The 55440-nt window shown below is 65.6% G+C and carries 50 protein-coding genes and 2 rRNA genes (1 of these 52 running past the window's edge); 24 read left to right on the forward strand and 28 right to left on the reverse strand.

Features of this window, described 5'->3' with window-relative positions; all coding sequences use genetic code 11:
* Window positions 1–171 precede the first annotated feature (171 nt).
* Together ACTJKQ_RS07960 and rrf are read left to right on the forward strand one after the other, a co-directional pair.
* Window positions 172–3050, forward strand: a 23S ribosomal RNA gene (locus tag ACTJKQ_RS07960).
* A gap of 143 nt (window positions 3051–3193) precedes the next feature.
* Window positions 3194–3306 (forward strand): 5S ribosomal RNA (gene rrf / locus ACTJKQ_RS07965).
* 323 nt (window positions 3307–3629) lie between these two features.
* Here the strand turns inward: rrf and ACTJKQ_RS07970 are convergent.
* From ACTJKQ_RS07970 to ACTJKQ_RS07990, 5 genes are all read right to left on the reverse strand, one after another.
* Entirely contained in the window at window positions 3630–4397 is a 768-nt protein-coding gene (locus ACTJKQ_RS07970) for a class II glutamine amidotransferase (protein ID WP_440596529.1), read from the reverse strand.
* 91 nt (window positions 4398–4488) lie between these two features.
* Window positions 4489–5946: a DHA2 family efflux MFS transporter permease subunit gene (locus ACTJKQ_RS07975; RefSeq protein WP_440596530.1), complete on the reverse strand. Its 1458-nt coding sequence runs from the start codon at window positions 5944–5946 to the stop codon at window positions 4489–4491.
* A 59-nt stretch (window positions 5947–6005) separates the two neighbouring features.
* On the reverse strand, window positions 6006–6197 hold the full coding sequence (locus ACTJKQ_RS07980) for a 4-oxalocrotonate tautomerase (RefSeq protein ID WP_015016108.1): 192 nt from the start codon (window positions 6195–6197) through the stop codon (window positions 6006–6008).
* A gap of 43 nt (window positions 6198–6240) precedes the next feature.
* Entirely contained in the window at window positions 6241–6492 is a 252-nt protein-coding gene (locus ACTJKQ_RS07985) for a cysteine-rich CWC family protein (protein WP_260668809.1), read from the reverse strand.
* Between the two features lie 202 nt (window positions 6493–6694).
* Window positions 6695–8905 (reverse strand): malate synthase G, encoded by a 2211-nt coding sequence (locus ACTJKQ_RS07990; RefSeq protein ID WP_440596531.1) that lies wholly within the window; start codon window positions 8903–8905, stop codon window positions 6695–6697.
* Window positions 8906–9135: 230 nt separating this feature from the next.
* On the opposite strand from ACTJKQ_RS07990, the gene ACTJKQ_RS07995 reads away from it, so the two are divergent.
* The 3 genes from ACTJKQ_RS07995 (at window position 9136) to ACTJKQ_RS08005 (ending at window position 12826) form a co-directional block, all read left to right on the forward strand.
* Window positions 9136–11061 (forward strand): acyl CoA:acetate/3-ketoacid CoA transferase, encoded by a 1926-nt coding sequence (locus ACTJKQ_RS07995; RefSeq protein WP_440596532.1) that lies wholly within the window; start codon window positions 9136–9138, stop codon window positions 11059–11061.
* A gap of 151 nt (window positions 11062–11212) precedes the next feature.
* The gene (locus tag ACTJKQ_RS08000; protein WP_015016104.1) at window positions 11213–12148 is read left to right on the forward strand and encodes a LysR family transcriptional regulator; all 936 of its coding nucleotides are present in this window, start codon (window positions 11213–11215) and stop codon (window positions 12146–12148) included.
* Window positions 12149–12178: 30 nt separating this feature from the next.
* On the forward strand, window positions 12179–12826 hold the full coding sequence (locus tag ACTJKQ_RS08005; protein WP_056747781.1) for a LuxR C-terminal-related transcriptional regulator: 648 nt from the start codon (window positions 12179–12181) through the stop codon (window positions 12824–12826).
* Between the two features lie 147 nt (window positions 12827–12973).
* On the opposite strand, the gene ACTJKQ_RS08010 is transcribed toward ACTJKQ_RS08005, so the two are convergent.
* Window positions 12974–15640, reverse strand: a complete 2667-nt coding sequence (locus ACTJKQ_RS08010; protein ID WP_440596533.1) for a hybrid sensor histidine kinase/response regulator — start codon at window positions 15638–15640, stop codon at window positions 12974–12976.
* Window positions 15641–15882: 242 nt separating this feature from the next.
* Here ACTJKQ_RS08010 and ACTJKQ_RS08015 point away from each other — a divergent pair, with 242 nt between their 5' ends.
* Together ACTJKQ_RS08015 and ACTJKQ_RS08020 are read left to right on the forward strand one after the other, a co-directional pair.
* Window positions 15883–17253: a dicarboxylate/amino acid:cation symporter gene (locus ACTJKQ_RS08015; RefSeq protein WP_056747783.1), complete on the forward strand. Its 1371-nt coding sequence runs from the start codon at window positions 15883–15885 to the stop codon at window positions 17251–17253.
* A 165-nt stretch (window positions 17254–17418) separates the two neighbouring features.
* A complete protein-coding gene (locus ACTJKQ_RS08020) occupies window positions 17419–17865 on the forward strand; it encodes a DUF2214 family protein (RefSeq protein WP_056065213.1) in 447 nt (148 codons plus the stop codon).
* A 97-nt stretch (window positions 17866–17962) separates the two neighbouring features.
* Here the strand turns inward: ACTJKQ_RS08020 and ACTJKQ_RS08025 are convergent, their stop codons facing one another.
* Window positions 17963–18256: a PsiF family protein gene (locus tag ACTJKQ_RS08025; protein ID WP_056065216.1), complete on the reverse strand. Its 294-nt coding sequence runs from the start codon at window positions 18254–18256 to the stop codon at window positions 17963–17965.
* An 81-nt stretch (window positions 18257–18337) separates the two neighbouring features.
* Window positions 18338–18865 carry a hypothetical protein gene (locus ACTJKQ_RS08030; RefSeq protein WP_440596534.1) on the reverse strand — a complete coding sequence of 176 codons (528 nt, stop codon included), beginning with the start codon at window positions 18863–18865 and terminating at the stop codon, window positions 18338–18340.
* A gap of 110 nt (window positions 18866–18975) precedes the next feature.
* Between ACTJKQ_RS08030 and argS the strand changes: the two genes are divergently transcribed.
* The 6 genes from argS (at window position 18976) to ACTJKQ_RS08060 (ending at window position 25274) form a co-directional block, all read left to right on the forward strand.
* Entirely contained in the window at window positions 18976–20685 is a 1710-nt protein-coding gene (gene argS, locus ACTJKQ_RS08035; protein ID WP_056065218.1) for an arginine--tRNA ligase, read from the forward strand.
* 15 nt (window positions 20686–20700) lie between these two features.
* Window positions 20701–21357 carry an SPOR domain-containing protein gene (locus tag ACTJKQ_RS08040; protein WP_056747785.1) on the forward strand — a complete coding sequence of 219 codons (657 nt, stop codon included), beginning with the start codon at window positions 20701–20703 and terminating at the stop codon, window positions 21355–21357.
* Between the two features lie 112 nt (window positions 21358–21469).
* On the forward strand, window positions 21470–22126 hold the full coding sequence (locus tag ACTJKQ_RS08045) for a thiol:disulfide interchange protein DsbA/DsbL (protein ID WP_146872007.1): 657 nt from the start codon (window positions 21470–21472) through the stop codon (window positions 22124–22126).
* 108 nt (window positions 22127–22234) lie between these two features.
* Complete coding sequence (gene lptA / locus ACTJKQ_RS08050) at window positions 22235–22894, forward strand: lipopolysaccharide transport periplasmic protein LptA (protein ID WP_056065224.1); 660 nt, start codon at window positions 22235–22237, stop codon at window positions 22892–22894.
* On the forward strand, window positions 22891–23673 hold the full coding sequence (lptB, locus tag ACTJKQ_RS08055) for an LPS export ABC transporter ATP-binding protein (protein ID WP_056065226.1): 783 nt from the start codon (window positions 22891–22893) through the stop codon (window positions 23671–23673). Before lptA ends, lptB begins: the two co-directional genes overlap by 4 nt.
* A complete protein-coding gene (locus ACTJKQ_RS08060; protein ID WP_440596535.1) occupies window positions 23673–25274 on the forward strand; it encodes an RNA polymerase factor sigma-54 in 1602 nt (533 codons plus the stop codon). Before lptB ends, ACTJKQ_RS08060 begins: the two co-directional genes overlap by 1 nt.
* A 62-nt stretch (window positions 25275–25336) precedes the next feature.
* Here ACTJKQ_RS08060 and ACTJKQ_RS08065 read toward each other — a convergent pair whose 3' ends face one another.
* Window positions 25337–25816, reverse strand: a complete 480-nt coding sequence (locus ACTJKQ_RS08065) for a glutaredoxin domain-containing protein (protein WP_440596536.1) — start codon at window positions 25814–25816, stop codon at window positions 25337–25339.
* Between the two features lie 239 nt (window positions 25817–26055).
* Here ACTJKQ_RS08065 and ACTJKQ_RS08070 point away from each other — a divergent pair, with 239 nt between their 5' ends.
* Genes ACTJKQ_RS08070 through ACTJKQ_RS08085 form a run of 4 tightly spaced genes read left to right on the forward strand, consistent with a single transcriptional unit; the run spans window position 26056 to window position 28610 of the window.
* Entirely contained in the window at window positions 26056–26538 is a 483-nt protein-coding gene (locus tag ACTJKQ_RS08070; protein WP_146872010.1) for an acyl-CoA thioesterase, read from the forward strand.
* Window positions 26535–27827 (forward strand): THUMP domain-containing class I SAM-dependent RNA methyltransferase, encoded by a 1293-nt coding sequence (locus ACTJKQ_RS08075; RefSeq protein WP_146872011.1) that lies wholly within the window; start codon window positions 26535–26537, stop codon window positions 27825–27827. Before ACTJKQ_RS08070 ends, ACTJKQ_RS08075 begins: the two co-directional genes overlap by 4 nt.
* Window positions 27817–28302 carry a putative toxin-antitoxin system toxin component, PIN family gene (locus ACTJKQ_RS08080; RefSeq protein WP_440596537.1) on the forward strand — a complete coding sequence of 162 codons (486 nt, stop codon included), beginning with the start codon at window positions 27817–27819 and terminating at the stop codon, window positions 28300–28302. The genes ACTJKQ_RS08075 and ACTJKQ_RS08080 overlap by 11 nt, the downstream gene beginning before the upstream one ends.
* Window positions 28303–28337: 35 nt before the next feature.
* A complete protein-coding gene (locus ACTJKQ_RS08085) occupies window positions 28338–28610 on the forward strand; it encodes a hypothetical protein (protein ID WP_056747795.1) in 273 nt (90 codons plus the stop codon).
* 89 nt (window positions 28611–28699) lie between these two features.
* On the opposite strand, the gene ACTJKQ_RS08090 is transcribed toward ACTJKQ_RS08085, so the two are convergent.
* Together ACTJKQ_RS08090 and ACTJKQ_RS08095 are read right to left on the reverse strand one after the other, a co-directional pair.
* Window positions 28700–29524, reverse strand: coding sequence for a hypothetical protein (locus tag ACTJKQ_RS08090; RefSeq protein WP_440596538.1), 825 nt, complete (start codon window positions 29522–29524; stop codon window positions 28700–28702).
* Window positions 29525–29532: 8 nt separating this feature from the next.
* Window positions 29533–31275 carry an FMN-binding glutamate synthase family protein gene (locus ACTJKQ_RS08095; RefSeq protein ID WP_440596539.1) on the reverse strand — a complete coding sequence of 581 codons (1743 nt, stop codon included), beginning with the start codon at window positions 31273–31275 and terminating at the stop codon, window positions 29533–29535.
* A gap of 217 nt (window positions 31276–31492) precedes the next feature.
* On the opposite strand from ACTJKQ_RS08095, the gene ACTJKQ_RS08100 reads away from it, so the two are divergent.
* Genes ACTJKQ_RS08100 through ACTJKQ_RS08110 form a run of 3 tightly spaced genes read left to right on the forward strand, consistent with a single transcriptional unit; the run spans window position 31493 to window position 33871 of the window.
* Window positions 31493–32347, forward strand: a complete 855-nt coding sequence (locus tag ACTJKQ_RS08100; protein ID WP_440596540.1) for a UPF0149 family protein — start codon at window positions 31493–31495, stop codon at window positions 32345–32347.
* Window positions 32348–32371: 24 nt separating this feature from the next.
* Window positions 32372–33190 (forward strand): sterol desaturase family protein, encoded by an 819-nt coding sequence (locus ACTJKQ_RS08105; protein WP_440596541.1) that lies wholly within the window; start codon window positions 32372–32374, stop codon window positions 33188–33190.
* A gap of 48 nt (window positions 33191–33238) precedes the next feature.
* On the forward strand, window positions 33239–33871 hold the full coding sequence (locus ACTJKQ_RS08110; protein ID WP_440596542.1) for an IPTL-CTERM sorting domain-containing protein: 633 nt from the start codon (window positions 33239–33241) through the stop codon (window positions 33869–33871).
* Window positions 33872–33926: 55 nt separating this feature from the next.
* On the opposite strand, the gene ACTJKQ_RS08115 is transcribed toward ACTJKQ_RS08110, so the two are convergent.
* The 8 genes from ACTJKQ_RS08115 to ACTJKQ_RS08150 all read right to left on the reverse strand — a co-directional run bounded on the left by ACTJKQ_RS08115 (window position 33927) and on the right by ACTJKQ_RS08150 (window position 41923).
* Window positions 33927–34427 (reverse strand): nuclear transport factor 2 family protein, encoded by a 501-nt coding sequence (locus tag ACTJKQ_RS08115; protein WP_056065246.1) that lies wholly within the window; start codon window positions 34425–34427, stop codon window positions 33927–33929.
* 84 nt (window positions 34428–34511) lie between these two features.
* Window positions 34512–36401, reverse strand: a complete 1890-nt coding sequence (locus ACTJKQ_RS08120; protein ID WP_440596543.1) for a patatin-like phospholipase family protein — start codon at window positions 36399–36401, stop codon at window positions 34512–34514.
* Window positions 36402–36619: 218 nt separating this feature from the next.
* Complete coding sequence (locus ACTJKQ_RS08125; protein WP_440596544.1) at window positions 36620–37525, reverse strand: alpha/beta fold hydrolase; 906 nt, start codon at window positions 37523–37525, stop codon at window positions 36620–36622.
* 102 nt (window positions 37526–37627) lie between these two features.
* The gene (locus ACTJKQ_RS08130) at window positions 37628–38155 is read right to left on the reverse strand and encodes a CinA family protein (RefSeq protein WP_056065250.1); all 528 of its coding nucleotides are present in this window, start codon (window positions 38153–38155) and stop codon (window positions 37628–37630) included.
* On the reverse strand, window positions 38155–38679 hold the full coding sequence (locus ACTJKQ_RS08135) for a phosphatidylglycerophosphatase A family protein (protein ID WP_056065252.1): 525 nt from the start codon (window positions 38677–38679) through the stop codon (window positions 38155–38157). The genes ACTJKQ_RS08130 and ACTJKQ_RS08135 overlap by 1 nt, the downstream gene beginning before the upstream one ends.
* A gap of 18 nt (window positions 38680–38697) precedes the next feature.
* Window positions 38698–39177, reverse strand: coding sequence for a universal stress protein (locus ACTJKQ_RS08140; RefSeq protein WP_056747817.1), 480 nt, complete (start codon window positions 39175–39177; stop codon window positions 38698–38700).
* A gap of 110 nt (window positions 39178–39287) precedes the next feature.
* Window positions 39288–40970, reverse strand: a complete 1683-nt coding sequence (locus ACTJKQ_RS08145; RefSeq protein ID WP_440596545.1) for a DUF4139 domain-containing protein — start codon at window positions 40968–40970, stop codon at window positions 39288–39290.
* A gap of 68 nt (window positions 40971–41038) precedes the next feature.
* Window positions 41039–41923: a LysR family transcriptional regulator gene (locus tag ACTJKQ_RS08150; RefSeq protein WP_440596546.1), complete on the reverse strand. Its 885-nt coding sequence runs from the start codon at window positions 41921–41923 to the stop codon at window positions 41039–41041.
* Between the two features lie 142 nt (window positions 41924–42065).
* Here ACTJKQ_RS08150 and ACTJKQ_RS08155 point away from each other — a divergent pair, with 142 nt between their 5' ends.
* The 3 genes from ACTJKQ_RS08155 (at window position 42066) to ACTJKQ_RS08165 (ending at window position 45791) form a co-directional block, all read left to right on the forward strand.
* Entirely contained in the window at window positions 42066–43106 is a 1041-nt protein-coding gene (locus ACTJKQ_RS08155) for an NAD-dependent epimerase/dehydratase family protein (protein ID WP_440596547.1), read from the forward strand.
* A gap of 33 nt (window positions 43107–43139) precedes the next feature.
* Window positions 43140–44321, forward strand: a complete 1182-nt coding sequence (locus ACTJKQ_RS08160) for an Acg family FMN-binding oxidoreductase (protein WP_440596548.1) — start codon at window positions 43140–43142, stop codon at window positions 44319–44321.
* A 153-nt stretch (window positions 44322–44474) separates the two neighbouring features.
* Window positions 44475–45791: a ferredoxin reductase family protein gene (locus ACTJKQ_RS08165; protein ID WP_440596549.1), complete on the forward strand. Its 1317-nt coding sequence runs from the start codon at window positions 44475–44477 to the stop codon at window positions 45789–45791.
* Between the two features lie 23 nt (window positions 45792–45814).
* Here the strand turns inward: ACTJKQ_RS08165 and ACTJKQ_RS08170 are convergent, their stop codons facing one another.
* From ACTJKQ_RS08170 to apaG, 7 genes are all read right to left on the reverse strand, one after another.
* Complete coding sequence (locus ACTJKQ_RS08170) at window positions 45815–46366, reverse strand: RNA polymerase sigma factor (protein ID WP_440596550.1); 552 nt, start codon at window positions 46364–46366, stop codon at window positions 45815–45817.
* 6 nt (window positions 46367–46372) lie between these two features.
* On the reverse strand, window positions 46373–46576 hold the full coding sequence (locus ACTJKQ_RS08175) for a YgaP family membrane protein (protein WP_056065267.1): 204 nt from the start codon (window positions 46574–46576) through the stop codon (window positions 46373–46375).
* 120 nt (window positions 46577–46696) lie between these two features.
* A complete protein-coding gene (thiL, locus tag ACTJKQ_RS08180) occupies window positions 46697–47671 on the reverse strand; it encodes a thiamine-phosphate kinase (RefSeq protein WP_440596551.1) in 975 nt (324 codons plus the stop codon).
* Between the two features lie 56 nt (window positions 47672–47727).
* Window positions 47728–48855 carry a YbdK family carboxylate-amine ligase gene (locus tag ACTJKQ_RS08185; RefSeq protein WP_056065271.1) on the reverse strand — a complete coding sequence of 376 codons (1128 nt, stop codon included), beginning with the start codon at window positions 48853–48855 and terminating at the stop codon, window positions 47728–47730.
* Entirely contained in the window at window positions 48845–50107 is a 1263-nt protein-coding gene (locus ACTJKQ_RS08190) for a cation:proton antiporter (protein ID WP_056065273.1), read from the reverse strand. Before ACTJKQ_RS08190 ends, ACTJKQ_RS08185 begins: the two co-directional genes overlap by 11 nt.
* A gap of 158 nt (window positions 50108–50265) precedes the next feature.
* Window positions 50266–52284 (reverse strand): site-specific recombinase, encoded by a 2019-nt coding sequence (locus tag ACTJKQ_RS08195; protein WP_192422365.1) that lies wholly within the window; start codon window positions 52282–52284, stop codon window positions 50266–50268.
* 88 nt (window positions 52285–52372) lie between these two features.
* A complete protein-coding gene (gene apaG, locus ACTJKQ_RS08200) occupies window positions 52373–52780 on the reverse strand; it encodes a Co2+/Mg2+ efflux protein ApaG (RefSeq protein WP_056748068.1) in 408 nt (135 codons plus the stop codon).
* Between the two features lie 88 nt (window positions 52781–52868).
* Between apaG and rpe the strand changes: the two genes are divergently transcribed.
* On the forward strand, window positions 52869–53549 hold the full coding sequence (rpe, locus tag ACTJKQ_RS08205; RefSeq protein ID WP_056065278.1) for a ribulose-phosphate 3-epimerase: 681 nt from the start codon (window positions 52869–52871) through the stop codon (window positions 53547–53549).
* Between the two features lie 69 nt (window positions 53550–53618).
* Here the strand turns inward: rpe and ACTJKQ_RS08210 are convergent, their stop codons facing one another.
* The gene (locus ACTJKQ_RS08210) at window positions 53619–54011 is read right to left on the reverse strand and encodes a hypothetical protein (RefSeq protein WP_440596552.1); all 393 of its coding nucleotides are present in this window, start codon (window positions 54009–54011) and stop codon (window positions 53619–53621) included.
* A gap of 127 nt (window positions 54012–54138) precedes the next feature.
* A protein-coding gene (locus ACTJKQ_RS08215; protein WP_440596553.1) for a sensor histidine kinase crosses the window boundary here: on the reverse strand, window positions 54139–55440 show its 3' portion. It continues 873 nt past the right edge of the window; only the last 1302 of its 2175 coding nucleotides appear in the window; its start codon lies off the right edge, out of view; its stop codon occupies window positions 54139–54141.

Raw genomic sequence — 55440 nt, forward strand, 5'->3', positions numbered from 1 at the left:
GCAAACGTGATTGCGAAAGTGATTGCGAAGTAATTTGAACTCAGTAATGACGAATGTTTCTTGATAGTGATATCGAGGAATTATTCACATTACGGCATAACGCGTCAGGTGAAAGACCTGGCAAGTCCTTGAGATGACGGCGATATCTTGAAAGAGATGTCAAAGTTATAGGGTCAAGTGACTAAGAGCATGTGGTGGATGCCTTGGCGATTACAGGCGACGAAAGACGTGATAGCCTGCGATAAGCTTCGGGGAGCTGGCAAATAAGCTTTGATCCGGAGATTTCTGAATGGGGAAACCCACCTCGCAAGAGGTATCGCATACTGAATACATAGGTATGCGAGGCGAACCGGGTGAACTGAAACATCTCAGTAGCTCGAGGAAAAGACATCAACCGAGATTCCGAAAGTAGTGGCGAGCGAAATCGGAAGAGCCTTCTAGTGATAGCACGACTGTTAGCAAAACGGGATGGAAAGCCCGGCCATAGCAGGTGATAGCCCTGTATGCGAAAACAGACGTGTGGTACTAAGTTAGAGAAAAGTAGGGCGGGACACGAGAAATCCTGTCTGAATATGGGGGGACCATCCTCCAAGGCTAAATACTCGTAATCGACCGATAGTGAACCAGTACCGTGAGGGAAAGGCGAAAAGAACCCCGGGAGGGGAGTGAAATAGATCCTGAAACCGCATGCTTACAAAAAGTAGGAGCCCGCAAGGGTGACTGCGTACCTTTTGTATAATGGGTCAGCGACTTACATTCAGTGGCAAGGTTAACCGAATAGGGAAGCCGTAGAGAAATCGAGTCCGAATAGGGCGAATCAGTCGCTGGGTGTAGACCCGAAACCAAGTGATCTATCCATGGCCAGGATGAAGGTGCCGTAACAGGTACTGGAGGTCCGAACCCACTAGTGTTGCAAAACTAGGGGATGAGCTGTGGATAGGGGTGAAAGGCTAAACAAACTTGGAAATAGCTGGTTCTCTCCGAAAACTATTTAGGTAGTGCCTCAAGTATTACCTGCGGGGGTAGAGCACTGTTTAGGCTAGGGGGTCATGGCGACTTACCAAACCTATGCAAACTCCGAATACCGCAGAGTACAGCTTGGGAGACAGAGCACCGGGTGCTAACGTCCGGACTCAAGAGGGAAACAACCCAGACCGCCAGCTAAGGTCCCTAAAATTGGCTAAGTGGGAAACGAAGTGGGAAGGCTAAAACAGTCAGGATGTTGGCTTAGAAGCAGCCATCATTTAAAGAAAGCGTAATAGCTCACTGATCGAGTCGTCCTGCGCGGAAGATGTAACGGGGCTAAGCCAGTTACCGAAGCTGCGGATTTGCAATTTATTGCAAGTGGTAGGAGAGCGTTCTGTAGGCCTGTGAAGGTGTCTGGTAACGGATGCTGGAGGTATCAGAAGTGCGAATGCTGACATGAGTAGCGTTAAAGGGGGTGAAAAGCCCCCTCGCCGTAAGCGCAAGGTTTTCTACGCAACGTTCATCGGCGTAGAGTGAGTCGGCCCCTAAGGCGAGGCAGAGATGCGTAGCTGATGGGAAACAGGTCAATATTCCTGTACCGATCAATAGTGCGATGTGGGGACGGAGAAGGTTAGCTCAGCCAACTGTTGGATATGTTGGTTCAAGCCTGTAGTCGTGCTCGGTAGGCAAATCCGCCGGGCTTAGATGAGGGGTGATAACGAGTCTGCTTGCAGACGAAGTGAGTGATACCCTGCTTCCAGGAAAAGCCACTAAGCTTCAGCTATTGACGACCGTACCGCAAACCGACACTGGTGCGCGAGATGAGTATTCTAAGGCGCTTGAGAGAACTCAGGAGAAGGAACTCGGCAAATTGATACCGTAACTTCGGGAGAAGGTATGCCCCAAGTAGGTGAACTCGTACAGAGGGAGCCCAACGGGGTTGCAAAAAATCGGTGGCTGCGACTGTTTAATAAAAACACAGCACTCTGCAAACACGAAAGTGGACGTATAGGGTGTGACGCCTGCCCGGTGCTGGAAGATTAAATGATGGGGTGCAAGCTCTTGATTGAAGTCCCAGTAAACGGCGGCCGTAACTATAACGGTCCTAAGGTAGCGAAATTCCTTGTCGGGTAAGTTCCGACCTGCACGAATGGCGTAACGATGGCCACACTGTCTCCTCCTGAGACTCAGCGAAGTTGAAATGTTTGTGATGATGCAATCTCCCCGCGGAAAGACGGAAAGACCCCATGAACCTTTACTGTAGCTTTGTATTGGACTTTGAACAGATCTGTGTAGGATAGGTGGGAGGCTTTGAAGTGAGGACGCTAGTTCTCATGGAGCCAACGTTGAAATACCACCCTGGTGTGTTTGAGGTTCTAACCTAGGTCCATTATCTGGATCGGGGACAGTGCATGGTAGGCAGTTTGACTGGGGCGGTCTCCTCCCAAAGCGTAACGGAGGAGTTCGAAGGTACGCTAGTTACGGTCGGACATCGTGACGATAGTGCAATGGCATAAGCGTGCTTAACTGCGAGACTGACAAGTCGAGCAGATGCGAAAGCAGGACATAGTGATCCGGTGGTTCTGTATGGAAGGGCCATCGCTCAACGGATAAAAGGTACTCTGGGGATAACAGGCTGATACCGCCCAAGAGTTCATATCGACGGCGGTGTTTGGCACCTCGATGTCGGCTCATCTCATCCTGGGGCTGTAGCCGGTCCCAAGGGTATGGCTGTTCGCCATTTAAAGAGGTACGTGAGCTGGGTTTAAAACGTCGTGAGACAGTTTGGTCCCTATCTTCCGTGGGCGCTGCAGATTTGAGGAAGCCTGCTCCTAGTACGAGAGGACCGGAGTGGACACACCTCTGGTGTATCGGTTGTCACGCCAGTGGCATTGCCGAGTAGCTAAGTGTGGAAGAGATAACCGCTGAAAGCATCTAAGCGGGAAACTCGTTTCAAGATGAGATCTGCCGGGGCCTTGAGCCCCCTAAAGAGTCGTTCAAGACCAGGACGTTGATAGGTCAGGTGTGGAAGCGCAGTAATGCGTTAAGCTAACTGATACTAATTGCTCGTGCGGCTTGACCCTATAACTTTGATAGCCAACACGCAACCAGCGTGAAGCTCAAAGTCTGTTATGCCAAGTTAGACGCAGTCAAATACACAAAATCTGATTCCAGACTCTATGAATTCGCCAGGCAGTTCACAAAAACTGCCCAGCACCAAGTTATGCCTGATGACCATAGCAAGTTGGTCCCACTCCTTCCCATCCCGAACAGGACAGTGAAACGACTTTGCGCCGATGATAGTGCGGGTTCCCGTGTGAAAGTAGGTCATCGTCAGGCTCTTACAGCCCAGAAAACCCCAGTCAGATATGACTGGGGTTTTTTGCTTTGGGAAGGCATCGAAATGCGCCAGGGGCTGTGGCCGGTCAACGCTTGTGACACCGCAGTTCGCTGGGTTTGCATCGGACTTACCGGACCGCCAAGCGCAGGAAGCCCCTCATCTACGCAGTCCGCACAGCTCCAGATCTAACTGTCGGAATGGGCTCGCTCGCTTCAATCGATACGGCATAAGCTGATTGGTAGAACCTCGCGAGAAGCAAAGTGCACCCATTCCGCGCGCCCCCATATCCACCGCCTCTCTCAGCGGCGATATATCGTATGCGTCAGATAGGCAGCCGTCGGCCTTGTTCGAACACCAGCAGTTCACCTTTGCCGAACGCCGTCCACGTTTCGTTGGTCGTGAGGGGGCTGGTCACGATCACTGCCACCTGATCGTTCACGCCAGTCTCTTTCGAAAAATCCAGCTGGAGGTCTTGGTCACTCAGCTGCGCAGCGCCGAAGGGATGGCGGCGCTCTATGTAGTGCAGGTGGGTGGAGGCGTGTGCCCACAACGCCTGTCCATTGGAAAGCAGGAAATTGAATGTGCCGTGGGGCGCTATGCGCGCAGCGAGTTCCTTGAGCGTTAGCGTCAGCTCTGGAACAGAAGGCACGCTGGCGTGCGATTTGGCCAACTCCTGCATGATCCAGCAAAACGCATGCTCGCTGTCGGTATCGCCCACGGGGCGGAAATGCGAATGCAGGCGAGGGCGGAAGTCTTTCAAATCTCCGTTGTGGGCAAAGACCCAGTAGCGGCCCCACAGCTCACGCACGAACGGATGGCAGTTCTGCAGGCTCACCATGCCTTGGGTGGCCTTGCGGATATGGGCGATGACGTTTCGGCTCTTGATGGGGTAACGGCGAATGAGTTCGGCCACCGGTGAGTCCACGGCCGCCAGATGGTCCACGAAGTGCCGAAGCCCCTTGTCCTCAAAAAACGCGATGCCCCAGCCATCGGTATGGTGGTCGGTCTTCCCGCCGCGTTGCGCAAAGCCCGTGAAGCTGAAGGTCACATCGGTGGGCACATTGCAGTTCATGCCGAGGAGTTGGCACATGGCGGAGGTTCCGTTTCTTTGATTTCTTGAAAGGCTTGATGGGGCAATGCGCGCATCCGCCTTCAAGCATCAGGACAAGGCATGCCTGCTGTCAATCTGGCCGCGCCTCGCGCAGCTGCCAGGCGGCCACTAGCGCCAGCCCGCACAGAAAAGTCAGCATCAAAAAGGTTTCACCGAATGCTGCGATGCGCGCCGGGTTGCTTGCTCCGGCCGTCAACGAGGCACCATGTGCGCCGAGTCGCCATTCGAGCACGATGCCGCACAGGCTGACCCCGGCTGCGCCGCCCAGCATGCGCAAGAAGCCAATGGCGCTGGAGCCCTGAGAAATGAGCGACTTGTCCAGCGGGCGCATGGAGCCCAGATTCAGCGAGGGCAGAATGAAGCCGAGTCCGATGCGTCCCAGTATCGCAAAAGCGACGAGCATCCACAGCGACGAGCCAAGGCCCACAAACACCATCAGCCCGAACGACAGGGCCAGCAAACCGAGCCCGGTGCTGACCAACAAATGGGTGGGCTGCCGGTCCGCCAATCGGCCCACCATGGCGATGGTGGCGGCCAGAACGAATCCTGCCGGCAGCATGAGGGTGCCCACGTGCGATGCCGACAGCTCCAGCCCCAGTTGCATGAACACCGGCAACAGGTAGGTAGAGCCGAACAAGGCGGTGCCGTAGATGAATGCCACCACACTGCCCATGGCGAACTGCCGGTATTGGAAGAGGCGCAGGTCCATGAGCGGCTTGCGCCCGGTGCGCAGCAGCCTGCGTTGCCAGGCAATGAAACAGGCGACGGCCACCACAGCACCCATCAGCAAGCCCACCGCCTCGACGTGAGAGCCGCCATGCAGCGACACCAGGCCGTTCAGCAGGCACAGCGTTCCCACCGTACCCAGCAGAAGGCCTCGCCAGTCCAGCGCCTGGCCTTGCCGATTGGCCTCAACCCCTCCAGGGGCGGTGACCGGTACAAACTTGTACGCCAGCCAGATGGAGGCCAGGCAGAGTGGCACCACCATGAAAAAAATGGAGCGCCAGCCAAACCAATCCACCAGCAAACCGCCCATGCTCGGACCGATGGCCGGCGCCAGCACGACGCCCATGCCAAAGATGCCGCTGGCGCGCCCCTGCTCGTGGGGCTGGAAGGCATACAGGATGATGACGGCCGGGATGGGCTGCACCACACCCGCTGCCAGCCCCTCGGCGACGCGTGCTGCCAGCACCAGGCCAAAGTCGCGCGCCAAGCCGCCCCCCACACCGCCAACGAGCAGCAGCAACATCGCGCCCACATAAGTCGCGCGGTAACCGTACCGCGACAACAGCCAGGGGGTGGTGAGCATGGACACGGTGGTGGCCACCATGAACCCGGAGGTGACCCATTGGGCGCGCTCCTGGCCCAGTGAAAAGTAGTGGCTCATGTCCGGTATCGCCACGTTGACGATGGTGGAGGACATGATGGAAGCCATGGTGCCGACCATCACGGACAGCAACAACAGCCACCGGTAGCGCTCGCCATAACGCTCGCGCAATACGGCCAGAGACCCCGAAGCGGTGCTCATGAAGCGATCCAGCAGAGAGGCGATGCCACGGGGTCAGTGACGGAGGGAGGCTGCACCACTCAGGATGTGCGCTCCAGCCAGAGCTTGCCGCCCGTGGCCCAGTTCTCGCGCTTCACGTCCGTAATCAGGATGTCCACCGACTCGGGCGAGCCGCCCAGGATCTCGACGGATACGCGGGTGATCTCTTCCACCAGCTTCTTCTTTTGCTCGACCGTGCGGCCTTCCATCATTTCGATGTGGTACGTGGGCATGTCTTGTTCCTTCGCGCGCTGTGAAGACAGCGAAAAGCCCAAATCATATCGGCGAAGGCGGGTGGCCTGCGGCGGAGGGTTGCTGTGCGTCTGGCGCCGGCGCGCCGCAAGCCGCGCAGATACAGACCTTGCCGCGTGCCTCCTGCGGCAAAGCGGCCAAGGCCGCAGGGTCGATGGTCTGCGTCATGCACCAGCAGCTTTCTGCTGGGAGACCCGCCGCGATAGCGCACTGATTGGGCTGCCCGCACAGCGGGCAGACAGACGGAACGGGGTGGGTAGGTGGTGCTGCAGGCATAGGAGTAAGCGCGTGGGCGTCGGTGCCAGTGTACGGCGCAGCTTGCCCCAAACGCGGTCGCCGCTTCTCACACAACTGGACAAGGTGAGTCGGAGTACTGCCTGAAACAAAAATAGCTGCTAGCGCACATATTTATTGTGCTAGCAGCTATCAAAAGTGGAGTGGTCAGCGCCGTGAATACGGCACTGCCTGCAGTCGGGAATCAGGCCGCTTGTGCTGCCTTCAGCTTCAGGCGCCAGGCGTGCAGCAGTGGCTCGGTGTAGCCGCTGGGCTGTTCCATGCCCTTGAAGACCAAGTCACACGCTGCCTTGTAGGCCATGCTGGTGGCAAAGTGTCCGGCCATGGGCTGATACAGCGGGTCACCCGCGTTCTGCTGGTCCACCACGGCGGCCATGCGCTCGAAGGTCTCGCGCACCTGGGCTTCTGTCACCACGCCATGGTGCAGCCAGTTGGCCATGTGCTGGCTGCTGATGCGCAGCGTGGCGCGGTCTTCCATCAGGCCCACGTTGTGGATGTCAGGCACCTTGGAGCAGCCCACGCCCTGGTCCACCCAGCGCACCACGTAGCCCAGAATGCCCTGGGCGTTGTTGTCCAGCTCCTGCTGCTTCTCGGCGTCGCTCCAGTTCGGGGCGGCGGCCACGGGCACGGTCAGCAGGCCGGTCAGCAGGTTGTCGCGCTCGGCGGTCACATCGGTTTTTTCCAGCTCGATCTGGATGTCGCTCACCTTCACCTGGTGGTAGTGCAGCGCGTGCAGCGTGGCACCCGTGGGGCTGGGCACCCAGGCGGTGTTGGCACCGGCCTTGGGGTGGGCGATCTTCTGCTTGAGCATCTCGGCCATCAGGTCGGGCATGGCCCACATGCCCTTGCCGATCTGCGCCTTGCCGCGCAGGCCGCACGACAGGCCCACGAGCACGTTGTTCTTCTCGTACGATTGAATCCAGGCGCTGGTCTTCATGTCGCCCTTGCGCACCATAGGACCAGCGTGCATGGCGGTGTGCATTTCGTCGCCGGTGCGGTCCAGGAAGCCGGTGTTGATGAAGGCCACGCGGGCCGATGCGGCGGCGATGCAGGCCTTCAGGTTGACGGATGTGCGGCGCTCCTCGTCCATGATGCCCAGCTTCACGGTGTTGGCAGGCAGGCCCAGCAGTTGCTCCACGCGGCCGAACAGGTCGCTCGCAAAGCCCACCTCGGCGGGGCCGTGCATCTTGGGCTTGACGATGTAGACGCTGCCCTTGCGGGAGTTGCGGATGCCGTTGGCGCCATGGCCTTGCAGGTCGTGCAATGCGATAGCCGTTGTGACGACTGCATCCATGATGCCTTCGGGGATCTCGCGCTGCGCACCTTGCGCATCGGTCCACAGGATGGCCGGATTCGTCATCAGGTGGCCCACATTGCGCAGGAACATCAGCGAGCGGCCATGCAGGCGCACTTCTCCGCCTTGGGGGCCCGTGTAGATGCGATCAGGGTTCAGCCCGCGCGTGAAGGTCTTGCCGCCCTTGGCGACCTGCTCGGTCAGCGTGGCCTGGATGATGCCCAGCCAGTTGCTGTAGCCCAGCACTTTGTCCTCGGCGTCCACGGCGGCCACGGAGTCTTCCAGGTCCAGGATGGTGGACAGGGCCGCTTCCAGCACCAGATCGCTCACGCCTGCGGCATCGGACTGGCCGATGGGCGTGCTGCGGTCGATCTGGATATCGAGGTGCAGGCCGTTGTGCTGCAGCAGCACCGACGACGGTGCGGCGGCATTGCCCTGGTAGCCCTTGAACTGCGACGCGTCCTTCAGGCCTGTGGTGCTGCCGTTGGCGAGTGACACCACCAGCTGGCCGCCTTCCACTTTGTAGCCCGTCGAATCCTTGTGCGAGCCCGAGGCCAATGGCGCCGTGTCGTCCAGCACCTGGCGCGCAAACGCAATCACCTTGGCGCCGCGCACGGGGTTGTAGCCCTTGCCCTTTTCGGCGCCGTCAGTCTCGGGGATCGCATCCGTGCCATACAGCGCGTCATACAGGCTGCCCCAGCGCGCGTTGGCGGCGTTGAGTGCATAACGTGCGTTCAGGATGGGCACCACCAGCTGCGGGCCGGCCTGCGTGGCCAGCTCGTCGTCCACGTTGGTGGTGGTGGCCTTCACGTCGGCAGGCTGGGGCACCAGGTAGCCGATCTTTTCGAGAAAGCCGCGGTAGGCCACCATGTTCTGGATGGGGCCGGGGTTGGCCTTGTGCCAGGTGTCCAGCTCGGTTTGCAGGCGGTCGCGCTCGGCCAGCAGGGCGATGTTGCGTGGGGCCAGGTCGGACACGATGGCGTCAAACCCTTTCCAGAAGGCGGCGGCGTCCACCCCCGTGCCGGGCAGCACCTTGTCTTCGACAAAGCGGTACAGGGAGGTGGCCACTTGCAGGCCGTGGACTTGGGTGCGTTCGGTCATGGGGTGCCTCAAGAAGAGTGGTGAAAACGGAGATCAATGAAAAACGGTGCCCGCAACAGCAGGCCATGGACAGACTGTATTGCAAATGTTTGCCCACATAAATACGCTGAAAATCTCTAAACCAGTGACTTTTACGCAAAACTGGTGACAGTCCGTAGTCACCCTGAATGGTGCTTTCGCCCGTTACCCACTACGCTGCGCGCACAACAAACCCACCGGGAGACAAACCCATGCAGGCACCCCTGGACGCCAGCGCGCTCAACGCGGCCCACAAGAACAAGATCGTGAGCGCCGCCGATGCCGTGCAGCTCATCCACGACGGCGACACCGTGGCCACGGGCGGCTTTGTGGGCATCGGCTTTGCCGAGAGCATTGCGGTGGCGCTGGCCCAGCGCTGGGAAACGACCCAAACCCCGCGCGACCTCACGCTGGTCTACGCCGCAGGCCAGGGCGACGGCAAGCAGCGGGGCCTCAACCACCTGGGCCACGCCGGCCTGCTCAAGCGCGTGATCGGCGGGCACTGGAGCCTGGTGCCGCGCATCCAGAAGCTGGCGGTGGACAACCAGATCGAGGCCTGGAACCTGCCCCAGGGCGTGATCACGCATTTGTTTCGCGACATCGCTGCAGGCAAGCCCGGCACGCTCACGCGCGTGGGCCTGGACACCTTTGTGGACCCGCGCCACGGCGGCGGCAAGCTCAACGCGCGCACCACCGAAGACCTGGTGCGCATCCTGCCCATCGACGGGCAGGACTACCTGTTCTACAAAGCCTTTCCGATCCACGTGGGCATCATCCGCGCGACCACGGCCGACGCCGACGGCAACCTCACCATGGAGCGCGAGGCGCTCACGCTCGAAGCGCTGGCGATTGCCATGGCCGCGCGCAACTCGGGCGGCGTGGTCATCGCCCAGGTCGAGCGCATCGCAGAGCGCGGCACGCTCAACCCCCGGCAGGTGAAGGTGCCCGGCGTGCTGGTGGACGCCGTGGTGCTGGCCACCGAGCCAGCGCACCACCACCAGACCTTCGCCGAGCCCTACAGCGCCGCGTTTGCGGGCGAGCTGCGTGTGCCCATGGACACGCTGGAGGCGATGCCGCTCACCGAGCGCAAGATCATCGCCCGCCGCGCAGCGCTGGAGCTGCGGCCGCACCAGGTGGTCAACCTGGGCATCGGCATGCCCGAGGGTGTGGCCAATGTGGCGGCTGAAGAGCGCATCATCGACCTCGTCACGCTCACGGCCGAGCCCGGCGTGATCGGCGGCATCCCCGCCGGCGGGCTGAACTTTGGCGCGGCCGTGAACCCGCAGGCCATCATCGACCAGCCCAACCAGTTCGACTTCTACGACGGCGGTGGCCTGGACATCGCGATCCTGGGCCTGGCGCAGGCCGACCAGCACGGCAACCTCAACGTGAGCAAGTTCGGGCCGCGCCTGGCTGGTGCGGGCGGCTTCATCAACATCAGCCAGAACGCCAAGACCGTGGTGTTTGTCGGCACCTTCACGGCGGGTGCGCTGCAGGTGGAGGCGGTGGACGGCCACCTGCACATCCTGCACGAAGGCGGCGCGCGCAAGCTGGTGCGCGAGGTCGAGCACCGCACCTTCAGCGGCGCCGAGGCGCTGCGGCGCGGCCAGCGCGTGTTGTATGTGACCGAGCGCTGCGTGTTCCGCCTGGTGCCCTCGGGCGAGGTGGATGGCGGCGGTGCGCTGGAGCTGATCGAGTTGGCGCCCGGCATCGACCTGCAGCACGATGTGCTGGCCCACATGGCATTCACGCCGCGCATCAGCCCCGGCCTGCAGACCATGGACCTGCGCCTGTTCGAGCCCGGCCCGCTGGGCCTGCGCGAGCAGCTGCTCAACCGCCCGCTGGTGCAGCGCTTTGAGCTGGACGCAGCGCGCCAGCTGCTGCACATCGACTTCTCGGGGCTGCAGATCAACACCGCCAGCACCATCGACGCCATCGAGCAGGAGGTGCGCCGCCTGCTCGCCCCGCTCGCCGCACAGGGCGAGCGCGTGGGCGTGATCGTGAACTACGACCACTTCACCATCGCCCCCGACCTGGCCGACGCCTACACCGCCATGGTGCAGGGCCTCACGCGCGACCTCTACACCGAGGTCAAGCGCTATGGCACCGTGGGGTTCCTCAAGTCGCGCCTGGTGTGAAGTGGGGGTGATGCTGGTTTACTATCATTTATGTAGCTGCTCAGGCATATTCCACTAGCGCATGCGGCCTGTTTGGCTTCAAAACCGATCACAGGCCGTGCCCAAGTCCGTCACCAGGCCCTTCTCCGCTTTATCCCCATAATCAGCGCCCATGGACAAACTCAAGGCCTTCGAATCCTTTGTGTCGGTGGCAACACGCGGCAGCCTCACCGCTGCGGCCAAGGCCGAGGGCGTGGCGCCGGCCATCATGGGGCGGCGGCTCGATGCGCTGGAAGAACACCTGGGCGTGAAGCTCTTGGTGCGCACCACGCGCCGCATCAGCCTCACGCATGAGGGCAGTGCGTTTCTGGAAGACTGCCAGCGCCTGTTGTCCGACGTGGCCAATGCCGAGGCCAGCGTGTCCGAAGGGGGCGTCAAGGCCACGGGCCATTTGCGCATCACCGCACCGGCCGGCTTTGGCCGCCGCCATGTGGCGCCGCTGGTACCACGTTTTCGCACCGCCCACCCGGACGTGACCATCTCGCTCAACCTCAGCGACCGCGTGGTGGACCTGGCGGGCGAGGGCTATGACTGCGCCGTGCGCGTGGGCGACCTGCCCGACTCGTCGCTGGTCAGCGTGCGCATTGCCGACAACCGCCGCCTGTGCGTGGCCACACCCGCCTACCTGCAGCGCCACGGCACGCCGCGCCACCCCAGCGAGCTGGTGCAGCACGACTGCCTCACGCTGTCGAGCGAGGCATCGCAAACACGGGGCTGGGCGTTCCGCATGCCGGTCGAGGGCGGTGGCACCGAGGTCATCCACCTCAAGCCCGGCGGCCCGCTCGATTGCTCGGACGGGCAGGTGCTGCACGACTGGTGCCTGGCGGGCTACGGCATTGCCTGGCGCAGCACCTGGGAGGTGGAGGCCGAGATCGCCGCAGGCCGCCTGGTGGAGGTGCTGCACGATTTTGCGGCGCCGCCCAACGGCATCTATGTGGTGTTTCCGCAGCGCAAGCACATGCCGCTGCGGGTGCGGCTGTGGATCGAACACCTCAAGCACCAGTACGCACAGCCCGCGTTCTGGAAAGGCCCGCAGGCCGGCGGTTGATAGCCCCCGTGGCAGACTGCACAACACTCCATGTCCACCGCGCCCACACTCCTCGTTGCTGACGACCACCCGCTGTTCCGTGCGGCTGTGCTGCACGTGCTGCGCGAGCGGCTGCCGCAGTTTCGCACGCTGGAGGCGGCCAGCGCCGCCACGCTGGGCCAGGCGCTGCAGGACCACCCCGAGGTCGAGCTGGTGCTGCTGGACCTGAGCATGCCCGGTACGCGCGGCTTCTCGGCCCTGTTGCATGTGCGCGGCGAATACCCCGAGCTGCCCGTGGTCATCATCTCGTCCAACGACCACCCCCGCGTCATCCGCCGCGCCCAGCAGTTTGGTGCTGCGGGCTTCATCCCCAAGTCCGCGCCCGCCGACGCCATGGGCGACGCCATCCAGGCCGTGCTGGACGGCGGCAGCTGGTTCCCGCCCATGGCGGCCGAGCGCTCCGAGGCCGACGCCGAGCTGGCCGCGCGGCTCGCGCAGCTCACGCCCCAGCAATTCCGCGTGCTGCTCTGCCTGGCCGATGGTTTGCTCAACAAGCAGATCGCGGCCACGCTGGGTCTGGCCGAGAACACCGTCAAGGTGCATGTCACCGCCATCCTGAAAAAGCTGGAGTGCTACAGCCGCACGCAGGCGGCTGTGCTGGTCAAAAGCCTGGAGACGGAAGACGGCGTGTCTTCCTGAGGTGGAGATCTGCATCAAAACGGCCGCTGTCGCTTATTCAAAAAGCCCTGGACGCTACTAAAAGCGTAGCGACGAGCGCAGCCTCTCCACCCGGGCGCAGCACCCTGCGCGAGGCGCCGTGCAAGGGCCGCCCCGCCGCGCAGCGGCTCAGGGGGATGCTCCCTGTCTCAGCAGCGTCTGGCTCACCAGCGCCCGCAGCGCGGGGGCGCGCACCGGCTTGGCCAGAAAGCCCCAGCCGCGTTCGGCGGCCTGGCGGCGCAGGGTGGCATCGCGCTCGGCGGTGACCAGGATCACGGCGGGTGTCTGGCCCCAGCGCTGGCACAACTGCGCGAACACTTCGGGGCCGTGGAGGCCCGCGCCCAGGTGCACGTCCAGCAGCACCAGCTGCGGCGCCTGGCCGGGCTGGGCGGCGGCCAGGGCATCGGGCGCGCCAGCGGCCAGTGGCACCGTGCAGCCCCAGCGCTGCAGCAGAGCCTGCGTGGCGGCGCAGGTAGGGCCGTCGTCATCAATGACCCAGGCGCTGCTGCCTTGCAGGGGGGCGTCGTCGGCGGGTTGCTGCGTGGTGGCGGGGGGCGCAGCCTGCTGCGCGGCGGCGGGGTTGCCCAGCGGCACACACACCCAGAACACGCTGCCGCGCCCCAGTTGCGAGCGCAGGCCGATCTCGTGCCCCAGCAAGCGGCCCAGGCGTTCGACGATGGCCAGGCCCAGGCCTGCGCCCCGGTCGTCGGCCCGGCCTTCGTCCAGGCGGCGGAACTCTTCAAAAATCTCGCGTTGCAAGGCTTCGGGGATGCCGGGGCCCTGGTCGTGCACCTCGATGCGCAGGTGGTGGTCGCCCACCCTGCGGCAGCCCACCACGATGCGCCCGCGCCGGCTGTAGCGGATGGCGTTGGAGACAAAGTTCTGCAGGATGCGGCGCAGCAGGTTGTCGTCGGTGCGGACCACGGCGCGCGTGGGCACGCAGCGCAGTTGCAGGCCCTGGCTTTCGGCCAGCACGCCAAAGTTGTGGCCCAGCACCTGTAGCAGCGGGCCCAGCGCCACGTCGTGGATGTGCACGTCGAACTGGCCCGACTCCATGCGCGAGATGTCGAGCAGGCTGTTGAGGATGGCGTCCTGCGCGGCCAGGGCGCCGTCGATGCTGTCCACGGCGTGCCGTTCGGCGTCGCCTGGCAGATGGCTGCGCAGCAGCGAGGTGAACATGCGTGCGGCGTTCAGGGGCTGCAGCAGGTCGTGCACGGCGGCGGCCACAAAGCGGGTTTTGGAGCGGTTGGCCTGCTCGGCCTCGCGCCGCGCGGCGTCCAGGTCGCGGGTGCGGTCGGCCACGCGCTGCTCCAGCGCATCGGCCAGCGATCGCAGCTCGCGTGCGGCGTTCTTGTAGCTGGTGATGTCGGCGTAGCTGGTCACAAAACCGCCCTCGGGCAGCGGGTTGCCCCGGATCTCCAGCACCGTGCCGTCGCCCTTGGCGCTTTCGTGCAGGTGGGGCGTGGCGCTGCGCAGGTGGGCCAGGCGGCGTTCGATGGCTTCTTCCACCGGGCCCGGGCCCAGCAGGCCCCGGCGCGCGTTGTGGCGCATCAGGTCTTCAATGGGGCGGCCCACCTGCATCAGGTCGGCGGGGTAGCGGAACAGCTGCACATAGCGCGAGTTCCACGCCACCAGCTTCAGGTCGGCATCGATGATGACCACCCCCTGGGGCAGGTGTTCCAGACTGCGGGAGAGGCCCATGTCAGCCTGCTGCGCCGCCTGCACGATGCCGTCCTGCGCGGTGCGCAGCTCCTGCGCGTGCTGTTGCAGAACGGTCTCCAGCTCCTGGCGGCTGCGCTGGCGCAGGCGGGCCAGGCGCTGGCGCTGGCGCACAAACAGCACCAGCAGCGACAGGGCCAGCCAGCCTCCGCCCCCGGCTGCGGCCGCCCAGCGGCTGTCGGCAATGCTGCTGTGGGTGGTGTGCACCAGGTGCAGTTGCCAGGGCGTGCCGGGCAGGGGCTGGGTCAGCCACAGCATGCGGCCGGGCGGGGCGGGCATGTCAGCGGACGGTTGCACGCGCACCAGCCGCCCGCCGTTGTCCAGGCGGTCGTCCACGCGGACGTCGAGCGGGCGCAGCGGCTGGTCGGAGTACTGCCGGGTGGCGTTCAGCTCGCGGCGCTCTTCGTCGTCCAGCGGCTCCAGCAGGCGGTAGCGCCAGGCGTCCTGGCTGGCGAGAAAGACCACGCCATGCGCGTCCGACGCGAGCACGATGTCGGGTGTCTGCAGCCATTCGCGCTCCAGCTCCTGCAGCGCAATCTTGATGGCCACCAGCCCCAGGATGTGGCCGCTGTCGTCACGGATGGCCTGCGACAGGAAGTAGCCCGGCTCGCCCGTGGTCACGCCAATGCCGTAGAAGCTTCCGCGCCCCTGGGCCAGGGCCTGCTGCACATAGGGGCGAAAACTGTAGTCCACGCCCACGTTGCTGGTGGCCGTGCGCCAGTTGCTGGCGGCCACGGCCAGGCCGTCGCGGTCGAGCAGGGTGAGGGTGGAGGACTGGCTGGCGCCGTTGGCCTGCTCCAGCTTGCGGTTGAGCTGCGCTATCTCGTCGGTGCTCAGGGTGCGGCGCAGGGCGTCCTGCAACTGCGCGTCCAGGGCCAGCACCTCGGGCAGGGTGCGGTAGCGGTCGATGCGCTGGGCCAGCGTCTGCCCGTACAGGGCCAGCTGGCGCTGCACGCTCTCGCTTTCGTCCAGCAAGGACCGGTGCCAGGCCCACTGGCCGGCCGCGAACATGCTGGCCACCGTGCCTGCTAGCAGGATGAGCAGCGTCCAGAACTGGCGAAGGCGGGGCGTGGGCATGGGAATCCAGCGGGGTGGTTGTGCGGCACCAAGGCCAATTGGGTGCGGGTGGGAGTGTGCTGCACCAGGCTGGGGACTAAGTAGTTACCCTGATTTGGTGCACGCGTTCTCCTATGAAGCCGCTCTCGACTAATACCAATAGGTTATCGGCTGAAACAAAGTGCAGCGGTACAAACGGCACCCTTGACGCGCGCCGGAGGCACCCCGGTGGTGCAGACCCGTGACCCCAGGAGACCCGTTCCATGCACAACCATTCCGCTCCCGCAGCCTCGACCTTGAAGCTGCCTTTTTATCGGCAACTGTACTTCCAGGTGGTGTTCGCCATCGTCCTGGGCGTTCTGCTGGGCCATTTCGAGCCGTCCTACGGCGAGGCGCTCAAGCCGCTGGGTGACGCGTTCATCAAGCTGGTCAAGATGATCATCGCTCCGGTGATCTTCCTGACCATCGTGACCGGCATCGCTGGCATGTCGCAGCTCTCCACCGTGGGCCGCGTGTTCGGCAAGGCCATGGCGTACTTCCTGTTCTTCTCCACGCTGGCCCTGGTGGTGGGCCTGGTGGTGGCCAACGTGGTGCAGCCCGGCGCGGGCATGAACATCAATGTGGCCGACCTCGACCAGACGGCTGTGAAGGGCTACGTGGCCAAGTCGCACGAGATGACGCTCACGGGCTTTGCGATGGACATCATCCCCAAGACGCTGGTGAGCCCGTTTGTGGGCGACAACATCCTGCAGGTGCTGCTGGTGGCCGTGCTGTTTGGCATTGGCTTGGCCATGGTGGGTGAGGCAGGCCGTCCGGTGCTGAACTTTCTGGACGCGCTGACGACGCCCGTGTTCAAGGTGGTGGGCATCGTGATGAAGGCCGCGCCTCTGGGTGCATTTGGTGCCATGGCGTTCACCATTGGCAAGTTTGGCCTGGGCTCACTGGTCAATCTGGCCTGGCTGGTGGGTTCGTTCTACATCACGTCGCTGCTGTTTGTGGTGGTGATCCTGGGCTTTGTGGCGCGCCTGTGTGGCTTCTCGGTGTTCAAGCTGATCCGCTACCTCAAGGCCGAGCTGATGCTGGTGCTGGGCACGTCTTCATCTGAATCCGCCCTGCCATCGCTGATGGAAAAGATGGAAAAGGCCGGTTGCAGCAAGTCGGTGGTGGGCCTCGTGGTGCCCACGGGCTACTCGTTCAACCTGGACGGCACCAACATCTACATGACGCTGGCCGCGCTGTTCATCGCCCAGGCCACCAACACCGAGCTGACGCTGGGCCACCAGGTGGCGCTGTTGCTGGTGGCGATGCTGTCGTCCAAGGGCGCAGCGGGTGTGACGGGCGCGGGCTTCATCACCCTGGCCGCCACCCTGGCCGTGGTGCCCGAAGTGCCCGTGGCCGGCATGGCGCTGATTCTGGGCGTGGACCGCTTCATGAGCGAATGCCGCTCGCTGACGAATTTCATCGGCAACGCCGTGGCCACGGTGGTTGTCTCCCGCTGGGAAAACGCGCTGGACCAGGAACGCCTGGACGCGGCGATGAATGGCCATCCGCTGCCACTCGCGGTGTCAGCGGCGTCGGCGCCCGTGGTGCCGGCGGATGTGCCTGTGGCCACGGTGGCGCGCACTGTGGCCTGATCGCTGGCACCTGCTGCAATAGCGCTCTCAGCGGCGCGGGNCCCGCGCCGCTTTTTTGCGCGGTGTTTGCGGCAACGCCATCGCGCACAATGGTGGCCCTGCCTGACGGCCGTGTGCGCGCTTGCTGCGGTTCAGAAGCCTCGGGCGCTACAAGGAACCCTCACCATGACCCTCGAAGCCTTCCTGGCCGCTTTTCACCTTCTGGCCATCCTGACCTTTGTGGTTTTTCTGTCCAGCCAGGCGGCGCTGTGCCGTATCGAGTGGCTCAACGCCGCCGTGGTCGAGCGCCTGGCCCGGCTGGATGTGATCTACGGTGTGGCCGGTGCGGTCATGATTGGGAGCGGCGTGGCCCGGTTGATCTGGGGCGTGAAGGGCGCTTCTTGGTACCTTTCGCAGCCCCTTTTTCACATCAAGATCACCCTGGTGCTGGCCATGGTCCTGCTGTCGTTTGTGCCCTCGGCCGCGTTCCGCCGCTGGCGCCAGAACCTGCGCAGCACCGGTGCGCTGCCGCCCGCCGCAGAGGTCGCGCGGGTCCGCCGCCTGGTGATGATCCAGTCGCATGTGCTGCCCGTGGTGGCTGTGATTGCGGTGTTCTGGGCGCGCGGCTGGTAAGCGCAAATACCCCCCAATAAAAAAAGCCCGCCCGGCTTGATGCCGGCGGGCTTTTCTTTGTCTGAGCCGGTGGCGCTGCACCGGGTATGAACTTACTTCACTTCTTCAGGCAATCGCTCATGAAGGCCTTGCGCTCATCGCCCTTGAGGGTCTTGGCCTTGGCATCGGCGTTGCAGGTTTTCATCTTGTCCTGCTGGGTGGCGGGCTTGTTGCTCAGGCAGGTCTTCATGAAGGCTTTGCGCTCGTCGCCCTTCATGTCTCCAGCGTCCTTGTTGCAGGTCGCCATCTTCGATTGCTGTTTGGTAGGGGCCTTGGCGTCTTCGGCGGCGTGGGCACCAAAGCCCAGTGTCAGCGCCAGGCCGAGTGCAGTCAGGGAAAGAAGCTTTTTCATGGAATCTCCTGGTGTGAATGCGTTATGGGGGGTCCCGGTGGCATTGCACCATAGAACATGGCGTGCGACAACGCGCACAAGTCATGACAACCTTGTGCGGGGCTTGGTGGCCGCTGCCGCGTGAAAGGCTTTCAGTGTCGTTTGGATCTGCCGGGGGTCGTGCGCCAGCCCGCCGAGGGCAAACACCACATCACCCCGTTGCTGCCAGCGTTTGAGGGTCTTGATGATCACGCCCAGCGCAGAGTCTCTGTGGGCGGGGCGCAACTTGACCAGGATCACGCCTTCGTAGCCGTCCAGGTGCACACGTTCCATGGCTTCCCAGGGCACGGTGTGCGGGTCGTCCTGGCGCAGATCGGTGATGCCGGTGGCGTCAATGACCACCGCCGGGTCTTGCTCCCGGTAGGCCTCCAGGGCGGACCGGCCCAGGGTTCCGCCCACACAGAAGGAGACGAATGCGGCGCACAGGCAGAGGGCCGTGAGCAGCCGGTCGTTCGATGCCAAAGCCCCATAGAGCGAGAAGGCCAGGCATACCGCCATCAGCATCACAAAAGGCACCTGAAACACCAGGGTCCAGCGGCGCCGATAGAGCAGGATGGGCTGGGGTTGCACGCGCAATCTCCGGTTGAAAGGGCATTGCGGCCCATTGTGCCTTTGGCTGCGGGATGCCTCCTGGCGGCGCGTCTGGCGCCTTGCTGCTGGCAGACCCGTAAAATCCTCCGATGCTCACAGCCAAAAATGAATTGCTCGCTGCGCTCGCAGCCGAGCTGGAAAACCTGTCCCCCGGCGCTGGCGCCAAGGCGGCATTTGAATCTCCCAAGGTGGCGGCCCATGGCGACTTCGCCTGCACCGCAGCCATGCAACTGGCCAAGCCCCTCAAGCTCAACCCGCGCGCACTGGGGGAACAGCTCAAGACCGCACTCGAAGCCACGCCCGCCTTTCAGCGCTGGGTGTCCGCCATTGAAATCGCGGGCCCGGGCTTTCTGAACATCCGCCTCCAACCCGCCGCCAAGCAGGAGGTGGTGCGTGAGGTGCTGGCGGCCGGAGAGCGCTTTGGTTACCAAGCCAGCAACGGCCAGCAGGTGCTGGTCGAGTTCGTGTCGGCCAACCCTACGGGTCCGCTGCATGTGGGCCACGGCCGCCAGGCCGCTTTAGGCGATGCCATCTGCAACCTGTTCAGCACCCAAGGCTGGAAGGTGCACCGCGAGTTCTATTACAACGACGCCGGCGTACAGATCGACACGCTGACCAAGAGCACGCAGCTGCGCGCCAAGGGCTTCAAACCCGGCGACGACTGCTGGCCTACCGACAGCGAGAACCCGCTGGCCAAGAACTTCTACAACGGCGACTACATCGCCGACATCGCCGAGGCCTTCAAGGCCAAGGCCACGGTGAAGGCCGACGACCGCGAGTTCACGGCCAACGGCGATGTGGAGGACTACGACAACATCCGCCAGTTTGCGGTGGCATACCTGCGCAACGAGCAGGACAAGGACCTGCAGGCCTTCAACCTCCAGTTCGACGAGTACTACCTCGAATCCAGCCTGTACACCAGCGGCCGCGTCGAGGCCACGGTGAACAAGCTCGTCGCCAACGGCAAGACCTACGAGCAGGACGGTGCGCTGTGGCTCAAGTCCACCGATTACGGCGACGACAAGGACCGCGTCATGCGCAAGCAGGACGGCACCTTCACCTATTTCGTGCCCGACGTGGCGTACCACATTGCCAAGTGGGAGCGCGGCTTCACCAAGGTCGTCAACATCCAGGGCACGGACCACCACGGCACCATCGCCCGCGTGCGCGCCGGCCTGCAGGCGGCCGATGTGGGGATCCCCAAGGGTTACCCCGACTACGTGCTGCACACCATGGTGCGGGTGGTCAAGGGCGGCGAAGAGGTCAAGATCAGCAAGCGTGCCGGCAGCTATGTCACGCTGCGCGATTTGATCGAGTGGACCAGCAAGGATGCGGTGCGCTTCTTCCTGCTCAGCCGCAAGCCCGATACCGAGTACACCTTCGACGTGGACCTGGCCGTGGCACAGAACAACGACAACCCCGTGTACTACGTGCAGTACGCGCATGCCCGCATCCAGTCGGTGCTGCGTGCGTGGCAAGAGGCGGGCGGTGGTGATGTGGCTTCGCTCAAGGATGTGGACCTGTCTGCCCTCGAAGGCCCGCAGGCCCAGGCGCTGATGCTGCAACTGGCCAAGTACCCCGAGATGCTCACCGCCGCCGCCGACGGTGAGGCGCCGCACGATGTGACCTTCTACCTGCGCGACCTGGCCGCCAGCTACCACAGCTATTACGATGCCGAGCGCATCCTCGTGGACGACGAGGCCGTGAAGAAGGCGCGCCTGGCGCTGGTCGCTGCCACCGCCCAGGTATTGCACAATGGCCTGGCCGTGCTGGGCGTGTCGGCCCCGGCCAGAATGTAAGCAGTTACTACCAATATGAAAAAGCAACAGACGGGCGGGACCATTGTCGGCTTCATCGTCGGGGTCATCGTGGGCCTGGGCGCGGCGCTGGCCGTGGCCGTGTACGTGACCAAGGTGCCGGTACCCTTCCTGAACAAGGGCAATGGCCGTGGTGCCGACCTGGACGCAGCGGAGTCCCAGAAAAACAAGAACTGGGACCCGAACTCGCCGCTGTATGGCAAGAACCCGGCCCGCCCTGCGGCGCCAGCGGTGGCGGCAGCCGCGTCAGCCCCTGCATCCGCTCCCGCCCCTGAGGTGCGCGCCGCCGCGTCGGCTGCCAAGCCTGCCGCGAGCAAGCCAGACGCCAAAGCCGAGGCCAAGGCCGAGAGCAAGCCGGGCGCTGACCCGCTGGGCGATCTGGCCGTGGCCAAGGCCGCGGCCAAGGGCAGTGTGGACCCGTTTGACTACTTTGTGCAGGCGGGCGCCTTCCGCACCCAGGCCGACGCAGACGCCCAGCGCGCCAAGCTGGCCATGCTGGGCTGGGAGGCCCGCGTGAGCGAGCGTGAGCAAAATGGCCGGGCGGTCTTCCGGGTGCGCATCGGTCCTTTCACCAAGCGTGACGATGCCGAAGTGCTCAAAGAGAAACTCGATGGCGCCGGGCTGGAATCGGCGCTGGTGCGTGTGCAGCGCTGATCGGCCTGTGGCTGTGAACAGGGGCCTGTGCATACAGCGCCACCACCAGGGCTGAACTTTTTGTAAAGGGATGTCTCACATCCCGCATACCTGAACCAGGAGAGTCTTTGTCATGAAACGCCGTGAGTTTTCTTTGTCCGCCGCCTCGGCGGTTGCCGCTTCTGCCCTGACGCTGCCAGTGGCCAACCCCGCCATGGCGCAAGCCCGCCAGTTCAAGGAGGGCAAGGACTTCAAGCGGCTGGACAAGCCCGTCGCCCCCGATGCGCCGGCCGGCAAGGTCGATGTGATCGAGTTCTTCTGGTACAGCTGCCCCCACTGCAACGCCTTCGAGCCCACGCTGGACGCCTGGGTCAAGGCTGCGCCCAAGGACCTCTCTATCCGCCGCGTGCCTGTGGCGTTCAACGCCAGCTTCGTGCCCCAGCAAAAGCTGTACTACACGCTCGAAGGCATGGGCAAGCTCGACGCCCTGCACGCCAAGGTCTTCCGTGCCATCCACGTGGAAAAGGCCAAGCTCGCCAAGGACGACGAAATCCTGGCCTGGGTGACCCAGCAGGGCGTGGACGCGGCCAAGTTCAAGGAGGTCTACGGCTCCTTCAGCGTGGCCAACCAGGTGCGTCGCGCCTCGCAGCTGCAAGATTCGTACGGTGTTGAGGGCGTGCCTTCCATGGGTGTGGCAGGCAAGTACTACACCGACGGCACGATGGCCGGCAGCATGCAAACCGTGTTGCAGGTGGTCGAATACCTGGCGGCCACGGCACGCAAAGCCTGACGATGTGCCGACCCTGTCGGCAAGTTGTCCCAAAGGCCCGCTGACGCGGGCTTTTTTTTCAGGGTGGGTACCATCGGGTGGCTACAATCATTGCAAGATTCGTGCCCTATGACCCACCGCCTACTCCCCCTCCTTGTGCTCGCAGCCCTGACCGGCCTTGCGGGCATGGCACACGCCGAAAAGGCTGACCGTGCCAAGCCCATGAACATCGAGGCCGACGCCCTGCGCCACGATGAACTCAAGCAGACCAGCGTGTTCTCGGGCCGCGTGGTGATGACCAAGGGCACCATCGTGCTGCGCGGCGCGCGGCTGGATGTGCGCCAGGACGCCGACGGCTACCAGTACGGCGTGGTCACGGCCGAGGCGGGCAAACGGGCGTTCTTCCGCCAAAAGCGCGACACCGTGGCGGGGGCGCCTGACGAGTTCATCGAAGGCGAAAGCGAAGTCATCGAATACGACGGCAAGGCCGACAACGTGCGCTTCATCACCCGCGCCGAACTCCGCCGGTACCGTGGGTCGGTATTGAACGACGAGATCACCGGCGCCGTGATCGTCTACAACAACCTCACCGACGTGTTCACCGTCGATGGCCAGAAGGCACCAGCCTCTTCTGCTGCGGCGGGCGACACACCAGCGCCCGGTGGTCGTGTGCGCGCCGTGCTGGCGCCCAAAGACCCTCCGCCCGGTGCGGCAGCCCCGGCCCCAGCGCCTGACGCGCCCGCACCGGCGCTGCGCCCCAGCAACAGCCTTGGCGGCGGCGCCAAGTGAGCGGGCCTGCTGTGAGTACCGGTCCTGACTCCCAGGCGGGGAGCCGCCTGGAGGTACAGCATCTGGCCAAATCCTATGGCAGCCGCAAGGTCGTCAAGGATGTGTCGTTGGTGGTGCAAAAAGGCGAGGTTGTGGGGTTGCTCGGCCCCAACGGCGCGGGCAAGACCACATCCTTTTACATGATCGTGGGCCTGGTGCGCAGCGATGCCGGCGATATTCGCATCGACGGCCACTCGGTCGCCCACATGCCCATCCACCGCCGCTCGCGGCTGGGTCTGTCGTACCTGCCGCAAGAAGCCTCGATCTTCCGCAAGCTCACCGTCGAAGAAAACGTGCGTGCGGTGCTGGAACTGCAGCGCGCCGATGACGGCCAGCCGCTGTCGCGCGACGCCATCGAAGAGCGCCTGACGGCACTGCTGCAAGAGCTGCGTGTGGACCACCTGCGTGCCTCGCCCGCACTGGCGCTGTCCGGTGGCGAGCGCCGCCGCGTCGAGATCGCCCGCGCCCTGGCCACCCAGCCGCGTTTCATCCTGCTGGACGAGCCTTTTGCCGGCATCGACCCGATTGCAGTGATCGAGATCCAGCGCATCATCGGCTTCCTCAAGGCACGCGGTATTGGTGTGCTCATCACCGACCACAACGTGCGCGAGACGCTGGGCATCTGCGACCACGCCTTCATCATCAGCGACGGCCGCGTGCTGGCGCAGGGCACGCCCTCCGAGATCGTGGACAACGCCGAAGTACGCCGCGTGTACCTCGGCGAGCATTTCCGCATGTGATGAAGCCTGGACTGTCGCTGCGCGTCTCGCAGCACCTTGCATTGACCCCCCAGCTCCAGCAGTCCATCCGGCTGCTGCAGTTGTCCACGCTCGAACTCTCGCAGGAAGTCGAGCAGATGCTCGACGAAAACCCGTTCCTCGAACGCAACGCCGACGAAGCACCGCGCGAGGAGTTTGGCCTGGAAGCCGCCGACACGCCCGCGCAGGCCGACGACTACGGCGCTGATGATGCTATGTTTTCAGGAGCTGTCAGCGCAAGTAGTACTAGCGCTGAGAGCCAAAACGAGGCTGAAATCCCAAGTGGAGGCGCTGACGAGCCCGACTGGAGCGGCGACGGCACCGTCGAGATGGCGCCCAACGACGCCGAGTGGGGTGGCGACGCCCCGGCGCGCACCCGCAACGATGCGGAAGGCGACGAGGCCGACGCCACCGAGCTGGCCCGTTCGCACGAATCGCTCACCGCCTTTTTGCACCGCCAGGCACTGTCGCTGCGGCTGTCTGAAGTGGACACGGCCGCGCTGCGTTTTCTCATTGAATCGCTGAACGACGACGGCTACCTCGAAGAGCCTCTGGAAGAACTCGCCACCAGCCTGGCCGGGCCCGACGATCTGGAGCAGATCGAAGAACTGGTGCACCGCTTCACCGTGGCCCAGCGCCTGCTGCAGAGCCTGGAGCCCGTGGGCGTGGGCGCGCGCAACCTGGCCGAATGCCTGACGCTGCAGCTCACCGCGCTGGCGGCCGACGAAGACAGCGACGCCGACCCCGAGACCGTGCAGACCGCGCTGCGCATCTGTCAGCAGCCGCTGGAGATGCTGGCCCGCCGCGACATCCGCCGCCTGACGCAGCTGTGCAGCGAAGGTGGCGTGGCCGGAGAAGAACGCACCCGGTCTGCCATGGCACTCATCGCCCGCCTGGAGCCTCGCCCTGGCCGCCGTTTTGCCGACGTAGAGCGCAATATCATCATCCCCGACGTCATCGTGCGCAAAGCCGGCCGCGCCAACGGGCGGGACGGCCAGCACAACTTCATCGTGCAGCTCAACCCCGACGTGATGCCCCGTCTGCGCGTGCACGACATCTACGCTGGCGCGCTACGAGGCCACAAGGGCGGCGAAGGCCACCAGGGCATGCAGCAGCGCCTGCAGGAGGCGCGCTGGTTCATCAAGAACATCCAGCAGCGCTTTGACACCATCCTGCGCGTCTCGCGCGCCATCGTCGAGCGGCAGAAGAACTTCTTCACCCACGGCGAGCTGGCCATGCGCCCCCTGGTGCTGCGCGACATCGCCGACGAACTGGGTCTGCACGAGTCCACCATCAGCCGCGTGACCACGGCCAAGTACATGGCCACGCCGATCGGTACCTACGAGCTGAAGTACTTCTTTGGCTCTGGCCTGGGCACCGAGACCGGTGGCAATGCGTCCAGCACGGCCGTGCGCGCACTGATCAAGCAGTTCGTGTCCGCCGAAAACCCGGCCAAGCCGCTGTCCGACAGCCAGATCGCCGAGATGCTCAAGGAGCAGGGCATCGAGTGCGCACGCCGCACCGTGGCCAAGTACCGCGAGGCGCTCAAGATCGCGCCAGCGAATTTGCGCAAGGCGCTTTAGCGCTCCCGGCGTGGAGGCGCGCGAGTGTTCTCTGGTCGTCCAGGCAACAGTTCAATGCCGGGCTATTTGCGCGCCATGAATACCGCGTCATATGCTTGTGGCGTGAATCCTGCGATCTTCTGGCCGTTGGTCAGCAAGACCGGTACGCCTCTGGCCCCCAGCTGACTGAACGCCGCCTTGCCAGAAGGCGTGTCGATATCCAGCTCCCGATAGGCGATGCCCTTGCTCGCCAGATAGGCCTTGGCCGCCTTGCAGTAGCCGCACCAGGTGGCCATGTACAGCACCACATCGCCCCGAGGAGCCGCAATCTGTGGAGTGTCCGGAGTGGCTGTTTTGGGGGCGGGGCCCGCCCCCGGTACCACGCTGACCGGCAGGTTTTCCAGCTTCGTCGTTTTCTCTACGGCACCGGTCGTGGGAGGCTTGTCGCTGTAAACCACCCTGCCGTCCGTACCCACTGATTTGTACAGCGTCTGGGCGTTGGCTGCCAACGGCACCACGGCCAGTGCCAGGGTGGTCAACAGGGTCCGAACAAAAGGGCGCATGAAGGGGCTCCGGTAAAATCCACTGCCCGAGAGCATACGAGACAGTGGCGCCCGGCCCACAGGACTCGTGCGCAACACTCCCCTGCAGTGGCCTGGGCACCACGCTGTGGATGGGATGGCGTCCCCCTGTGCTTCTCATCTGGCGCCTGGAAGGGCAGACATTGTCTTTCGCGCAATGCGCTATGTCCGTCGCTGGCACCTGCCCCCGCTTCCCGTTTTGCCTTCTCACTTTCCGTACCATGGCACGCATCGTCTTCGACCTCCCACCGCACTTCGGCTTTGCCACCGAACTGCAGATCTACATCAGCCATGTGAATCAGGGCGGGCATCTGGACAACGCGCAGTTGCTCAGCCTGGTGTCCGAAGCGCGGGTGCGCTTCTTTCAGTCACTCGGCTACCCCGAGGCCGATGTGGGCGGCCTGTCCATCGTGGTGGGCGATATCGTGGCGCAGTACAAGTCCGAAGGTTTCCACGGCGAAACCATGCGGGTGGAGATGGCGCCTGCGGACTTCAACCGCTATGGCTTCGACCTGGTCTTTTGCATGACCGAGAAGGCCTCGGGCCGCGAGGTGGCGCGCGGCAAGATCGGCATCGTCTTCATCGGCAAGGCCAGCCGCAAGGTTGCTCCCATCCCGGACTCCATCCGCCAGCTGCTGCTGGCCCGCGCGGGAACGCCGGATTCCCATGCATTGTCCGAGCGCGTATCCTCCCCATCGACATGAACCAACTCCAACTTTTTCTCCCCTGCGCCGCGGGCGTCGAGGGCTTTCTGGCCGACGAGGTGCATGGCATCACCGGCCTCACGGGGCAAGACCTGCTGGTGGGCCGGGGCGGCGTGCTGCTGCGCGCCTCATGGCGCCAGGCCATGCAGCTCAACCTGCACAGCCGCCTGGCCCAGCGCGTGCTGGTGCAGCTGGCGCACCGCCCCTACCGGTCTGAGAACGACCTCTACGCCATGGCCAGCGAGGTGGCCTGGGAGATCTGGTTCACCACGCGCCAGACCTTCAAGGTCGAGGTGACGGCCCAGCACAGCCCGCTGCAGAGCCTGAACTTCGCGGGCCTCAAGGTCAAGGACGCGGTGGCCGACCGCTTCCGCCACAAGAGCGGCGTACGCCCCGATGTGAACACCCAGTGGCCCGATGTGCGCATCCACCTGCACCTGACCACCGACGAGGCCACGATCTACATCGACACCTCGGGCGAGCCGCTGTTCAAGCGCGGCTGGCGCGAGGACAAGGGCGACGCGCCGCTCAAGGAAACCCTGGCCGCCGCCATGATCGCCGCCAGCGGCTGGGACCCGCATGGCGACAACCCACAGCCCCTGTACGACCCCTGCTGCGGCAGCGGCACCATCGTGGTCGAGGCCGCGCAGATCGCCTGCCGCATCCCGGCGGGCATGCTGCGGCGCTTTGCGTTCGAGAAACTGCTGCCGTTCCAGGCCCATGTCTGGACTGCTATCAAAAACGAAGCTGAAAGCACAATACAGACCAGCGCAGTGCCCATTTTTGGCAGTGATGTGGCCTTCCGCATGGTCGACTTTGCGCAGCGCAACGCCGAGCGCGCGGGCGTGGCCGACGCCGTGCAGCTGCGCGGCGGCGACGCCCTGCAGCGCATGCCGCCCTGTGAGCAACCCGGTGTGATGCTGCTCAACCCACCCTACGGCGAGCGCATTGCCGCCGCCGGCACTGCAGGCCGCAACGCCAGCGAGCGCGCCGCCGATCGCGCCCAGGGCATGGCCGTGGGCCGCGAAGAGGCACAGACCGAAGACGGCGGTGAGTTCTTCAGCCAGCTGGCCACGCACTGGAAGAAGAACTACAGCGGCTGGACGGCCTGGATGCTCACGCCCGACCTGAAACTGCCCGGCAAGATGCGCCTGAAGGAATCGCGCCGCGTGCCCATGTGGAACGGGCCCATTGAATGCCGCATGTTCCGCTTCGACATGATCAAGGGTGCTGTGCGCGACCGGGCTACCAAGCCTGCCCCCGAAGGCAGCCCACGCCATGAAGGTTGAACTGCCCCTGCCCGCCGAGGCCCCGGCGGACGAGCCGGCGCGCCCTGTGGTGGTGGATACCAACGTGGCGCTGGACCTGCTGATCTTCAGCGACCCGCGCACCGTGCCATTGCGCACGCTGCTGGCCCAGGGTCGCCTGGCCTGGATCGCCACGCAGGTCATGCGCGACGAGCTGGAGCGCGTGCTGGCATACCCGCACATCGTTGAGCGCATGAACTACTACCGCGTGAGTGCCGCACAGGTGCTGGCCGCGTTTGATGCGCAGGCACGTCTGGTGGACATCGCACCCAAGGTGGCCTACGTGTGCAAGGACGCGGACGACCAGAAGTTCATCGACCTGGCGGCGGCGCACCGGGCAATTTTGCTGAGCAAGGACAAGGCGGTGATCTGCATGCGCAAGCGGTTGGTGAACCTGGGGGCGGATGTGGCGACGGCGCTGGTGCTGGAAGAGGCGCCCGCCACGGCGGCGGCCTGATCACGCATTGATTAGTTTCTGCTGCAAGGATCGGTATGGGGCCGTTGGGTTTTCTTGTCCTCTCGGGCTTCTTCGCCTACCTCGCTTTTGATGCGTTTCAGTTCAACCGGACATCCGGTCACAAAGTCTGGGCCGTGCCGCCCTCTTCCGGTCGGGCGGTTGGTGTGGATCCTTTGTCGCGCGCCGAGCAGGAGGGCGCGCAATCGAACGAAATCACTGCAGTGGGGGGCATTCCCGGCCTCTACTGGATTTTTGTGATGCTGTCGGTGGGCTGCTTGGGGGTTGCTGCCTGGCTGTGGCTGGCGTAGGTTGGGGTAGCGCGGTCTAACCCGACGTTTTCTTCCACGGGCATGGCCTGTCGGGTTACGCCAGCGGCTAACCCGACCTACTGGTTGATCTAGCCTTGAGCCAAGAGGTCATACGCCGCCCGCACCCGCTGCAAATCCCGCCCCAGTTTGCGATTGGTGGGCAGATGTCGCATCCACCCCATCCGCCGGACACTGGTGGCCAGCACCGCCCGCATCTCCTCGCTCCCCTGCGCCATCCACGCCGCCCAGCGCTCGCGCCCCTCGGCCAGCGTGCCGCTGTTGTGCAGGTAGATCGCGGTGGAATGCGCGTAACACAGCGCATCGCGCACATGGCACACCGCCAGCGGCAGCACGGCGGCGGGGTCGTCCTCAAAGTCGATGCAGGCCACCTCGCCATCGGGGCAGCGCACCAGGTTGCGCGCGAAGGCCTGGCTCAGGCAGGTGCCCTGGTGGTGCACCTGGGCCAAGGTGTCCAGCCCTTGCTGCCACAGCGCCAGCACAGCGGCCGTGTCGCCCGCCTGCACGGCGTGGTCGATCTCGTTGCCCAGCGAATGGGTTTCCTCACCCACGTTGCCCAGGTGGCGCATGGCAAAACCGTTCGGCAACGCGGCCAGCACTACGGGCACGCGGATGCCGCGTGCTGCCAGGTCGCGCAGGCGCTGCACTTCGGTGGCAATGGCCGTGGGGCCGCCGGGGTTGGGCACGGGGCGCAGGGCGTACAGCCGCAGCAGGGCTGCCAGCAAGGCCATGGCGCGGTAGCGGCCCGTGCCATGGGGAGCGCCTGCGCGCTTGATCCAGATCTGTTCGTTGCCCAGCACATGAGCCATCACGTTGTGCGGCTGGGTGGTCAGCTGCTGCTGCAAAAAAGCGGCGTAGTCCGGGGCGGTGGTGTGGGTGGGGGCGGAGGCGTCCATCGTCAAATTCATACAGCAACGTCCCCCGCCACCGCCGCTGCGGTGCCCACGGCTGCGGCGTGCACCAGCTCGACATGGTGGGGGATGGAGGGTTCCAGCGCAGGCTCGCTGGCCTGAAAACTGTGCGCGCTGGCCAGCGGCCAGTACAGGCGGAACACGTTGTGCTGCGCGTCGAGCGTGCCCAGCAGCGCACCGGGCAACATGCGGGTGATGAGGTTGGACAGCAGGCGCACCTCGGTGTCGCTGATGCGGCGCACGATGTGGTGGGCGGTGATGTCCTTGGGGTGGCGCAGGCCGGCGGCCTGCACCAGCTCTTGCAACGCGTGCAAGGTGCTGCGGTGGAACTGCGCCACGCGCGTGGCCTTGTCGGGCACCACCAGGGCCTGTTGGCGCAGCGGATCTTGGGTGGTTACGCCCGTGGGGCAGTGGCCGGTGTGGCAGCTTTGCGCCTGGATGCAGCCCAGCGCCATCATGAAGCCGCGCCCCGCGTTGCACCAGTCGGCGCCCAGCGCCATCATGCGCGCGATGTCGAAAGCGCTGATGACCTTGCCCGCGCAGCCAATGCGCACACGGTCGCGCAGGTTCACGCCCACCAGCGTGTTGTGCACCAGCAGCAGGCCCTCCTGCAGCGGCGCGCCCACGTGGTCGCTGAACTCCACCGGTGCCGCGCCGGTGCCGCCCTCGGCGCCATCGACCACGATGAAGTCGGGCGTAATGCCCGTGACCAGCATGGCCTTGACGATGGCAAACCACTCCCAGGGGTGGCCCAGGCAGAACTTGAAGCCCGTGGGCTTGCCGCCCGAAAGCGTACGCAGCCTGGCGATGAAATGCATCATCTCCACCGGCGTGCGAAACGCGCTGTGGCTGGCGGGCGAAATGCAGGCCTCGCCGGCCTTCACGCCGCGCGCGGCCGCGATCTCGGCCGTCACCTTGGCGCCGGGCAGCACGCCGCCGTGGCCGGGCTTGGCGCCCTGGCTGAGTTTGAGCTCGATCATCTTGACCTGCGGGTCGGTGGCGTTGGCCGCAAAACGCTCTTCGCTGAAGGTGCCATCGGGGTTGCGGCAGCCAAAGTAGCCCGAGCCGATCTCCCAGATCAAGTCGCCGCCGTGCACGCGGTGGTGCTGGCTGATGCTGCCCTCGCCCGTGTCGTGCGCAAAGCCGCCTTTTTGGGCCCCCTGGTTGAGCGCCAGGATGGCGTTGGCCGACAGTGCGCCAAAGCTCATGGCCGAGATGTTGAACACGCTCGCGTGGTAGGGCTGGGTGCAGGGCGATACGGACGGCGACGGCGCATCGGGGCTGCCACCGATCCACACGCGGAAGTCGTGCGACGGCAGCTGCGTGGGCGCGAGCGAGTGGTTCACCCATTCATACCCATGCGCGCCCACGTCCAGGTGCGTGCCAAACGGCCGGTTGTCCGGGTCACCCTTGGCGCGCTGGTACACCAGCGAGCGCTGCGCGCGCGAGAACGGCGCGGCCTCGCTGTCGCTTTCGATGAAATACTGGCGCACCTCGGGCCGTACATATTCGAGCATGAAGCGGATATGGCCGATGACCGGGTAGTTGCGCAGGATGGCGTGGCGCGACTGCTGCAAGTCGTACACGCCCAGGGCCACCAGCGCCGCAAACACCAGCACCACGGGCAGCCCCATGCCAAAGGCCACCAGCGCAAACAGCGACAGCAGCAGCCCGAACACGCACAGCGCAAAGGCCGTGTAGCGCACCGGGTAGAGGGAGTTGAGCTGGTGGATCATGGGGCGTCCTGGTTGGGGTCGGTGGCGCGAGCGGAGGGCGCAGGGGCTACACTGGCCGCCTTTTTGTGGGGTTGCCGGATGGCGCGCTGCGCTTTTTTCTGCACTGGCACCACCCCTGGCCGCCGTGGCCCGCGCCACGGCACAAGGCCTGCGCATCATAAAAGTAAAACATTGTTTTGCCGCCCCCGCTTTCTCCCTTGACGACCGGAGTCCTTCCATGACCGAACCTGTATCGCCCACCCCCGCCACCGACGATCTCGACCCCACCACCGCCCCGGCCGCTGCGCTGGGCCCGGATGAGCTGGAGGAGATGGACAACATCCTCGACGACCTGCGCGCGCGCGGCGAGGAAATCCCGCAGTGGGAGTTCTGCGACGGCTTCATGACCGCGCTGATCTGCAGCCGCCGCCCCATCGGCCCGGCCGAGTACCTGCCCATGCTGCTGGGCGATGGCGCCGAGCTGGATGTGGCCGGAGGCGACCCGCTGCCGCAGTTGCCTGCGTTTGCCGATGCCGCGCAGCAAGCCCGCTTCATGGACCTGTGGATGCGCCGCTGGAACGAGATCGTGGCCCAGCTCGACACCGACGTGAAGACGCTGGACGACGACCGCACCTTCCAGCCCGAAGCCATGGACATGCGCGGCGCCGTGGCCAGCCTGACCGACGAGCAGCGCGCCGAAATGGGCGACGACCAGGAGATCCCGTCCTTCGGCCAGGTCTGGGCGCTGGGCTTCATGTTTGCGGTGGAAAACTGGCCCGAAGACTGGGCCGCCCCGCGCGACAAGGAAGCCGCCAAGTGGCTGGATGACGCGCTGGAGCGCATCGTGGCCCTGACGGAAGACGACACCGGCAAGCCCGAAGTCTGCATGTACGACGAAGACGGCCCGCCCAGCACCAGCCAGGCGCGCGTGGAAGCCTTTGGCGAAGCCATCTGGGCCGTGTACGACCTGCGCCAGCTGTGGAAGAGCATGGGCCCGCGCGTGGAGACGGTGCGCAAGGCGCCCGAGCCGGGGCGCAATGACCCGTGCCACTGCGGTAGCGGCAAGAAGTACAAGAAGTGCCACGGCGCTTAAGGCCTCTTTGGGTACACAAACCTGATGCAGTTCATGCAGGCCGTGATGGATCACTTTGAATGGGGGCAGTACGTATTGCTCTCAGTGGTCCTGGGCATTCTTGCTTTGACAGAGCACTTCTGGCCTCGCCGTGTGACTGGCGAAAGCCACCAAGGCCGGAGAAGGGTCAACCTGCTGCTGTATGGACTGGGGGGTCTGTTGATGTGGTGGGTGGCCGAGCCTGTGCAGACCGCTGCGGTGCGACTTGGGGCGTCCTTGGGGTGGACCGGGTTGGCCGGGGGGGCATTGCCCGATGTTCCCAAGATCGTCATCGGTGTGTTGCTGGTGGATGCAATCCAGTATGTGCTGCATCGTGCTTCGCACGCCATTCCACTTCTGTGGCGAATGCACCAAGTGCATCACGCGGATGCCGCATTCGATGTGACGACCAGTGTGCGCCACCATCCTCTGGAAGTGGTGGCACTTGCGGCTCTGACGCTGATGCTGTGCGCGGCACTGGGCATGCCTCTTGTGTCCTTGTTGTTCTATGCGGTGCTTCAACTGGTGCACACCGCGTTTTGCCATGCCAATGTTGCGATCCCATTGCGCTGGGATCGGAGACTGCGTTGGGTGATGGTGACCCCTGATATGCACCGTGTGCACCATTCCGACCGCATGGATGAAGGCAACAGCAACTTCGGAATGGTGTTCCCCTGGTGGGACCGCCTGATGGGAACATATTGCGCGCAACCAACGTTGGGCCATCAGGGCATGCACTTGGGGCTGGCCAACGACAACAACAATGATGCCCGGCCTGACGGGTTATGGCGGGCCCTGATCCAACCCTTTGGCAAGCTGCCCTGAGGCCTCCCTTTCAAGACCGGTGGCACGCGGTCATTTTTTGCAAGACATTTGCAAAACTCTGAAGTACAAACGCCACTCGCTCGATTGAGCGTTCAGAAAATTTGTATTTTTAAGGGTGATATGTCGAAAGTTCGTTGGATGGGCGCGCTGTTGGTTGGCGCAGGCGCTTTGGCGGCAACAGGTGCGCAAGCAGGCGTTGTTTTTACTTTTAGCAAGGCGTTTGGAGCGCCCAGCGTCTCGGTCGGAAGTTCCACCTCGCTGGCGTTCACCATCAATCGGCTGGGGCCAGCTGCGAATAACATCACGTTCACAGACAATTTGCCGGCGGGCCTGGTGGTCTCCACTCCCAACGGTTTGGTGGGCGACTGTGGGGTCGGCAGCGTGGTGACCGCCGCACCGGGTTCCTCCTCGGTGGCCTTGGCCGGCGGGGTGTTGGCCGGTGGGGCCAGTTGCACGTTTTCTGTTCAGGTCACCGCAACAGCGCCGGGTGTAAAAAACAACGTTACTACGGGCCTGAATTCCAGTTCTGGCAGCGCCCCTGCCGCCAATGCCACACTCAACGTGCTCGCCGCCAGCGCAACCTCGGTTCCGACGCTGAGCGAATGGGGGCTTATGGCACTGTTACTGGCCATGGCGGCATCGGCATTCAATGCTGTACGTCGCAAGAAAATCGGAAGCTAAAGCGCAGTCGTTTGCACAAGGGGCTTGTGTCGTGTCCTGCGGGCTTCTGTGCGGGTCAGAGAGACCGTACTTCCTGCGCCAGAAACTTCTTCAAATTCCCCGCTGCCGTACTCCGCACCTTGCGCTTGAGCGAAGGCGACCAGCCCAGCAGCAGGCCCGGCGCGCCCAGCGCCTGCCGGGCCCAGCGCCAGAAGTTGAAGCGGTCACGGTGCGTGGCAATCAGCCCGTCGGGCGTGAAGGTGAAGGTGCCGTCGATGATGTTGTGCACCTTGCGCCCGGTGGCGCTGAAGAGGTAGTGCGCCTCCCAGTGCGCCTTGCCGCCCTGCGCATCGGCGTCGATGCCGCTGAACTCCAGCTTCCAGTGCTCGGCGGCGCCGGGCTTTTTCGTCGCAGTGCACAGCATGCGCCACATGCCTGCCACCTGCTCGCGGCCTTTCAGGGAAAAGGCCTCGTCGTCAAACGTGGCGTCGGGGGCATAGCAGGCCGCCATGGTGGCATGGTCCAGTTGCGCAAACGCGGTGTAGAAGCGTTGCAGGGTCTGGGCGTTGGGGTGCATGGGTTCTCCTCCTCAAGGGCGTCCATGCTACACCCCGGCCGGAACGCTGCATGCCACCTGGGGGACCTGCGCGGCGATGTGCGTTCAGCCGGTGCGCAACCCACCGATGCGCCGCCGCTTGGTGTCGTCCAATGCGTCCAGCACCTGGATGCCGTGCGCATACCCCTGCTGCACGATCTGCTCGAACCGGTTCCACTGCAGCATGCCCACGCGGTCCATGGGGGGGTTGAAGTACAGGTCTGTGAGCTGCTGCGACTGGCGCTGGCGCGACATGCTGTACAGGATGGTGACCTGCATGAGGTAGCTGGCCAGCGAGGGCAGCTTGTAGCGCCGCTGGGCGCGCGGGCGCAGCTTGTCGCGCAGCAGGGCCCAGCTGCTGGGGATGTCGTCCAGCTCGATGCGGCGTGGCTTGCGGAAGTTCAGGTCCACACCAATCACCGTGCCCACGCCGCGCATGCTGCTGCGCATCACATCCACTGGGAAGTTGTTGAACGTGCCACCGTCGCACAGCAGGTCACCCTCGTGCACCACAGGCGGCAATGCACCGGGGATGGAGATGCTGGCCAGCAGCGACTTCACCAGGCTGCCACGGCGCACCACCTGTTCGCTGGCGCGCGAGTAGTTGGTGGCCACGCAGTAGTAGTTCTTCCACAGGTCTTCCACTTGGGCCGGGAAACCCACCAGGCTCCCCACGGCCTCGTGCAGGATGTGGCGCAGTCGGCGGCCCTTGATGAGCGACATCAGCGGCAGCAGGCTCCAGTCGCCCGTGGGGTTGGTGCGAAACGCCTCGCGGGCGTTGGCCATCACCGTCGCCAGCGGCCGGTCGGATGCCACATACGCGGCCATGACCGATCCGATGCTGGTGCCGCCCACGCAGTCGATCTCCACGCCTTCTTCCTGCAAGGCGCGGTAGATGCCCAGGTGCGCAAAGCCGCGCGCACCGCCGCCCGCCAGCACCAGGCCGACGGCCGTGCGGCTCTGGATGCGGGCTAGGCGCGCCATGTCGCGGTCGAGGGTGGGGCGCACATGCACGTGGTCGGCCACGGGGCGGCGGTCCAGCCATTGCTGGGTGCCACGTGGGCACTGCGTGCCTTCCGGGTGCAGCAGCACCAGGATCTCGGCGGCCTCGGCCAGGGGCGCGCGGCGCAGCAGGCAGTTTTCCTCGATGGGGTGGATGGCGGGCTCGGCCTGCGCGTCGGCCAGCAGCAGCAACTCGTCGCAGTGGCGGCTCACGCGGCGCGTCCAGGGGGTGGGCTCGGGGTCGGCCAGCAGCAGCACAAAGTCGTTGCGGGCCTCGATCTCGTCGAGCAGCATGGCAATGCGGCGGTTGGCCGTGGCGTCGGCGCCTTCGCGCTGCGCAATGCCTGGCTCCTGCAATTCGGCGTCCACGGTGGTCGAGTCCACCACCCGTACCCGGCCCACCGTGCCGAGGTGGCGCGCCAGACGCTGGCCAAAAGCCTGCAGGTCTACGCCGCAGCTCACTGGCAGCAGGCCCATGGCCACCGGGCGCTCCTGCGCGGCCGTATGGGCGGCGGTGCCGGACTGCAGGCGCTGGATGATCTGGCGCGTGAGCGCAATCGACACCTGGGCGCTGCTGGCCAGCAGGGTCTTGAACACGTCCTTGGTCAGGCGCACCAGCACCGAGTCGCGCACGGCGACCACGGTGGCGGCCCGGGGCGCGTCGGTGAACAGGCTGATCTCGCCAATCACCTGGCCCCGGCCCATGTCGGCCACGCGGCGCTGTGTACCGCTATGGCCGTCGTCACTGCGCACGTAGGCGCGCAGGCGGCCGCTGACGGTGAGGTACATCGATTCGCCGGGCTCGCCCTGGGTCATCAGCGTGCTGCCGCCGGGCACCTCCACCCATTCCAGCTGGGCGCGCAGCAGCTCCAGCGCTTCGGGCTCGATGCCTGGCAGAAAGTTGCGCAGGTGCTCGGTGAGCAGTTGGTTCTGGGTCGCGGTAAAGGGAGGCATGGTCACGCAATCGGCAAGGCACAGTGGGGGCGCTGCGGAAGGTGATGGCTTACCAGCCACCGGCGCTGGCCATGGGTTCCGCAGCGTGCGAAGCGGCGGATTCTAGGAACGCAATGGCACCTGTGCGCACTGCACGGGGCATGGTGGCCGCGCAGCGCGTGAACAAATGCACGGCAGATCCTTTCGATTGCCCTTTCGGGCCGCATCGGACCTGGTCGTCAGCGCATGAAGGCGCTCAGCGCCTGGGCCGTGGCCTCGGGCAATTGTTCGGGGATGAAGTGCCCCGCCGCAACGGCCTGGCCAGTAACCACGCCCGCGCACTGCGCCTGCCACAGCGCCAGCGGATCGAACAGCCGGTGCACCACACCGTGCGCACCCCAGATCACGAGGGTGTCACAGGTGATCTTCTCGCCGCGCGCGCGGCTGTCACGGTCGTGGTCCAGGTCGACGCCCGCACTGGCGCGGTAGTCCTCACAGGCGGTGTGGATGGCTTCGGGTGTGCAAAAGCAGCGTTCGTAATCGGCCAGGGCCTGGGGCTCGATGTGGGCCAGGCCCGCGCTGCCCCAGCCGCCCAGCTTGGCGTGCAGGTAGGCGCGGGCGTTGCCGCCGATCATGGTCTCGGGCAGCGGCGCGGGCTGGATCAGGTGGAACCAGTGGTAATAGGCGTGCGCAAACTCCATGTCGGTGCGCGCGTACATGTCGAGCGTGGGGGCGATGTCGATCACGCACAGCTTCTTCACGCGCGCGGCGTGGTCCAGCGCCAGGCGGTGGGCCACACGGCCGCCCCGGTCGTGGCCACACAGGTAAAACGTGTCGTGGCCCAGCGTGGTCATTACCTCGGCCATGTCCTGCGCCAGGGCGCGTTTGCTGTAGTTGCTGTGGTCGGGCAGGCCGGGCGCGTGGGATGAGTCGCCATAGCCACGCAAGTCGGGCAGCACCAGACAGTAGTCGCGTGCCAATTGCTGCACCACGCGGTGCCACAGCGCATGCGTTTGCGGAAAGCCGTGCAACAGCAGCAGCGGGGGCGCGCCCACGGTGCCGCCGGTGCGCACAAAGATCTCCGCGCCCGAGGTGGTGATGCGCCGGGTGGCAAAGCCGTCAAACCAGGAGGGTGTCGTTGTCATGGCCGTATGGTGTGGCAAGGGGCGGGTGGAGTCCTGTCTTGTGGACGACAGCGGCCGCCCATGCCGGGGCCGGGGCCGGGGCCGGGGATCTTGCCAGCGAGGTCAGGCAGGCAGCAGGCTCAGCAGCCGCTTCACGGCGTATCGCAGCGTGGCCGTGCGCACGGCGGCGCGGTCCCCGGCAAAGTGCTGCATCTCGCTGTGGGTTTCGCCGCCCACGCACCAGGCAAACCACACGGTGCCCACCGGCTTGGTCTCGGTGCCGCCTGTGGGGCCCGCGACGCCGGTCACGGCCAGGCTGACCTGCGCGCGCGAGTGGGTCAGCGCACCATCGGCCATGGCGCGTGCCACAGGCTCGCTCACCGCACCGTGCTGCTCGATCAGGCCGGGGGGCACCCCCAGCATCTCGGCCTTGGCCTCGTTGGAATAGGTCACAAAGCCGCGCTCGAACCACTGGCTGGAGCCCGACAGGTCGGTGCAGGCGGCGGCGATCATGCCGCCGGTGCAGCTCTCGGCAGTGGCCAGCATGTGGCGGCGGGCCAGCAAACGCAGCGATATTTGCGTCAAATTGGCCTCAAGCGCTTGCACTTCCTGCGCTAGCAGCTCACTTTTTGATAGTGACGTGGGTGCCATCAGAACCTCCACAGTGCGATGACCAGCAAGGTACAGAAGGCTGCCACAAAGTCGTCCCACAAGATACCCCAGCCCCCGCGCCAGCCAAAGCCCTTGAACAGGCTGTCGGCCCAGCCCACCGGGCCAGGTTTGGCAGCATCAAAAAAGCGGAACAGCCCAAACGCCACCACCTGCCCCCACAGCCCCATGGGCATGGCCAGCCACAGCACCAGCCAGAAGGCCACGACTTCGTCCCACACGATGCTGCCGGGGTCGGCCACGCGCATGTGGCGCGCTGTGGTGGTGCAGGCCCACCAGCCCACCACGGTGCTGATCACGATCAACAGGCCCATTTGCCGCGGGTTCAGCCACTGCTGCAGCACCAGGTAGGCCAGCCAGGCCCACAGCGTGCCCACGGTGCCTGGCGCCTTGGGGGCCAGGCCCGCGCCAAAGCCCAGCGCCATGAAGTGGGCGGGGTGGGACAGCATGAAGCGCACGCTGGGGCGCAGGGGGGCAAGGGGTGGCAGTGGCTCGGAAGCGGTCATGTCGCGACGGAAAATTGATCAGGCGCTGGCGGCGCCGCCGTCTGCCCCGGCAGGCAGGCGCACCAGCAGTACGGGCACGGGAGCGGTGCGGGCAATCTGCTCGGCATCACTGCCCATCAGCACGCGTGCCAGGCCACGGCGCCCGTGGGTGCCCAGCACGATCAGGTCGGCGCCCCAGGCCCGCGCGTGTTCCACCACCAGGTCAGCCACCCGGGCATCCAGGTTTTCGATCAGCACCGTGTCCACCGGCACGCCGCTTTGCGCCACGCGCTCTTGGGCGCGGCGCAGCAACGCCTCGCCCGCCTGGCGCAGGCGGGGCAGCACCTCCTGGCTGTAAACCTCGGGCCGCTCAAAACCGCTGATGTGGGCCAAAGGGTCCATCACGTTCAGCAGGCGAATGCGTCCGCCTGTTGCCTTGGCCAGGCCCGTGGCTTCGTTTACTGCATGGTCAGCGGTGGGGCTGCCGTCAACGGCAACAAGGAGGTGTTGGTAACTCATGGCGGCGGGCTCCTGGGGGCTTGGTGGCACCAATGTGATCGCTGGGGCGGATTGTGACCGACACGCCGTTGCGCGGGGTCTTTGGAGGGCCAGTCACCGTGTTGCCAAGGTCACTGGCGTTCGATCAACTCCACGTCCTTGGGGTAGCGGATGGTGTGCTCGGCACTGAACTGTGCGCTGGCCCCGGCTGCCAAAGTCTGCTGCCAGGACACGGTGCCGGGCGTGCGGTTCCAGGCTGTGTCCGCCGGCTGGGGCTGGTAGCGCGATTCGACCTCGATCTTCTCGTTGCGCGACACTGGTGCGGCATGCAGCACCTGCAGCGTGATGGCCGTCTTGTGGCGGTTCTCCACGCTGTAGGTCCGGCGCGTCTTGCGCTCCACGCGCGAGCCGGTAAACCCGCTGCTGCCCGTCAGATCCTGCACGGGCTCGGCCCGTACGGTGACCAGTTCATCGCGGCCAAACGACAGGCTGGTGCTGCCGGCTGGGGCGCCTGCACTGGGCGCGCCAAAGTCGATGCGGCCGTTGCCCACAAAGGCGCCATCGCGGTACAGGCCTGCTGCGCCTGCCGGCCACACGCCGGGCGGCTGGGCAATGTGGGCAACCAGGTAGGCGGCTTCTTCCATGGCCGGTGCCGTGCGCGTGACCAGCGTGGCGGGGGCGCTGTGATTGCCCAGCGCCAGCGTCACGCGCTGGCCGCTGGAGGGCACGGTGATGCGCTGGGGCACGGCGAACTCGGTGGCAAACCCCTTGTCGAGGGCGCTCACGTCAAAGGTGGGCATGGCTTCCTCGGCGGCATTGCGGGACCGGGACAGGGACGCAATGGCCGGTGCGGGCGCAGGCGCCATCGCCATGGCCGGCGCGGGCGAGGCCTGAGGGGGCGGTGCCACGTTCAGCCACCAGGGGCGGGGCAGTTGCCCTTGAGTGGCGCGGCCCGGCTGGCCGGTGGACAGGGTCAGCTGCACACTGCCCCAGTCTTCGCCGCTGTTCTGGGCCACCAGCGCCTGGCGTTCGATCAGCACCGTGGATTTGTTCGCATCCAGCGTGGCGCGGTAGCTGGGCTGCCAGCCGGGGCCGCGCACCTGGTAGGACAGGCGCAGCTCAGCCTCGCGCTCGGTAGCCAGGTTGATGGTGACTGACACCACCCGCGCACGCTGGCTGGCCACGCGGTCGCGCTCTGCCACGAGCGGCTTGAGGGCCAGCTCCAGTGCCTCCTGCTTGCGCTGGAGCTGGTGCGCGCGTGCAAAGCTGTCCTGCCCGGATTTGCGCAGGACCTCGGCAGTGGCGGTGATCTGTGCGGGCGTCGGTGTGGCAGCACGGGGGGCGGAAGTGGCAGGCGCTGCCGACTCCGGGCCCGCGCCGGTTTGCGCCACGCTGCGCAGATAGCCGTCCACCAGCTGCAGGGCCGAGGCCTCGGCCTTCACCCCCGCGATCTGGTCCTCCAGCTCGCGGATGCGGCCGTCCAGCGGACTGGCGCAGCCTGCCGCCACGTCGCGGTCTTCGGTGAGCACATTGAACTCGCCCACGCGCACGGCGGGGTCGGCGTTGATCTGCAGGCTTTGCACATCCAGCGACGCGGGCAGGCAGGCCAGCGTGAGGCTGCGCGCGCCAGCGGCCACCTTGGCCACGCGCTCTACCGTGGCGCTGCCGGGGTAGACGGTGACACGGGCGATGCGGGAGGTGTCCTGGGCCTGGGCTGCAACGGGCAGCGGGGCCAGCACGGCCAGGCCCAGTACCAGCAGTGCGGGGCGCGCTGGAAGGTGAAGGAAGGGGAATGGGGGGCTCACGGGGCGCATGGGGCTCCTTGGGCGCAATGGACAAAGGGACTGGGATGCTAGCAGCCAGGCAGCGAGCTGCCCGTGGTCTACAGCACCAAGGGCACCTCTGCCGCCAGAAAGTCATACACCGCCCGAATTTTGCGGCTGGTGCGGATCTCGCGGTGCACCGTGAGCCAGATGGGCAGATCGGGCAGGGGCAGCATGGGCAGCACGGCCACCACGTTCGGGTCGGTGCGGGCCAGGTAGTTGCCCACAAAGCCGATGCCCAGCCCCGCCCGCACAGCCTCCCAGTAGGCCATGAGGTCGTCGGTGCGGAACGCGAAGTGCCCGCGCTCCACCGGGTAGCCCATCGCGGCAAAGCCTTGCTGGATGTCTTCGTGCCGGTCGTTGCCCACCAGCTCGTGCTGCAGCAGGTCGGGCGGTTGGCGGGGTGTGCCCTTGCGGCGCAGGTAGTCGCGGTGGGCATAGGCGCCCAGCGTCACCGCGCCGATGCGCTTGGCCACCAGGCTGGCCTGGTCGGGGCGCACCATGCGCAGCGCAATGTCGGCCTCGCGGCGCAGCAGGTTGGTGACCTGGTTGCTGGCCACCAGCTCCACCTGCACCTCGGGCAGCGCCTGGCGCATGCGCGCCAGCACGGGCGGCAGCAGCACGCAGGCCACGGGCTGGCTGGCGGTGATGCGCACGGTGCCGGTCACGCCTTCCTCCGCGCCCGACACGCTGCGTGCGAGCTGGTGGGCGCCCATCTCCATGGCGCGGGCCGATTCGGCCAGCCGCAGCGCCGTGGCCGTGGGCAGCAGGCCGCGCCCGGTGCGCTCAAACAGCAGCACGCCCAGCTGCGATTCCAGCTCGGCAATGTGGCGGCCGATGGTGGGCTGGCTGGCGTTGAGCGCACGGGCGGCGCCCAGCAGGCTACCCTGGTCGAGTGCGGCCAGGAAGGACTGTACGAGGCTCCAGTCAAAGGTCTGGTTCATGGCAATAGCGTGCCCGCAATGGGGCGGCAGGAGGGTGGTTAGAGGTATTCATATTTGCATTGCTGATATGAACACTTAGCCAATTGTGTAACGGTGCCGGCGTTTTCACAATCGCTCCATCCCTTGTGAATGGAGCCCTCAGATGATCACCCACACCCGTTTTCCACACTCCACGGACAATCCCTCCACCGTGTTGATCCTGGGCGCCCGGGGGCGGCTGGGACTGGCGGCCACCCGCGCCTTTGCGCAGGCAGGCTGGCAGGTGCTGGCCCAGGTGCGCCCCAGTGCGCAGAGCGCTGCATTGCCCGCCATTCCTGGCGTGTGGTGGATGCCGGTGGGAGTGGAAGACACTGCCGCGCTGGCGGCCCAGGCACAGGGCGCGCAGGTGGTGGTGCATGCGCTCAACCCTGCCTACACCCACAAGGCCTGGCGCGAGCAGGCACCGGTGCTGATGGAGGCGGCCATCGCCGTCACCTGCCAGCTGCGCGCCACGCTGATGCTGCCGGGCAACGTCTACAACTTTGGCGAAGCCATGCCGCCCGTACTGCGCGAAGACACACCCCAGGCCGCCACCGGTTTCAAGGGCCGCATGCGGGTGGAGCTGGAGCAGCGGCTGCAGGCCGCCACGCGACAGGGCGAGTTACGTGCTGTGGTGTTGCGCGCCGGGGATTTTTTTGGCAGCGGCACGGGCAGCTGGATCGACCAGGCCATTGCCAAGGACCTGCCCCGGGGCCGCATCACCTGGCCCGGCCCGCTGGATGTGGCCACGCCCTGGGCTTACCTGCCCGACCTGGCCAGCACCTTCGTGCGCGTGGCGCAAGAGCGTGACCGGCTGGCCTCCTTCGAGTGCCTGCATTTCGCTGGGCACCACGTTACCGCGCAGCAGTGGCTGCACAGCTTCACGGCGATTGCAGCAGAGCAGGGCTGGTTGCCCGATGCGGGCGCGCTGCGGGTGGGCCAGTTGCCGTGGCCGCTGCTGCGCGTGATGGGGCTGGTGGCCCCCACGTTCGCTGCGCTGGCGGACATGCGCTATCTGTGGCGCACGCCCCACCGTCTGGACAACACCCGCCTGCGCGCGCTCATCGGCGACGAGCCACACACCCCCTTCGATCAGGCCGTGCGCCAGGCGCTGGTCGATTTGGGGCTGGTGTCCACCCGTTCAATCCGCGCCGCGCTGGCCTGACCGCATCACCTCTTGAACCACCGGAGCATTCTCATGAACCGTCGCAACTTCATCCGTTTGGCAGGGGGCGGCACCATCGCCGCCGCTACTGTGGGCACGCTGGTCGCCTGTGGTGCCGTGGGCTCGCACTATCCCGCCGAGGCGGTGGAGGCCTGGAAAGGTCCGGTGGGCGAGACCGACCTGCGCCGCCGTGCCGTGGCCTATGCCATCACCGCACCCAATTCGCACAACCTGCAGCCCTGGCTGGTGGACTTGCGCGAGAGCGGTGTCATCACCCTGCGCACCGACCCTGCGCGGGTGCTGCCACAGACGGATCCGTGGGGGCGCCAGATCCTGATCGGCCACGGCGCCTTTCTGGAGCTGCTGGTGATGGCGCTGGCTCAGCAAGGCGTGGCCAGCGAGGTGTTGCTGTGGCCGCAGGGCGAGATGCCTGCGGCCCTGAAGGACTGGGACGACCGCCCCGTGGCGCGCATCACCCTCAAGCCTGGTGGCCAGCCCGACCCGCTGTTTGCGCAGGTGCTGCTGCGTCGCACGCCCAAGACGGATTTCGATACCACCCGGGCCATCGCGCCCGGGGTGCTGGCCCAGTTGCTGGGCAGCGCACCGGCTGAAGCCCCGCTGCGCGTGGGCGGCACCGTCAGCGCCGACCAGTTGCCCGCGCTGCGCACGCTGTGCTGGGAATCTGCCCGGGTAGAGCTGCTCACGCCGCGCACCATGATGGAAAGCATCCAGCTCACGCGCGTGGGGCCAGGCGAAATCCTGCAGCACCGCGATGGCATCTCGATCAACTCGCCTTTTGTGCGCGCCGTGGACGCTCTGGGCATGTTCGACCGCACCCAGCCCCCGGCCGAAGGCAGCGCCGCCTACAAAAGCGCCATGGGGCGTTTTGAGGGCCATAGCCGCACGGCCATGGGTTTTGTGTGGATCACCGGTCCCAACACCCGCAGCGACCAGATCCGTACCGGGCGCCTGTATGTGCGCCAACAGTTGCAGGCCACGGCGCTGGGTGTGGGCATGCACCCCATGAGCCAGGCGGTGCAGGAGTTTGCCGAAATGGCCCCGCACTTCGAGCGCGTGCACCAGCTGTTGCTGGGGCGGCCCGCGCCGCGCACGCCCCAGGAGCCCACCGTGCAGATGTTCTGCCGCATGGGCTACCCGCAGGGCGAGGTGCCTGCCACGCCGCGCAGGCCGCTCGCGCGTTTTGTGCGGGCTTGATTGCGGGGAGGCTGGCGCCCGCGCAGCGGGCTGATGCAGATCAACCTCCGGCCACAAGCTGCAGCGCTTTGCCGCTGCTTCACACACCGTTCAGGTGGCGTTCATCGCAGGTTTCTATATTTGCTGCATTGCAACAAGTGTTTGGGGCTGGTGATGTGGAAGAAGGTCTTGGGGGGCTCCCTGGTGCTGGCATGTACGGCGTGGCTGCTGGCGCTGTGGGTGCCGCAGCCTGCGCCGCCCGCGTGGGGTGATGTCTGGTGGTGGCGCAACCAGCTGATCCTGCTCAGTGGGGTATCGGCCTGGGCACTCATGTCGCTGATCATGGTGCTGGCCGTGCGGCCCGCGTGGCTGGAAAAGCCGCTGGACGGCCTGGACAAGAGCTACCGCCTGCACAAGTGGGCGGGCATCGGCGCGATCGTTCTGGCGTTGCTGCACTACGGGCTGCAGCTGTCGCGCAGCCTGCTGGCCGCCTGGGTGGGTCGCCCGGTGCGCGCGCCGCGCGCGGACTGGTGGCTCAACACCTTCCGCCACCTGGCCGAGGAGATGGGGGAGTGGGCCGTGTGGTTCCTCGCGGCCATGCTGGTCGTCACGCTGTGGCAGCGGTTCCCGTACCACGTGTGGCGCTACCTGCACAAGCTGCTGGCCGTGGTGTACCTGGTGCTGGCCTTCCATGCCGTGGTGCTCACGCCGCCCGCCTGGTGGCAACAGCCTGCAGGTGTTCTGGTGGGCCTGTGCACGCTGGTGGGGGCGCTGTGCGCCGTGCGCTCGCTGGCCGGGGCCATCGGGCGCCGCCGCCGCCATGCAGCCCGTGTGGTGAGCGTATCGCCCCAGGGGGCTGGGGTGCTGGAGGTGACCTGCCAGGTCAGCCCCGCCAGTGGCTGGAAGCATGCGGCCGGTCAGTTTGCGTTTGTCACCTTTGGCCGTGCCGAGGGGGCGCACCCCTTCACCCTGCTCAATGCTGACCAGGGCGACGGCGTGCTGCGGTTTGCCATCAAGGCGCTGGGCGATCACACGGGGCAATTGCCCCTGCAGGTGCAGCCGGGCCAGACGGTGAGCATCGAGGGGCCGTATGGCTGCTTTGACTTTCGCAGCGACAGCGCCACCGAGCAGGTGTGGGTGGCCGCAGGCATTGGCGCCACGCCGTTCATGGCCTGGCTGGAGTCGATGCAGTCCACGCCCGCGCTGGCGCCCCGGGTGCACCTGCACTACTGTGTGCGCCATGCGGGCGAGGCGGTGTTTGCCGAGCGCATGGCTGCACTGTGTGCCCGCTTGCCCAGCGTGACGCTGGAGATTCACTACAGCGACAACGCCGGGCCGGTGACACCCGCAGCGTTGCTCGCGGGCACCAGCCCGGCGGCGAGTGTGTGGTTCTGCGGACCGCAGGGTTTTGCCGAGGCGGTGCGCCAGGGCATGGAGCAGCTGGGGCGCTCGCCTGCGCGCTTTCACCAGGAGCTGTTCCAGATGCGCTGAGGCGGGTTCTCTGCGCTGCAGCGCTACATGGTGCTGGTGCGGTCCGTGGGTGCCAGGTACTCCCGCACCAGGGCCCGCGCGCGGTGCAGGCGGCTTTTGGCCGCCTCGCGCGTCACACCCAGCCGCTGCGCCATCTCCTCGATGGTCAGCTCCTCGAAGTCGCGCATCAGCAGGGCCTCGCGGTACAGGGGCGGCAGCGAGTCGATGGCCAGGGCCAGGTCATGGCGCAGTTCGTGGTCGGGGCGGTGCGACCAGGCGAGGTTGTCTTCCACCTGCGCCAGCGGCACGCCCTTGAGCCAGGCCAGCATGGGCTGCATGCACAGCCGCTGCACGATGCGCACCACCCACCCGCCGAACGCCGCTACCTCGCGCAGCGCGCCCACGCGGCGGTACACGATGATGAGCGCCTCCTGAACCACGTCGTCCGTCGCCGTGGTGGCGGCGCAGTGGCGCAGCGCATAGCGGCGGATGTCGGGACGGGTGAGGCGCAGCAGCTGCTCCATGGCCGCCGCGTCACCGCTGCGTGCAGCGGGCAGCAGCTGGGCCACGGTGGGGGCTGGGTGGGTGGTGGCCATGGGCGGTCACTCGACAGGCTTGCGGCCCACCATGGCACAGGCGGGGCAGTAGCCAAACGCGCCGCTCAGGATGCTGCCAACGCCCGAGGCGGCCAATGCCAGGCCCAGGGGCGATGCGGACATCCACCACAGGCCTGCAGCGATGAGGGCGACGCCCCCTGCAACGCGCAGCAGGCTTTCGGGGCGGGTGATGTTCTTGCGGTACAGCATGGTGAAAAACTCCTTGGTGGGGAAATGAAGGCGCCGGCACAGGGCACCTTCCCTACCAAGAGCGGCTGGTTGCGCAAAAGGATTCATGGGTTGCAAAAAATTTTTGCCTGCCGCCACCCGTCACCGGAAATGGTCGAACGAGGCGTAACGGTTCTCCACCGCCTGTCCCTGCGCGTCCACCAGCCTCAGGCCTAGCTCAGCCAGCACGGTGCCGATGCGGGTGACGGGTGTGCCGCTTGCCTGCGCCGAGGCGGCCACCGCGTCACGCCGCGCGCGCGGGGCGGTGAAGGCCAGCTCGTAGTCGTCGCCGCCCGCCAGGGTGCATTGGTGGACCAGTTCAGGGTCCAATGGGCTGATTGCGCTAGTCGAATATTCCTTTGCTGCTATCAAATTTATAGTTTTTGAGGTGTCGATACAGGCCCCTGCCCCCGAGGCTTGGAGGATGTGCGACAGGTCGCCCAGCAGCCCGTCGCTCACATCCATGGCGCTGGTGGCCACGCCGCGCAGGGCCAGGCCCAGGGCCACGCGCGGGGTGGGGCGCTCCAGCCGCAGGCGGGCGCGGGCCATCACCTCGGCGGGCAGGGCGATGTGGCCGAGCAGCGCCTCCAGCGCCAGCCGGGCGTCGCCCAGCGTGCCACTCACATAGATGTCGTCGCCGGGCTGTGCGCGGCTGCGCAGCAGGGCCTGGCCGGTGGGTACCTCGCCAAACACGGTGATGCAGATGTTGAGCGGGCCCTGCGTGGTGTCGCCACCCACCAGCTCGCAGCCGTGGGCGTCGGCCAGCGCCAGCAGCCCGCGCGAGAAGCCCGCCAGCCAGGCCTCATCGACCCGGGGCAGTGACAGGGCCAGCGTGAACGCGAGCGGCTTGGCACCACACGCCGCCAGGTCGGACAGGTTCACGGCCAGCGCCTTGTGGCCCAGGGCTTCGGGGGCCACGTCGGCAAAGAAGTGGCGGCCCTCCACCAGCATGTCGCTGCTGATGGCCAGCTGCATGCCGGTGCGCGGTGCCAGCAAGGCACAGTCGTCGCCCACGCCCAGCACGGCGTGGCGAACGGGGCGCGTGAAGTAGCGCGCAATCAAGTCAAATTCACCCATGCCCCGATTGTGAGTGGGATAAGAGCGGGCAGCTGGTGGAGGGGCGTGCCAGATTCTCAGCCGGCTGCCGCGCCGCGAAAGCGCTGCGCTGCCTGGCGGCTTACCTCGGCCAGCAGCTGCTCTTCGCTCTGGCGCTGGCGCAGCCAGCGGGCATCGTTCTGCCCCGCCTCGACCTCGGTGCGCAGCATGTGCATGGCGCTTGATGCGCCCTGTACGGCCGCGTGGCCTGCGATCTTGTCCATGGTGCGCAGGATGTGCTCGCGCAGCGGCATGTGGTCGCCCGTGGCCGGGTCCACATACACCGCGTCCATGCCAAACCGGCAGGCCTGGAAGCGGTTGTAGGTGTACACGAGGTAGTCGTCCTCTTCAGGCATGAAGGGCTGGTCGGCCAGGAACCACGCGCCCAGCGACTGCACGTAGCCTGCGAGGGCCGCCGCGCGCTCGATGGTGAGCGGCGTGTCGAACACGCGGATCTCGATGGTGCCGAACTCGGGCTTGGGGCGGATGTCCCAGTAGAAGTCCTTCATGCTCTTGACCACGCCCGTGCGGGTCATCTTGTTGAAGTAGGTCGTGAAGTCGTCCCAGGTCAGCGCCATCGGTGCGCGCCCCGACAAGGGGAACGCAAACACCGAGTTGAGCCGGGCCGAGTCAAAGGCCGTGTCCTGCCCTTGCACATAGGGGCTGGACGCCGACAGTGCAATGAAGTGCGGGATGTAGCGCGACATGCGGTGCAGCATCAGCAGCGCCGCATCGGCATCCGGGCAGCCAATGTGCACGTGCTGTCCGAAGATGGTGAACTGCTTGGACAGGTAGCCGTACAGCTCGGACAGCTCGCGAAAGCGCGGCTTGTCGTAGATGCGTCGCTCGTGCCACTGCTGGAACGGGTGCGTGCCGCCACCCACCACGGCAATGTTGAGCTTGTCGGCGCTTTTGACCAGCGCATCGCGGATGGGCGTGAGCTGGCCCAGCACCTCGCTGGCCGAGTGGCAGATGCCGGTGGAGATTTCGATCATGCTGTTCGTCATCTCGGGCACCACGCTACCGGGCAGCGGGGTTTTCTTCATGAGGCGCAGCATGTCCTCGGCGTAGGGCGCCAGGTCGTAGTCGTTGGTGTTGACCAGCTGCAGCTCCAGCTCGACGCCCAGCGTCAGCGGCTCGGAATGGGTGAAGGCTTCAAGACTCACGGGGGGACTCTCCGTTGTTGTTGCTGCGGGTCAGGGGTGCCCAGGGTTTGGAGCTTTCGCCCGCACGGTAAATGGCCACGGTGGCAATGACGGCACCAAATACCTCCATCAGCAAGATGGCGGGCAGCGCCACACCCGCGATCACATGGCCGGTGGAAGGCGACGCGAGCACAAACTGCGAGGCGATCAGCAGGGCGATGGAGGACATGGGGGTCATCGCGCAGCCCACCCACAGCGCCTGCTTCCAGCTGGCGCCGCTGCCCACATTGCCCAGCGCCACGCCGGTGGCCTTGGCCAGCAGGCGCACGGCAATCAGGGCCAGCACCACACCGGCCACGGGCGCGCTCCAGTCGGCCTGCGCTGCCACGGTGGAAACCAGCACGAACATCAGCATGGTGAGCAGGGACGATGCATTGCCCAGTTGCCGCGGCCAGGCCCAGGGGCGCGGGTTGAGCTGTTTGAGCAGCATGCCCCCAAGCAGCGCGGCCAGTGGTGCCGAGCCACCCATGTGAGCGGCCACTGCCGTGCCTGCAGCCACCAGGGCCAGGAACAGCATGGAGGTGTTTTCGCTGGTGGGGCTCATGAAGCGCAGCGCCATGCGCAGCACCAGGGCCAGCACGGCGGCCACCACGATCGATACGCCCAGCACCACCACCACGGGCGACACGGCCTCCAGCACGGTGAGACTCTGGCGGTTGATGAGTTCTGCCTTGGCGCTGCCCAGGGTCAGGGCATACAGCGTGGAGAGGGTGGTGAGCACAATGGCGCGTTCGGTCACCGGGCCGGCGGCACGGGTGTCGGCCACCACACGGGTCAGCACTGCAGGAGATGCCGCCAGCGCCACCAGGGCCAGCGGGCCAGCCGCCTGGGGCGGCAGCTGCAGCCACACCAGCACCCAGTACACCGCGAAATAGGTCAGCACCGATTCGGCAATGCTCTGCACCAGCACCATGGGGTTGTGGCGGAACCAGCGCAGCGGGATACGGCCGCCACATTCGAACAGCACAATGGCCACGCCCAGCTCCAGCAGGAACAGGCCAATGCCCTGCAGCGGCCAGACTGCACCGCTGAAGCCTGCCAGGCCGGCTGCCGTGCCCACCAGCGAATAGCCCACCACCTTGGGCAGGCCGGTGTGGCGTTGGGTGAGATAGCCTGCCATGGCGGCTACCGCCAGCAGCAGTGACCATTGCACCGTGGGCAGCCCGGCCGAGGGGCGCAGCCACTGCGCCCAAAAGCTCAGGATTTCATTCATGTCATCGGACCTCTGCGTCAGACGGGCGCTGCCCGTTGGAGTGGAGGCCCCGGCGCACAGGCCCTCCGCAGATGGGACGGGGTGCGCTGGGGCGTTGGGCCCTTGAATTTACAGGCGGAAACACTCCGCCCTTGTAGGACAGAGGCGGCGGTTTCGCCTCAGCCCTGTGCCGTTGTCGCCAGTGGCCCCCGCCGCTCGGGCACAAAAAAGCTCAGCGGCGCGGTGCGCAGGCGGGCGCGGATGGCGGCATAGATGCGCGAGCGGTCCACGCCGCTCACGTTCTGTGCACGCAGCGCCAGACTGAAGGCCAGATAAAAGCTCACCGACACATTCAGTGCGCCCAGGAACGGGAGCGAGGCTACTGCCCACCAGAACGCGGGCAACTGCAGCACCTGCAGACCCAGCGTGGCGCCGGCGGCCGCCACCTGCCCGGTGGAGAGGGTGACGTGCCGTACATCCAGCCCCAAGCCGAAAAACGCAGCGAAAGCAGGCACCAGGCCCAGCATGAAACCCAGCGAGATGTTGGCTGCAAAACCCGACAGGTTCTCGCGCAGGAAGCGCGCCCAGCGCGCGGCGCGCTCGGCACCCAATAGTCCGGTGATGCGCGGGTTGTAGTGCAGGGCCGAGTCCATGCGGTGCAGCACAAACCAGTTCTCTGTCCAGCCCGCGATGATGCTGGAGGCAAACAGCAGCACCCCGGTAAAGGCGGCAAAGAACAGCGACGGCCCCAGCAGGTGCAGGGACTCGAACACATGCTCGGCCTGCTTCTCGCTGATGGCCGGGTGGCCCGTGGCCAGTGCAATCAGTGCAGCCAGCGCCAGCACGGCCGGGAACACCACCAGCACATTGCCCAGCACAGCAGCCACCTGCGAGCGCACCAGGTGCGTGATCTCGTCCACGAACGACTCGATCGCATCGCCGGTGCCCAGCTCCTTGAGCTTGGCCGCCATGGCAGGCGCGGTCATGGCAGGTTGTTTGGTGGCCACCGTGAAGTGCAGCAACTGGATCAACACAAAGCTCACGGCATAGTTGATGCCCGCCATGAAGCCGCCCCAGAAGGCCGAGAGCGCGAGCGCATACAGGCCAAACTTGATCAGTGTGGTGAAGGCCATCAGCGCACCGCCGCCTGCCGCCTTGCGCAGCATGGAGCGGTATTCGGCACTGGTGCGGGTGATGTAGTGCTCGCCCGTTTCGGCGCTGCGCTCGGCCACCTTGGCTGCCAGCAGCGAGGAGTTGGAGGCCAGCAGCGCGCGCAGGCTGCGCCGCTCCTGTCCCACCATCACCAGCTGTGCCATGAGTTGCGCCGCAGTGACTGCGGGCTGCGCGGACAGCAGGCAGTCGAGCAACACGCGCACGCGCAAGATGCGCTCGCGCAGCTGCCGCAGCCGGAACACCAGCCCCACCGAAATGCCGTTGTCCTCGAAATGCGTATAGACGGTGGCAGCCGCCGCGCGGCAGGCCTCCAGGCGTTCGCGCAGGCGCTGGGCGGATGCGTCCAGCCGGTCGGGGGTGCGCAGCGCGTGCAGCACCTCGACCCGCAGGCTTTCCACGTCGCGGATGAGGGCGTGGAAGGGTTGTGCCTCCCGTGCAGATTCGCTCATGCGCAGTCGCAGTTCGGGTGCAAAGCCGGTCGAGAGGATTTGCCCTGCGCAGTAGGTGATGGCATCCAACAAGGCGCGGTGCCAGCGTGTCGCGCCGCCTGGGCGCTCATCGGCGTTGTCCTGGGCCAGCAACATCACCAGGCGGTTCAGGGTGGCTTCATCCAGCGCGGCCAGCCATTGCGCGTCGAACGCACTGGGCAAGGCCAGCATGAACAGTTCGGACGCATCGATGGTCTCCGGGCTGCCCGGCAGCAGCTTGGTGCGCAGGCGTTCGGCCATCTCGCTGACCAGGGCGGTGCGGGGTGCAAAGCCAAAGTCCGCCAGCAAGGTGGTGATGTCTACCTGGTCCACCAGCGTCGCCCACCAGGCCTGCAGCCGTTGCTGAATATCGGGCCGCGCCGCGACTGCATCGATGAAAAGCTGCACCCGGCCCACCGCGGCAGGCACCGAATCACGCTTGCCGCGCACCCAGTCCAGCAGGTGGATGAGCCAGAGGTGGCGATGGGCCAGGTCGGCGGCAGGGTCCAGCGCCGCCAGCAGGTGGGCCAGGTCTTTGGGCTCGGCGGAATTTTTCATGGGTGGCCGGCCCCCATAGGAAAAGCCGCCCATCCGATGGATAGCGGTCCCATGGAAGGGTGGGCATGGGGGCTGTGGGAATGGTTCTTCAATGCAGCACCCGGCCGCTCAGGGGCTCACCCGACGGGCCGTGGCTGATCGCCTCCAGCACGAACAAGGGCACCGGGGTATTGAAAGGCTCGCCATCTTCGGCCACGCAATGGAAGGTGCCGTGCATGGTGCCACTGGAGGTGCGCAGGCGGCAGCCGCTGGTGTACTGGAACGACTCACCCGGCTTGAGCAGTGGCTGCTGTCCCACCACGCCCAGGCCCTTGACCTCTTCGGTGTGGCCGCGCGCGTCGCTGATGATCCAGTGTCGCGAGATCAGCTGGGCGGGCGCGTCCCCTGCGTTGGTGATGGTGATGGTGTAGGCGAAGCTGAACACCCCGGTGTCCGGCGCAGACTGCTCGGGCAGGTATTCGGGCAGCACTTCCACGTCAAACTGGTACTTTGGCATGGGCCGCATGGTAACCGTGCCGCCCCGTGTGTGGGCAACTCCCAAGTGCCAAAACCCCAGTGGTTCTGCGCTTTGCGACAATCGAGGGATGAGCCGCACATTCCAAATCGCCCCCTCTATCCTTTCCGCCGACTTTGCCCGCCTGGGCGAGGAAGTGCGCAATGTCATTGCCGCTGGAGCCGACTGGATTCACTTTGACGTGATGGACAACCATTACGTGCCCAACCTGACGTTTGGCCCCATGGTCTGCCAGGCCTTGAAGCCACACGCCAAAACGCCTGTGGGCGTGGCCGTGCCGATTGACGTGCACCTGATGATCCAGCCCGTGGATGCCTTGGCCGCTGCCTTTGCCGACGCGGGTGCTGACTACATCAGCTTCCACCCCGATGCCTCGGGCCATGTGCACCGCAGCATCCAGGCCATCCGGTCCAAAGGCGTCAAGCCTGGCCTGGTGTTCAATCCTGCCGAACCTCTGGACGTGCTGGACTGGGTGATCGACGACATCGACCTCATCCTCATCATGAGCGTGAACCCCGGCTTTGGCGGCCAGAGCTTTATCGACTCCGCGCTGCGCAAGATCGAAGCTGTGCGCAAGCGCATTGATGCTTCTGGCAAGGACATTCGTCTGGAAGTCGATGGCGGCATCAAGACCGACAACATCCGCCGCGTGGCTGACGCGGGTGCTGACACCTTTGTCGCGGGCAGCGCCATCTTTGGCAAGCCGGACTACCGGGGCGTGATCGACGCGATGCGTGTGGCCTTGGGCTGATCGCCTGGGTCGCTGCGAAGATTGGGCGCGGATGCCTTTGTGACAGACCGCACCTAATAGCGGGTCAGGCTACTGTTGCGCAGGCACGGTGATGGTCGTCGTGGTCGATTCGCGCAGCACGCCGCCGCCGGATACCGAGCCACTCGCCGGGCTGCTTTGCACGCGGCGCATGCAATCCGCCTGGTCAGCAGCCGTCTGGAAAGCTGCACAACGCTGGGTGGCGTTGTCGGTGGCGGCGGCTCCAGGGTTGCTGAGATCGCCCTTGCCGGAAGCGTCCAGTGCGTTGTTGGCCTCGTGCAGGCAGGTGGCCAGGCTGTCCTGGGTGTTGTTGGTCATGCACTTTTCCCGCTCCTGCTCGTAGCGTGTCCGCGCGTCCTGCGGCGGCGTTTGAGCGGATGCGCCCGCACAGGCCAGCAGCAATGCCGCAGTGAAGATAGAGGTGGCAAAGCGAAGGCGTTTCATGGAGGGCTCCTGAGGCAATGGCAGACGATGGTCTGAACCTATGCCTGCAGGGTAGGCGCCGGGGCCATGTGCCCCTGTCGGACAGAGCCGCCCTTGCCCGTGCGCGCGCTTCGCGTCTTGGGCTGGGTCAGCCCAGTCGCTGAAAGGTCAGGATGAAGGCCACGCCATCAGACGTGTTGCGCGCATTGATGGTGCCGCCCATCTTGGCCATGTAGGTTTTGGCCACAAACAGCCCCTGGCCCCGGTGCTCGCCCTCGCCCAGCGGGGTGGGGCTGGCGGGGTCGGAAACGCCCAGCTCAAAAATCCGCTCCAGCAGTTCGTCTGCAATGGTGGAGCCCTGATTGTGCAGCGTAGCGCTGGCGGTGGATTCTGACGCCGTGAGCGTCAGCCTGATGGGGCTGCCTGTGGGGCGATAGCGGTCGGCATTGCGCAAGATGTGGGTCACCACGTCTTCGAGCGCAAACTCGTCGGCCCGCACGATGACCGGGCCAGGGTGGCTTGGGCCCAGGTCGTACACCACATCCAGAATGCTCGCAAAGTGGGCGTTGTCGGCCACGTTGCGCAAGAAGGCATCTAGGTCCAGTCGGCCCTCGGGTACATCGGCGGCCTGCAGCGCTTCGGCGGGCGATGCTGTGCCATAGAGCACGTGGATGGCCTGCTGCATGCGCTGCACATAGCGGTGGCCGGGGTCTTGTGGGCCGTTCAGCGCCATCAGCGACTGCAGGGGCGACATGATCTCGTGCCCTACGGCGTGCCACATGTCGCGCTCTTGTTGGGCGCGCAGCTGCTCGCGCTGCAGGTCGTCCTTCACGCGCTGCAACAGATCGGCCAGGCCCCCGGCCAGAATGCCCAGCTCGTCCGAGCCGCGCAGGTCCGACACATCCAGGTCGCCCAGCCGGGGGCCGGTGTGGCCAGGCTGCACGTTGTACGACACGGCGGCGGCGCGGCGGGTCAGGGCGGTCACGCGGCGGATCAGGCCCACCTCGACCACCAGCCAGGTCAGCGCAATGGCGCCCAGCATGGCGCCCAGGTACCACGACAGGCGCGTGGCCACAGCGGCCAGGCCTTGCTCCACGCCGCGCAGGTGGCCGGTGAAGTTCACCACGTAATTGCCCGTGGGTGTGTCCAGAATGTCCAGGGCCGTGGGGGCTGCGGGCGTGGCTGCTGCCGGGCCCACGCCTGCGGCCTCCAGCGGCAGCCAGCGGATCAGGCGCAGCAGCCAGGGGGCTGAGGGATCGGCCTGCACTTCGACGCCCTTGAGGGTGATGGCGCTGGCCTCGTCACTGCCCAGCTTGCGGATCTGCACACGCTCGCCCGGCAACAGGCTGCGCGAGAGGTCGCCCAGCGATGCGGCCAGCTGCGCGCCGGGTGCGTCGTTGTCGAACAGGGGTTTGGTGTCCTCGCCCGGCGCCAGCATCTCCACCCGCAC

Origin of the sequence: Acidovorax sp. 22279, from assembly GCF_052045435.1 — a bacterium.
In the GTDB taxonomy this organism is placed as follows: Bacteria; Pseudomonadota; Gammaproteobacteria; order Burkholderiales; family Burkholderiaceae_C; genus Acidovorax; species Acidovorax delafieldii.

Excerpts from the sequence above, each read along its gene's own strand:
- ACTJKQ_RS07970 (WP_440596529.1), bottom strand. The coding sequence starts at position 4,397 with ATGTGCCAACTCCTCGGCATGAACTGCAATGTGCCCACCGATGTGACC.
- ACTJKQ_RS07975 (WP_440596530.1), bottom strand. The coding sequence starts at position 5,946 with ATGAGCACCGCTTCGGGGTCTCTGGCCGTATTGCGCGAGCGTTATGGC.
- ACTJKQ_RS07980 (WP_015016108.1), bottom strand. The coding sequence starts at position 6,197 with ATGCCCACGTACCACATCGAAATGATGGAAGGCCGCACGGTCGAGCAA.
- ACTJKQ_RS07985 (WP_260668809.1), bottom strand. The coding sequence starts at position 6,492 with ATGCCTGCAGCACCACCTACCCACCCCGTTCCGTCTGTCTGCCCGCTG.
- ACTJKQ_RS07990 (WP_440596531.1), bottom strand. The coding sequence starts at position 8,905 with ATGACCGAACGCACCCAAGTCCACGGCCTGCAAGTGGCCACCTCCCTG.
- ACTJKQ_RS07995 (WP_440596532.1), top strand. The coding sequence starts at position 9,136 with ATGCAGGCACCCCTGGACGCCAGCGCGCTCAACGCGGCCCACAAGAAC.
- ACTJKQ_RS08000 (WP_015016104.1), top strand. The coding sequence starts at position 11,213 with ATGGACAAACTCAAGGCCTTCGAATCCTTTGTGTCGGTGGCAACACGC.
- ACTJKQ_RS08005 (WP_056747781.1), top strand. The coding sequence starts at position 12,179 with ATGTCCACCGCGCCCACACTCCTCGTTGCTGACGACCACCCGCTGTTC.
- ACTJKQ_RS08010 (WP_440596533.1), bottom strand. The coding sequence starts at position 15,640 with ATGCCCACGCCCCGCCTTCGCCAGTTCTGGACGCTGCTCATCCTGCTA.
- ACTJKQ_RS08015 (WP_056747783.1), top strand. The coding sequence starts at position 15,883 with ATGCACAACCATTCCGCTCCCGCAGCCTCGACCTTGAAGCTGCCTTTT.
- ACTJKQ_RS08020 (WP_056065213.1), top strand. The coding sequence starts at position 17,419 with ATGACCCTCGAAGCCTTCCTGGCCGCTTTTCACCTTCTGGCCATCCTG.
- ACTJKQ_RS08025 (WP_056065216.1), bottom strand. The coding sequence starts at position 18,256 with ATGAAAAAGCTTCTTTCCCTGACTGCACTCGGCCTGGCGCTGACACTG.
- argS (WP_056065218.1), top strand. The coding sequence starts at position 18,976 with ATGCTCACAGCCAAAAATGAATTGCTCGCTGCGCTCGCAGCCGAGCTG.
- ACTJKQ_RS08040 (WP_056747785.1), top strand. The coding sequence starts at position 20,701 with ATGAAAAAGCAACAGACGGGCGGGACCATTGTCGGCTTCATCGTCGGG.
- ACTJKQ_RS08045 (WP_146872007.1), top strand. The coding sequence starts at position 21,470 with ATGAAACGCCGTGAGTTTTCTTTGTCCGCCGCCTCGGCGGTTGCCGCT.
- lptA (WP_056065224.1), top strand. The coding sequence starts at position 22,235 with ATGACCCACCGCCTACTCCCCCTCCTTGTGCTCGCAGCCCTGACCGGC.
- ACTJKQ_RS08060 (WP_440596535.1), top strand. The coding sequence starts at position 23,673 with ATGAAGCCTGGACTGTCGCTGCGCGTCTCGCAGCACCTTGCATTGACC.
- ACTJKQ_RS08065 (WP_440596536.1), bottom strand. The coding sequence starts at position 25,816 with ATGCGCCCTTTTGTTCGGACCCTGTTGACCACCCTGGCACTGGCCGTG.
- ACTJKQ_RS08070 (WP_146872010.1), top strand. The coding sequence starts at position 26,056 with ATGGCACGCATCGTCTTCGACCTCCCACCGCACTTCGGCTTTGCCACC.
- ACTJKQ_RS08075 (WP_146872011.1), top strand. The coding sequence starts at position 26,535 with ATGAACCAACTCCAACTTTTTCTCCCCTGCGCCGCGGGCGTCGAGGGC.
- ACTJKQ_RS08080 (WP_440596537.1), top strand. The coding sequence starts at position 27,817 with ATGAAGGTTGAACTGCCCCTGCCCGCCGAGGCCCCGGCGGACGAGCCG.
- ACTJKQ_RS08085 (WP_056747795.1), top strand. The coding sequence starts at position 28,338 with ATGGGGCCGTTGGGTTTTCTTGTCCTCTCGGGCTTCTTCGCCTACCTC.
- ACTJKQ_RS08090 (WP_440596538.1), bottom strand. The coding sequence starts at position 29,524 with ATGGACGCCTCCGCCCCCACCCACACCACCGCCCCGGACTACGCCGCT.
- ACTJKQ_RS08095 (WP_440596539.1), bottom strand. The coding sequence starts at position 31,275 with ATGATCCACCAGCTCAACTCCCTCTACCCGGTGCGCTACACGGCCTTT.
- ACTJKQ_RS08100 (WP_440596540.1), top strand. The coding sequence starts at position 31,493 with ATGACCGAACCTGTATCGCCCACCCCCGCCACCGACGATCTCGACCCC.
- ACTJKQ_RS08105 (WP_440596541.1), top strand. The coding sequence starts at position 32,372 with ATGCAGTTCATGCAGGCCGTGATGGATCACTTTGAATGGGGGCAGTAC.
- ACTJKQ_RS08115 (WP_056065246.1), bottom strand. The coding sequence starts at position 34,427 with ATGCACCCCAACGCCCAGACCCTGCAACGCTTCTACACCGCGTTTGCG.
- ACTJKQ_RS08120 (WP_440596543.1), bottom strand. The coding sequence starts at position 36,401 with ATGCCTCCCTTTACCGCGACCCAGAACCAACTGCTCACCGAGCACCTG.
- ACTJKQ_RS08125 (WP_440596544.1), bottom strand. The coding sequence starts at position 37,525 with ATGACAACGACACCCTCCTGGTTTGACGGCTTTGCCACCCGGCGCATC.
- ACTJKQ_RS08130 (WP_056065250.1), bottom strand. The coding sequence starts at position 38,155 with ATGGCACCCACGTCACTATCAAAAAGTGAGCTGCTAGCGCAGGAAGTG.
- ACTJKQ_RS08135 (WP_056065252.1), bottom strand. The coding sequence starts at position 38,679 with ATGACCGCTTCCGAGCCACTGCCACCCCTTGCCCCCCTGCGCCCCAGC.
- ACTJKQ_RS08140 (WP_056747817.1), bottom strand. The coding sequence starts at position 39,177 with ATGAGTTACCAACACCTCCTTGTTGCCGTTGACGGCAGCCCCACCGCT.
- ACTJKQ_RS08145 (WP_440596545.1), bottom strand. The coding sequence starts at position 40,970 with ATGCGCCCCGTGAGCCCCCCATTCCCCTTCCTTCACCTTCCAGCGCGC.
- ACTJKQ_RS08150 (WP_440596546.1), bottom strand. The coding sequence starts at position 41,923 with ATGAACCAGACCTTTGACTGGAGCCTCGTACAGTCCTTCCTGGCCGCA.
- ACTJKQ_RS08155 (WP_440596547.1), top strand. The coding sequence starts at position 42,066 with ATGATCACCCACACCCGTTTTCCACACTCCACGGACAATCCCTCCACC.
- ACTJKQ_RS08160 (WP_440596548.1), top strand. The coding sequence starts at position 43,140 with ATGAACCGTCGCAACTTCATCCGTTTGGCAGGGGGCGGCACCATCGCC.
- ACTJKQ_RS08165 (WP_440596549.1), top strand. The coding sequence starts at position 44,475 with ATGTGGAAGAAGGTCTTGGGGGGCTCCCTGGTGCTGGCATGTACGGCG.
- ACTJKQ_RS08170 (WP_440596550.1), bottom strand. The coding sequence starts at position 46,366 with ATGGCCACCACCCACCCAGCCCCCACCGTGGCCCAGCTGCTGCCCGCT.
- ACTJKQ_RS08175 (WP_056065267.1), bottom strand. The coding sequence starts at position 46,576 with ATGCTGTACCGCAAGAACATCACCCGCCCCGAAAGCCTGCTGCGCGTT.
- thiL (WP_440596551.1), bottom strand. The coding sequence starts at position 47,671 with ATGGGTGAATTTGACTTGATTGCGCGCTACTTCACGCGCCCCGTTCGC.
- ACTJKQ_RS08190 (WP_056065273.1), bottom strand. The coding sequence starts at position 50,107 with ATGAATGAAATCCTGAGCTTTTGGGCGCAGTGGCTGCGCCCCTCGGCC.
- ACTJKQ_RS08195 (WP_192422365.1), bottom strand. The coding sequence starts at position 52,284 with ATGAAAAATTCCGCCGAGCCCAAAGACCTGGCCCACCTGCTGGCGGCG.
- apaG (WP_056748068.1), bottom strand. The coding sequence starts at position 52,780 with ATGCCAAAGTACCAGTTTGACGTGGAAGTGCTGCCCGAATACCTGCCC.
- rpe (WP_056065278.1), top strand. The coding sequence starts at position 52,869 with ATGAGCCGCACATTCCAAATCGCCCCCTCTATCCTTTCCGCCGACTTT.
- ACTJKQ_RS08210 (WP_440596552.1), bottom strand. The coding sequence starts at position 54,011 with ATGAAACGCCTTCGCTTTGCCACCTCTATCTTCACTGCGGCATTGCTG.